Origin of the sequence: Aeromonas aquatica, from assembly GCF_000764655.1 — a bacterium.
GTDB classification, from domain to species: domain Bacteria; phylum Pseudomonadota; class Gammaproteobacteria; order Enterobacterales; family Aeromonadaceae; genus Aeromonas; species Aeromonas aquatica.
Window position 1 is genome coordinate 1 of the sequence record NZ_JRGL01000019.1, and the last position, 40,425, is coordinate 40,425.

Annotated in this window: 34 protein-coding genes; 10 read left to right on the forward strand and 24 right to left on the reverse strand. The window is 60.1% G+C overall.

Going from position 1 to position 40,425, the window contains the following annotated elements:
• Positions 1–599: 599 nt before the first annotated feature.
• Positions 600–1,376: a LuxR family transcriptional regulator gene (locus tag LG30_RS0105155; RefSeq protein WP_033129649.1), complete on the forward strand. Its 777-nt coding sequence runs from the start codon at positions 600–602 to the stop codon at positions 1,374–1,376.
• 110 nt (positions 1,377–1,486) lie between these two features.
• Here LG30_RS0105155 and LG30_RS0105160 read toward each other — a convergent pair whose 3' ends face one another.
• From LG30_RS0105160 to LG30_RS0105175, 4 genes are all read right to left on the reverse strand, one after another.
• On the reverse strand, positions 1,487–5,875 hold the full coding sequence (locus LG30_RS0105160; RefSeq protein ID WP_033129650.1) for a response regulator: 4,389 nt from the start codon (positions 5,873–5,875) through the stop codon (positions 1,487–1,489).
• 18 nt (positions 5,876–5,893) lie between these two features.
• Positions 5,894–7,045 (reverse strand): response regulator, encoded by a 1,152-nt coding sequence (locus tag LG30_RS0105165; protein ID WP_033129651.1) that lies wholly within the window; start codon positions 7,043–7,045, stop codon positions 5,894–5,896.
• Between the two features lie 189 nt (positions 7,046–7,234).
• Complete coding sequence (glmS, locus tag LG30_RS0105170; RefSeq protein WP_033129652.1) at positions 7,235–9,067, reverse strand: glutamine--fructose-6-phosphate transaminase (isomerizing); 1,833 nt, start codon at positions 9,065–9,067, stop codon at positions 7,235–7,237.
• A gap of 54 nt (positions 9,068–9,121) precedes the next feature.
• A complete protein-coding gene (locus LG30_RS0105175) occupies positions 9,122–9,895 on the reverse strand; it encodes a DeoR/GlpR family DNA-binding transcription regulator (protein ID WP_033129653.1) in 774 nt (257 codons plus the stop codon).
• Positions 9,896–10,018: 123 nt separating this feature from the next.
• On the opposite strand from LG30_RS0105175, the gene blrA reads away from it, so the two are divergent.
• From blrA to creD, 4 genes are all read left to right on the forward strand, one after another.
• Positions 10,019–10,693, forward strand: coding sequence for a beta-lactam response regulator transcription factor BlrA (gene blrA / locus LG30_RS0105180; RefSeq protein ID WP_033129680.1), 675 nt, complete (start codon positions 10,019–10,021; stop codon positions 10,691–10,693).
• 84 nt (positions 10,694–10,777) lie between these two features.
• Positions 10,778–12,199, forward strand: a complete 1,422-nt coding sequence (gene blrB / locus LG30_RS0105185) for a beta-lactam sensor histidine kinase BlrB (RefSeq protein WP_033129654.1) — start codon at positions 10,778–10,780, stop codon at positions 12,197–12,199.
• A 100-nt stretch (positions 12,200–12,299) separates the two neighbouring features.
• The gene (gene blaOXA / locus LG30_RS0105190) at positions 12,300–13,094 is read left to right on the forward strand and encodes a class D beta-lactamase (RefSeq protein ID WP_033129655.1); all 795 of its coding nucleotides are present in this window, start codon (positions 12,300–12,302) and stop codon (positions 13,092–13,094) included.
• A 118-nt stretch (positions 13,095–13,212) separates the two neighbouring features.
• Positions 13,213–14,562, forward strand: coding sequence for a cell envelope integrity protein CreD (gene creD, locus LG30_RS0105195; RefSeq protein WP_033129656.1), 1,350 nt, complete (start codon positions 13,213–13,215; stop codon positions 14,560–14,562).
• A gap of 61 nt (positions 14,563–14,623) precedes the next feature.
• On the opposite strand, the gene glmU is transcribed toward creD, so the two are convergent.
• The 15 genes from glmU to mioC form a co-directional block, all read right to left on the reverse strand.
• Entirely contained in the window at positions 14,624–15,985 is a 1,362-nt protein-coding gene (glmU, locus tag LG30_RS0105200) for a bifunctional UDP-N-acetylglucosamine diphosphorylase/glucosamine-1-phosphate N-acetyltransferase GlmU (protein WP_033129657.1), read from the reverse strand.
• 93 nt (positions 15,986–16,078) lie between these two features.
• Positions 16,079–16,507 (reverse strand): F0F1 ATP synthase subunit epsilon, encoded by a 429-nt coding sequence (locus LG30_RS0105205; RefSeq protein WP_033129658.1) that lies wholly within the window; start codon positions 16,505–16,507, stop codon positions 16,079–16,081.
• 18 nt (positions 16,508–16,525) lie between these two features.
• Entirely contained in the window at positions 16,526–17,914 is a 1,389-nt protein-coding gene (atpD, locus tag LG30_RS0105210; RefSeq protein ID WP_033129659.1) for a F0F1 ATP synthase subunit beta, read from the reverse strand.
• A gap of 33 nt (positions 17,915–17,947) precedes the next feature.
• Entirely contained in the window at positions 17,948–18,814 is an 867-nt protein-coding gene (atpG, locus tag LG30_RS0105215) for a F0F1 ATP synthase subunit gamma (RefSeq protein WP_033129660.1), read from the reverse strand.
• Between the two features lie 42 nt (positions 18,815–18,856).
• On the reverse strand, positions 18,857–20,398 hold the full coding sequence (gene atpA, locus LG30_RS0105220; protein WP_033129661.1) for a F0F1 ATP synthase subunit alpha: 1,542 nt from the start codon (positions 20,396–20,398) through the stop codon (positions 18,857–18,859).
• Between the two features lie 15 nt (positions 20,399–20,413).
• Entirely contained in the window at positions 20,414–20,947 is a 534-nt protein-coding gene (atpH, locus tag LG30_RS0105225) for a F0F1 ATP synthase subunit delta (protein ID WP_033129662.1), read from the reverse strand.
• Between the two features lie 13 nt (positions 20,948–20,960).
• Positions 20,961–21,431, reverse strand: coding sequence for a F0F1 ATP synthase subunit B (gene atpF, locus LG30_RS0105230; protein ID WP_033129663.1), 471 nt, complete (start codon positions 21,429–21,431; stop codon positions 20,961–20,963).
• Positions 21,432–21,482: 51 nt separating this feature from the next.
• Entirely contained in the window at positions 21,483–21,722 is a 240-nt protein-coding gene (atpE, locus tag LG30_RS0105235) for a F0F1 ATP synthase subunit C (RefSeq protein WP_010672265.1), read from the reverse strand.
• A gap of 61 nt (positions 21,723–21,783) precedes the next feature.
• Positions 21,784–22,563, reverse strand: coding sequence for a F0F1 ATP synthase subunit A (gene atpB, locus LG30_RS0105240; RefSeq protein ID WP_033129664.1), 780 nt, complete (start codon positions 22,561–22,563; stop codon positions 21,784–21,786).
• Positions 22,564–22,571: 8 nt separating this feature from the next.
• Entirely contained in the window at positions 22,572–22,982 is a 411-nt protein-coding gene (locus LG30_RS0105245) for an ATP synthase subunit I (protein ID WP_033129665.1), read from the reverse strand.
• Between the two features lie 190 nt (positions 22,983–23,172).
• On the reverse strand, positions 23,173–24,081 hold the full coding sequence (locus LG30_RS0105250; protein WP_033129666.1) for a ParB/RepB/Spo0J family partition protein: 909 nt from the start codon (positions 24,079–24,081) through the stop codon (positions 23,173–23,175).
• Positions 24,078–24,881: a ParA family protein gene (locus LG30_RS0105255; RefSeq protein WP_033129667.1), complete on the reverse strand. Its 804-nt coding sequence runs from the start codon at positions 24,879–24,881 to the stop codon at positions 24,078–24,080. Before LG30_RS0105255 ends, LG30_RS0105250 begins: the two co-directional genes overlap by 4 nt.
• A 27-nt stretch (positions 24,882–24,908) precedes the next feature.
• Positions 24,909–25,535 (reverse strand): 16S rRNA (guanine(527)-N(7))-methyltransferase RsmG, encoded by a 627-nt coding sequence (gene rsmG / locus LG30_RS0105260; protein WP_033129668.1) that lies wholly within the window; start codon positions 25,533–25,535, stop codon positions 24,909–24,911.
• Between the two features lie 8 nt (positions 25,536–25,543).
• Positions 25,544–27,433, reverse strand: a complete 1,890-nt coding sequence (gene mnmG / locus LG30_RS0105265; protein WP_033129669.1) for a tRNA uridine-5-carboxymethylaminomethyl(34) synthesis enzyme MnmG — start codon at positions 27,431–27,433, stop codon at positions 25,544–25,546.
• A gap of 507 nt (positions 27,434–27,940) precedes the next feature.
• On the reverse strand, positions 27,941–28,390 hold the full coding sequence (gene mioC, locus LG30_RS0105270) for an FMN-binding protein MioC (protein WP_033129670.1): 450 nt from the start codon (positions 28,388–28,390) through the stop codon (positions 27,941–27,943).
• Positions 28,391–28,763: 373 nt separating this feature from the next.
• Here mioC and LG30_RS0105275 point away from each other — a divergent pair, with 373 nt between their 5' ends.
• The 5 genes from LG30_RS0105275 to fhuB are packed head-to-tail and all read left to right on the forward strand — an operon-like array spanning position 28,764 to position 36,337.
• A complete protein-coding gene (locus LG30_RS0105275) occupies positions 28,764–30,872 on the forward strand; it encodes a TonB-dependent siderophore receptor (protein WP_033129671.1) in 2,109 nt (702 codons plus the stop codon).
• Between the two features lie 60 nt (positions 30,873–30,932).
• A complete protein-coding gene (locus LG30_RS0105280; RefSeq protein ID WP_033129672.1) occupies positions 30,933–32,579 on the forward strand; it encodes a multidrug ABC transporter permease/ATP-binding protein in 1,647 nt (548 codons plus the stop codon).
• A 54-nt stretch (positions 32,580–32,633) separates the two neighbouring features.
• Entirely contained in the window at positions 32,634–33,398 is a 765-nt protein-coding gene (locus tag LG30_RS0105285) for an ATP-binding cassette domain-containing protein (protein ID WP_033129673.1), read from the forward strand.
• 27 nt (positions 33,399–33,425) lie between these two features.
• The gene (locus LG30_RS0105290) at positions 33,426–34,358 is read left to right on the forward strand and encodes an ABC transporter substrate-binding protein (RefSeq protein WP_033129674.1); all 933 of its coding nucleotides are present in this window, start codon (positions 33,426–33,428) and stop codon (positions 34,356–34,358) included.
• Positions 34,355–36,337 carry a Fe(3+)-hydroxamate ABC transporter permease FhuB gene (fhuB, locus tag LG30_RS0105295; RefSeq protein WP_033129675.1) on the forward strand — a complete coding sequence of 661 codons (1,983 nt, stop codon included), beginning with the start codon at positions 34,355–34,357 and terminating at the stop codon, positions 36,335–36,337. The genes LG30_RS0105290 and fhuB overlap by 4 nt, the downstream gene beginning before the upstream one ends.
• A gap of 74 nt (positions 36,338–36,411) precedes the next feature.
• Here fhuB and mnmE read toward each other — a convergent pair whose 3' ends face one another.
• The 5 genes from mnmE to rpmH all read right to left on the reverse strand — a co-directional run bounded on the left by mnmE (position 36,412) and on the right by rpmH (position 40,221).
• Positions 36,412–37,773: a tRNA uridine-5-carboxymethylaminomethyl(34) synthesis GTPase MnmE gene (gene mnmE, locus LG30_RS0105300; RefSeq protein WP_033129676.1), complete on the reverse strand. Its 1,362-nt coding sequence runs from the start codon at positions 37,771–37,773 to the stop codon at positions 36,412–36,414.
• An 84-nt stretch (positions 37,774–37,857) separates the two neighbouring features.
• Positions 37,858–39,504, reverse strand: a complete 1,647-nt coding sequence (gene yidC / locus LG30_RS0105305; RefSeq protein ID WP_033129677.1) for a membrane protein insertase YidC — start codon at positions 39,502–39,504, stop codon at positions 37,858–37,860.
• A gap of 5 nt (positions 39,505–39,509) precedes the next feature.
• A complete protein-coding gene (yidD, locus tag LG30_RS21350; RefSeq protein WP_010672280.1) occupies positions 39,510–39,758 on the reverse strand; it encodes a membrane protein insertion efficiency factor YidD in 249 nt (82 codons plus the stop codon).
• Positions 39,725–40,084: a ribonuclease P protein component gene (gene rnpA / locus LG30_RS0105310; protein WP_033129678.1), complete on the reverse strand. Its 360-nt coding sequence runs from the start codon at positions 40,082–40,084 to the stop codon at positions 39,725–39,727. The genes yidD and rnpA overlap by 34 nt, the downstream gene beginning before the upstream one ends.
• On the reverse strand, positions 40,084–40,221 hold the full coding sequence (gene rpmH, locus LG30_RS0105315) for a 50S ribosomal protein L34 (protein ID WP_033129679.1): 138 nt from the start codon (positions 40,219–40,221) through the stop codon (positions 40,084–40,086). The genes rnpA and rpmH overlap by 1 nt, the downstream gene beginning before the upstream one ends.
• Between the last annotated feature and the right edge of the window lie 204 nt (positions 40,222–40,425).

Below are 40,425 nucleotides of genomic sequence, written 5' to 3' on the forward strand. Positions count from 1 at the left end.
TAGGAAACAACGCCCTTTGCAGTTCAAAGACCGATTCCAACACCTGTGCATGCTGCTCCTTATGATGAGGGCGCGCTTGCACCAGCATAACCTTGTCTCTGTTGTCCTGCTCGCTCTATGGCTGCTAGGTGACTCATGGCCTAGTCCACCTGGCTTTGCTGCAACAGCAGCTCGGCGGCCCTTGGGATAACCGTACTGCCTGGCGAGCAGTTGCAGTTGTGCATTCTGCAACCCTGTCTTGGCCAGGCGGCCGCATCCACTGCTTTCTCTATGATGTTGTTGAAAGGATTTGCCGTCATTCAGAGCGGGGGCGACCAAAATGCCTGCTTTCATAAAGAAAGAAGTGAACGGCCAGTGGTAACGGGACCGGCCTCCAAGGCCATTCCACTGCACACAGACTGGATCATGACAATTACTCTTGCGGCATCAACGTATCGTGACAGAGACAATCAGATGATTTTCTTGGCCTTCTGCCGAAAAAACAGGATAATTTTTAGACAAACACGGGAGTTACGGGCGTTGGTTGTCACAACACCATATTAAATAACTAAAAAATGTCTTTTCGATCAGGATGATAGAGGTCGGAAAAGGAGAGTGACATGTTTAACGATGCGATCTGGGAACACATTGATCGGTTCACCAAGGCCAAGAAGACCAGCGATATCCAGCAACAACTGGAGCGCTTCAGTCATCAGATGGGGTTTGATTACTTCCGTTTGCTGATTATTTTTCCCATCAGCATGCAAAAATCCCACGTAGCATTATTTAACAATTGCCCAACCAGCTGGTTTGAAGCCTATTCGGAGCGGCACTACCTGACTCAGGATCCAGTGGTTTTTCTGGGCCTTAAGCAGACCCAGCCCATCTTCTGGAACAAACTCGACTGCGATTCCCCCTGGTTGCCCAGCGCCAGTCGGGAGGTGATGAACCTGGCGGCCGACTTCGGGGTGAGAAATGGCGTCTCCTTCCCGCTGCATACCCCGCAAGGAGAGCACGGCATCCTTTCCTTTATCAGCAAGGAAAAATCCAGTTCTGACCTGATGTTTGAAAACGTTCCCTTGCTGTCATTTTGCGCCAGCTACATCTTCAACTCGGCGCTGCAGCTGATAAAGAGCAGACCGGACCTGATGAAGCACCTGGCCGAGCTGTCGGATCGGGAGAAAGAGTGCCTGTTCTGGGCCAGCGAGGGCAAAACCTCCTGGGAGATCGCCACCATACTCGGCATCAGCGAACGCACGGTGAACTTCCACCTCAACCAGGTCACCAACAAGACGGACTCCAAGAACCGCAACCAGGCGATCGCCAAGAGCATCTCCAGCGGCATCATAGTGCCCTCCCTGGATGATGTGACCATCACCAATCTGCGTCTGTCCTAGACAGGCCGATGGAAAAGCAAAAAGAGCCGCGATGCGGCTCTTTTCCATTCTGTGGCTAGGTCATATCACCCTAGGATAGCAATCATTCCAATTTATCCTGCGTGTCCTGTTCAGCCCTCCAGCAGGGCCAGGGCGGCGTCGAAATCATAGCGATCCACCTGTTGAGCTACCCGAGCCAGACGCTCGGCCAGTGCGGGTGCCAAGGCAAGGGCTCGCAGCTCAAGCAGCGCCTCGACCGCCTCGCTGTCACTCTCGGCCAGCAAACGGCCAAGTCGGGCCAATCGTGGCTGAAGGTAGGGATCGGACTCCTGTGTCCGCGGTTTCGGCGCAGGCTGCTCCTCTCCCAGACAGGCCAGAGCATCGAGCACCGGCCCCAGTCTTAACTCAACCTCGGCCAGACTGGCCTGGACCAGGTCATCCGCCGCTCCTGTCTGGCAGAGCCGTTCCAGTTCAGCTGCCGCTTGTGTTATCCCGAAGGCGCCGATATTGCCAGCCGTTCCCTTCAGGCTGTGTGCGAGCCGAGCCGCCGCCACAGGATCTGTGTCGGCAAGTGCGACCTCGAACTGCTCGGTAAAACCTCGATAGGCGGTAAGGAATTTGTGCAACAACCGCAGATAGAGATCGGTATGCCCCTGACAGGTGGCCAATCCGGCGGCCTGATCGATGCCATCAAGCTCTGCAGGCAAGATGATGTCCGCTTGGTGCTCAACCTCTACCACTTTCGCCGGTACGCGCGCCTGCGGCCTGATCCACTTGGCCAGAGTGGCAAACATGGTATCCACATTGATTGGCTTGGCGATGTGGTCGTTCATGCCGCAAGCCAGTACTCGCTCACGATCCCCGCTGATAGCGTTGGCCGTCATGGCGATCACCGGCAACGCCGCGAAACGTGGCTGCTGGCGGATCAGCTGGGTCGCGGTGTAGCCGTCCATCACCGGCATCTGGCAATCCATCAATACGCCGTCGAAGTCGGCGTCACGCTCCAACAAGTCGAGCGCCTGCTGACCATCAAACGCCTGATGCAACTCTATACCCACCCCCTGCAACAGCTCGTTCACCAGCTCACGGTTCAGCTCGTTGTCCTCCACCAGCAGCAGGCGAGCACCACGCAGGCTGGCCGTGGTGCTGGCGCTCTGCTCGCTGCGTTCAGCCAGGCGGGTATCGAGCTGAGGCGTCCTACCGAGCGCCCCCCCCAACGCCTCCAGCAAGGTGGATGGTGTCACCGGCTTGGTCAGCACCATGGGCAACACGACACCGTGCAACTCTGCCTGCTCACGCACCTCCTCACGGCCGAAGGCTGTGACCATGATCACCGACGGTGTGCGGACCAGGTTGGCCCCATGTATCTGCCGCACCGTCTCAACTCCGTCCATGCCCGGCATGCGCCAGTCCATCAATACCAGGTCATAGGGCAAGTGCTTGTGCTCGGCTTCCACCAGCATTGCCAGGGCCATGCGACCACCGTCGGCCACGTCCACCTCGACCCCAAAGCTGCTGGCCATGCCAGATAGGATCTCGCGGGCGCTGGCATTGTCGTCGACCACCAGCGCCCGCACACCGCGCAGCTCGTCCTGGGTGAACATGCGCCGTGGCAACAGCTCGTCCTGGCGTCCAAGGATGGCCGTAAAATGGAAGGTGGAGCCCTGCCCAGGCACGCTTTCTACCCAGATGCGCCCCCCCATCAACTCGATCAGGCGTTTGGAGATGGAGAGACCCAATCCGGTGCCACCGTATTTGCGGGTGATGGAGCTGTCACCCTGACTAAAGGACCGGAATATCCCTTCGCATTGTTCGATGCTCATGCCAATACCGGTATCACGCACCCAGAAGTGCAGCTCCAATCCAGCGCCATCATCGCCGAGCAACTCGGCACCTACTACTATCTCGCCGCGCTCGGTGAACTTCACGGCATTATTGCCCAGGTTGATCAGTACCTGCCCCAGCCGCAGCGGATCCCCCACCAGTGCGGTAGGCAGATCGATGGCGGTGTTGAACAACAGTTCAAGACCCTTGTCTTCGGCACGCAGGCCAATCATGTTGGCAAAATTGTCCAGCACATCCTCCAAATGGAAGGGGATCTGCTCCAGATCCATCTTGCCGGCCTCGATCTTCGAGAAATCGAGAATGTCGTTGATGATGCCGAGCAGGTTCTCCGCCGAGCGATGCACCTTTTCGATGTAGTTGCGCTGGCGACGATCCAGCTCTGTACCCAACGCCAGATGGCTCATGCCGATGATGGCGTTCATCGGGGTACGGATCTCGTGGCTCATATTGGCGAGGAAGGCGCTCTTGGCCTGGGTCGCCTCCTCCGCGACCGCGCGTGCCTCGGTCAGCGCCGTGACGTCGATATTGACCCCGGTTGCCCGCAGCGGCGTTCCTTCCGGGGTGCGAGTAAAACGACACAGGGACTTGAAGGTGCGCACCGCACCATCCCGTTGACGCAGGATACGAAAATCGATCTCGAGTCGGTCATCGCCGTTTGCGATCGCCATTTCGAAGGCGTCGCCGGCAGGCGTCGCATCATCGGGGTGCAGCAGCGCCTTCCAGTGATCCAGCGTGCCGCCGAAGCCACCCGGCTCCAGCCCGAACATATTTTCCAGCTGGGGTGTCCAGTAGCCATGGCCGGTCACGAGATCCATGTCGAACAGACCTATGCCGCCAGCCTCCTGCGCCAGCGTCAGGCGCTCACTGGCCGTGCGCAACCTGGCCCCCAACGCCCGGCGCTCACTGACATCCCGCACCGAGGCACAGACACAGGTGCCACGCCCGGCCAGAGTGGGCAGGTGGGACAAGCCGATCTCCACGGAGAACAGGCCGCCATCCTTGCGCACCCCTTGCAGATCTTCGATGCTCGCCCCCATCTGGCGAGTGCTGCCGTGAGTGATGAAGTCATCACGCCGCGCCACATGGGCGCCACGGCCGCTCTCCGGTACCAGACACTCGATGGATTGACCGATCAGCTCGCCGCTGGCATAGCCGAACAGCTTGTCCAGCTGCGGATTGGTGAGCAGGATGCGGCCATCGGCACCGATCACCAGCATGCCGTCTGGCGCCGCCTCTATAATGCCGCGATACCATGCCTCGGTGGCCCGCAACGCAGATTGCTGCACCTCCAGTTCTACCGCCTGACGCTCCAGTTGCAGGGTTTGTGCCCCCATCTCGTCGGCCTGGCGCCGGGTCTCCTGTAACAGAGTCAGGGCGGCCTCGCTGCGTTCCATGATGGCCATGGCACCAGCCAGCCTGGGCAACACCTCCTGCAATAAGAGAGCCTCAGTCTCCCCAAGGGGATGGAAACCGGCCAACTCCATTACACCGAGCAGTCGATCGCCACGCATCACGGGTTGCACCAGCAGGTGGCTGGCCGGAGCCCCCCCCAACTGGGAACGCACATGCCAGAATGACTCGGCCAACCCCTCCAGCTGACGCGGCCGACGATCGATCGCGCACTGACCGAGCAGCCCCTCACCGAGAGCAACCGTCACTGCCAGCGGATGCGCGGGATCATTGGCATAACCCCCCAACAGTTGCAGGCTGCTTGAGCCTTGATGCAGGCTGTAGAGCCCCCCCTGGCAGATGCCAAGTGATGGGGCCATGTGAGCGAAGAAGACTTGCGCCAACTCCTGCGGAGTCTCTGCCTGCTGCAGATCGACCTGCAGCAAAGAGACATGGGACTTGACCTTGCGCTGCAGCTCGAGCTGGCGTGCCTCGAGCTGCAAGGTGGCGATGGCCCGCGCCAAGTCGCCAGTCTCGTTGGACATATCGACATGGGGTATGGGTTGATCCAGCTGCCCGGCCGCCAGCAGGTCCACCGCATGGCGCACTCGATCGAGCGGATTGTTGATCGATTTGCTGACCAACCAGGCCAGCATCAGCGCCAGCGCCAGGCCTCCCAGCAGCAGGATGGAGGTGAGCACGCTGCTGCGCTTGGCATAATCGCTGATTTGCATGACCAGATCCCGCAGAGCCTCCTGTTTGATCTTTGCAATCTGCGTCAGCATGCTGTCGGCGCGAAAATCCAGCTGCTCGAACTCATCGCCGTTGAGCAGCGCCTGCGCCTGATCCTGATGGCCCTGAGTAGCCAGTTGCAAGGCTCTGTCGCCGAGCTGTTGGTGACGTTCGAGCTGTAGTTTGAGTTCGGAGGCATTGATCAGGTTTTCGGTACGCCAGAGTGTCGGCTGGGTCAGAGCCAGCTCCTCGCGCAGGCGCAACTGGGCGTCATGCAGCTGCTTGATGGCCTCGCGCCTGATGTCTTCATCATCGGTACCGACGGCCTTGTGGAGCGCCTGTACGATATGCGGCAACTGTACCCGCGCCTCCTGTAGGTGGAGGGCACCTACCAGATCCTTGCTGTAGAGATGATCCAGATCCCGGGTCAGTTTGGTCTGGACACGCAGGCTCTGCACCCCAAGTGCCAGCGCAAGCACCAGCAACACGGCAAACCCCAGTATCAGCTTGTGTCGCAGCGCGAGCCGCTCAAGCAGGGCAAGCACTCTCATCATGGGCTCCTTGTTCCTGGCTCAGGGGGTTGGGCTATGCTTGGCCGCCAGCAGATTGGTCATATCCTGCTCGCTGTCGCTAAAACGCTCGGCGATAGCCCGGAATTGCTCGTGGGCAGACAGAAAGGCATCGCAGACGTCCGGATCGAAGTGCCGGCCCCCCCCCTGGCGGATGATCTCCACCGCTTCCTGGTGAGACATGCCTGGCTTGTACACCCGGCGACTGATCAGCGCATCATAGACGTCGGCCACCGCCATCAGCCGGGCGCTGATGGGAATGGCATCTCCGGCCAGACCCTGCGGGTAGCCGCTGCCGTCCCACTTCTCCTGATGGCTGTAGGCAATCTCCTTGGCCAGACGCAAAAAGTCCACCGAGATGCCGAGCTGATCCTCGGCCCGCTGGATGGCATCACGCCCCAGGGTGGTGTGGGTCATCATGATCTCGAACTCTTCCACCGTTAAACGGCCGGGTTTCAGCAGGATGTGATCCGGGATGCCGACCTTGCCGATGTCGTGCAGGGGGGCCGACTTGAACAGCAGCCCGATGGTGTCGTCGTCGAGGAAGTGACGAAAACGGGGGTGATCCCGCAGCAGCTCGGCCAGCAGTTTGACGTAGTGCTGGGTGCGGCGAATATGATTGCCGGTCTCGTTGTCACGGGTCTCCGCCAGGGAGGCCATGGCCTGGATGGTCACGTCCTGGATGGCCATCACCTCGCGGGTGCGGCGCTGGACCTCCTGCTCGAGAAAGTCGTTCTGATCCCGCAGGAAATCGGCGGCAGCCTTGATCTTCAGTTGGGTATCGACCCGGGCCAGCACCCGGGGCGGGCTGATGGGCTTGGTGATGTAATCCACGGCGCCGAGCGCCAGTCCCTGGATCTCGCTCTCCACGGCGGTCATGGCGGTGAGGAAAATGATAGGAATATCGCGGGTTCGCGGCTCTTGCAGGAGCCGCTCGGCCACCTGATGGCCGGAGAGTCCCGGCATCATGATGTCGAGCAGTATCAGCTCAGGCAGAGGATCCCCCTGCAGGATGCGTAGCGCCTTCTCACCGCTGTTGGCAACCTTGACCCTGTACTTGTCCTTGAGCAAGGCGGCCATCAGCATCAGGTTGTCCGGGGTATCGTCCACCACCAGCACGGTTGCTGACTGATGGAAGTCTTGAGGATGATTCATGGTGCTTCCTGCTCCAGTTCAATAATGAGTGACCATTGCCATAAGCCACTCGATCTAGAGGAAGCTTAGCTTTGATATAAACTGCCTGCTTTCAATAAGTTGAGCAATAAAAAACCGGCGCACCACTGGCATGGTGCGCCGGTTTTCTGGCTGGATCTTCCGAGGCAGGATGCCCCGTGAACCCGGGGTTTATTCCACGGTGACGGATTTCGCCAGGTTGCGTGGCTGATCCACGTCCGTGCCCTTGATGAGGGCGACGTGGTAGGAGAGCAGCTGCAACGGCACAGTGTAAACGATGGGGGCTATCATCTCTTCCACGTGGTTGAGGCTCATCACCCGCATGGTCTCGTCGCTCTTGAAGCCGGCATCCGCATCGGCGAACACATAAAGGATACCGCCGCGGGCACGCACCTCTTCCACGTTGGACTTGAGCTTCTCCAGCAGATCGTTGTTCGGCGCCACCACTATGATGGGCATCTCGGCATCGATCAGCGCCAGCGGGCCATGCTTGAGCTCACCGGCGGCATAGGCTTCGGCGTGGATGTAGGAGATCTCCTTCAGCTTGAGCGCCCCCTCCATGGCGATAGGGTACTGGCTGCCACGGCCGAGGAACAGGCTGTGGTGCTTGTCGGCAAACTCTTCGGCCAGGGTCTCGATCTGCTTGGCCAGCGCCAGGCTCTCCTTGATGCGCAGCGGCAGCGCTTGCAGCGCCTTGACCAGCTCGGCCTCGGCGGCGGCACTCAGGTTGCCACGGCAGTGACCGACGGAGGCCACCAGCATCAGCAGGCCGGCCAGCTGGGTGGTGAAGGCCTTGGTGGAGGCGACGCCGATCTCGGCACCGGCACGGGTCATGAAGGCGAGATCCGATTCACGTACCAGGGAAGAGCCCGGCACGTTGCAGATGGCAAGCGAGCTCATGTAGCCGGACTCCTTGGCCAGCCGCAGGGCCGCCAGGGTATCGGCGGTCTCGCCGCTCTGGGACAGGGTCACCAGCAGGCTGTTGGGGCGCACCACAGACTTGCGATAGCGGAACTCGGAGGCGATCTCCACGTCGCAGGAGACGCCGGCTATCTCTTCGAACCAGTAGCGGGCCACCATGCCGGAGTTGTAGGAGGTGCCGCAGGCCACGATCTGGACGTGCTCCACCTTGTCGAAGATGGCGCGGGCACCGTTGCCGAAGGACTCGACCACCACGTGATCGCTGCCCAGACGCCCTTCCAGGGTGTTGGTGATGGCCTTGGGCTGCTCGTAGATCTCTTTGAGCATGTAGTGGCGGTACTCGCCCTTGTCACCGGCGTCGTGGGAGAGCTCGGACTCCAGCTCCTCGCGCACCACGGCGTCGCCGTGAGTGTCGAAGATGTGCACGTCGCGACGGGTCACCTCGGCTACGTCCCCCTCTTCCAGGAAGATGAAGCGGCGGGTCACCGGCAGCAACGCCATCTGATCGGAGGCGATGAAGTTCTCGCCGATGCCGCGGCCGATCACCAGCGGGGAGCCGGAGCGGGCCACCACCACGCGGCTGTCGTCGCGGCTGTCCATCACCACAGTGCCGTAGGCGCCACGCAGCTGCTTCACCGCCACCTGCATGGCGGCCAGCAGGCTGGGGGCGGATTTCAGCTCGTGGTGTACCAGGTGGGCGATCACCTCGGTGTCGGTGTCTGAGCTGAACTCGTAGCCCATGCCCTGCAACCTGCTGCGCAGCTCTTCGTGGTTCTCGATGATGCCGTTGTGCACCACCACTATATGTTCGGAGATGTGGGGGTGGGCATTGCGCTCGGACGGCTCGCCGTGGGTCGCCCAGCGAGTGTGGGCGATGCCGGTGCCGCCGTGGACGGACTGCTCTTCCAGCGCCTTGGCCAGCTCGGCCACTTTGCCGAGACGACGCACCCGCTGCAGCGGCTGGTTGGCGCTGAACACGGCCACACCGGCGGAGTCATAGCCGCGGTATTCCAGACGGCGCAGGCCTTCTACCAGGATTTCAGCCACATCACGTTGGGCCACGGCCCCGACGATGCCACACATAGACTTCTCCTTGAACTTGAACTGTTAACAAACAATGGGATGAGCAGGCGAGATTCAGCCTGCGAGGGGGGCGCAGATCAGCGTCACCCCTTTGGACTCGAGTAGTTGCCGGGTCTCGTTGGCCAGGCCGGCGTCGGTGACCAGGGTATGGATCTGTGCCCAGGGCAGCTCCAGATTGGGGATCTTGCGACCTATCTTCTCCGACTCGACCATGACGATGACCTCGCGGGACACCTCGGCCATCACACGGGAGAGGCCCACCAGCTCGTTGAAGGTGGTGGTGCCTCGCTCCGGGTCTATGCCGTCGGCGCCGATGAACAGCTGGTCGAAGTCATAGGAGCGCAGCACCTGCTCCGCCACCTGACCCTGGAAGGATTCGGAGTGGGGATCCCAGGTGCCGCCGGTCATCAGCAGGGTAGGCTCGTTCTCGAGCTCGCGCAGGGCACCGGCTACGTTGAGGGAGTTGGTCATCACTATGAGGCCACGCTTGCTGCCCAGCATGGGGATCATGGCGCTGGTGGTGCTGCCGCTGTCGATGATGACGCGATTGTGATCGCGGATGCGCTCGGCGGCGGCACGGGCAATGGCCAGCTTTCGGTTCGAAACTTGTTCGGGGTTGCTGTCCGCCACCATCTCGCTCGGCAGGGGCACGGCACCACCGTAACGACGCAGCAGCAGACCACCGGTCTCCAGCACGGCCAGATCCTTGCGGATGGTCACCTCCGAGGTGGAGAAGTATTTGGCGAGGGTATCGACGCTCACTTCCCCCTGTTCCTGTACCAGGGTCACTATGGTGTGGCGACGCTGCTGAGTGTTGCGCTTGGTCATCTTAAAGTTTCGATTCGAAAGAATGTCGAAATATTAATACCTTTTTTGGAAAAATCAAACGGCAAATAGGATCCGATTTGGTTCGATGCCAGAATGGTCAGGCCGATTTATGACGAGGACGCCATGCAAAAACGAGTCATCTGGCTGGTGGAAGATGAGGCCAGCATCGCCGACACCCTGATCTATGCCCTGCAGACCGATGGTTTCGAGGTGGAGTGGTTCCCCCTCGGCCAGCCGTTGCTGTCGCGACTGGAACAGACGCGACCGGATTTCCTGATCCTGGATGTGGGGCTGCCAGACATCAGCGGCTTCGAGCTGTGCAAGCAGGTGCGGGCCCGCTGCGACACGCCGCTGATGTTCCTCACCGCCCGCAGCGAGGAGATAGACAGGTTGATCGGGCTGGAGATAGGCGCCGACGACTACGTGGCCAAACCCTTCTCGCCGCGGGAGGTGTGCGCCAGGGTGAGGGTGATACTGCGCCGCAGCCAGCCCATAATCCCCCAACCGAGCCAATTGCTGGCGCTGGACGAGGAGCGGGCCCGCATCTGCTTCCACGGCCAGGCGCTGGCCCTCACCCGCTACGAATACCTGCTGCTCAAGACCCTGATGCTGGCGCCGGGCCGGGTCTATTCCCGCCAGCAGCTGATGGACCTGGTGTGGAGCGGGGCCGAAGAGAGCCTGGATCGCACCGTCGACACCCACATCAAGACCCTGCGCGCCAAGCTGCGGGAGCGGGACTCGGAGGCAAATCTGATCCTGACCCATCGCGGGCTGGGCTACAGCCTGGAACTGGCATGAGCATAAAACCGCAACTGCCATGCGCTCTAGGACGAGGCTAGGTATGAGAACAGGACTGCAACAGCCGTACTGGCGGGACTACGCATGAGAATAGGGCTGCAACTGCTGTGCGGGCTGGTGCTGATCTTCGCGCTGGCCGCCTGGTTCGTGCTGGAGATCTTCGTCGAGGAGATAAAACCCGGGGTGCGCAGCGCCACCGAGGACACCCTGGTCGACATGGCCCAGCTGCTGGCCCCGCTGGCGCTGGACGATCTGCAGGAAGGCAAGATGGTGGATGGCCGGCTAGCCAGCGCTTTCGATCGCCTCAACCAGACTCCGCTTAACGCCCTGATCGACGGCCACCTCAAACAACAAGCCGAGTACCGCATCTATGTGGTCGATGCCCAGGGCAAGGTGGTCTATGACTCCAGCGGCCAGGATCTCGGCAAGGACTATTCACGCTGGAACGATGTTTACCGCACCCTGCGCGGTGAATACGGCGCCCGCAGCACTCGCAGTGACCCGGACGATCCCGCCAGCTCGGTGATGCACGTGGCCGCGCCGCTGCGGGAGGGGGATGAGATCCTGGGATCCCTTACCGTCGCCAAACCCAATCGCACCCTGCTGCCCATGATAGAGCGCAGCGAACGCCAGTTGCTGCAAGGGGCCGCGCTGCTGCTGGGTCTCTCGCTGCTGATCGGCGCCCTGCTGGTGTGGTGGCTCACCCGCGCCATCGGCAAGCTGGTGCACTATGCCGATGCGGTCAGTCAGGATAAGCCCGCGCCCCTGCCCAGACTCCATAGCCCGGAGCTGGACCGGCTCGGCCGCTCCCTGGAGACCATGCGCCGCCAGCTCGATGGCAAGTCCTACATCGAATCCTATGTCCACAGCCTGACCCACGAGCTCAAAAGCCCGCTTGCCGCCATTCGCGGGGCCGGTGAACTGCTGGATGAGACACCGCCGCCAGAGGTTGCCAGGCGCTTTATCGGCAATATCAACCAGGAAACGGCCCGCATGCAGCAACTGATAGAGCGCATGCTGCAGCTCGCGCGCCTCGAATCGGGTCAGGGGCTGGACAGACAGGCCATCGCGCCCGCCAGGCTGGGCAGGCGAACCCTGGATGCTCGCCAGATAGTCGCCGCACGCCGCCAGATCAGCCTCGAAGGCGAACTCACCGAGGCCCCCAAACAGAAATGGGATCCCCTGCTGGTGGAGCAGGCCCTCGGCAACCTGCTGGATAATGCCCTCGACTTCTCCCCCCTGGGGGGCCGAGTCTGGTTGAGCGGCGAGATGAGCGCCGACGGCTACTGCTTCCTGGTGCGGGATCAGGGGCCCGGCATCCCGGACTATGCGCTGCCACGGATCTTCGAGCGTTTCTACTCCCTGCCCAGGCCCGACAAGGGCAAGAGCAGCGGTCTGGGGCTCAGCTTTGCCGCCGAGGTGGCCCGCCAGCACGGCGGCCAACTGACCCTGGGCAACCTGCCGGAAGGCGGGGTACTGGCCGAGTTGTGGCTGCCGGCCGGCTGACTTCACACCGAGCACACAGAGCGCAGCTAGGCTGTGCCTCCTCGAGAGCTTGCCCCACCAGGGGCATAGACGCGCATTCAGATGAATCAAGGAGATATTCATGCCCCGCATCCTGCTGTCCGGCCTGCTCGCCGCCGGCCTGCTCTGTTCATTGCCCGCCAGCGCAGCCTCCGGCTGCCTGCTGTTTGCCGATGGCAGCGGCAAACCGATTTCCACCGAGGGGGATTGCGCCGCCCAGCTGCCACCCGCCTCCACCTTCAAGATCCCGCTGGCGCTGATGGGCTATGACAGCGGCTTCCTGGTGGATGAACAGCTGCCAGCCCTGCCGTTCAAGCCCGGCGACGCCGACTTCCTGCCGGAGTGGCGGGAGACCACCACCCCGAGCCGCTGGATGACCTACTCGGTGATTTGGTACTCCCAGCGCCTCACCGAGTGGCTGGGGATGGCTCGCCTCCAGCAATACGTCGACCGCTTCGACTACGGCAACCGGGATCTCGCGGGCAACCCGGGCAAGCACGACGGTCTGACCCAGGCCTGGCTCAGCTCCAGCCTCGCCATCAGCCCGCAGGAGCAGGCCCGCTTCCTCGGCAAGCTGGTGAGCGGCAAGCTGCCGGTCTCAGCCCAGACCCTGAACCACACCAGCGCCATACTGCGCCAACCGGACATCGACGGCTGGCAGATCCACGGCAAGACCGGCATGGGTTATCCCAAGCTGCTGGATGGCAGCCTCAACCGGGATCAGCAGATCGGCTGGTTCGTCGGCTGGGCCAGCAAGCAGGACAAGAAGCTCATCTTCGTCCACACCGTCATCCAGAAGCCGGGCAAGCAATTTGCCTCCCTCAAGGCGAAGGAAGAGGTGTTTGCCGCCCTGCCGGCCCAGTTGAAGAAGATGTGATTGCAAAAACCGGCGCCCAGCGCCGGTTTTTTTATTCCCTTCACCCTCACTTCACAGGGCCCCATCACCCCTTCACCCTGACTCTGCACCATGGCACCCATCAACAAGGAGATGCGTCATGGTCAAACAGATACTCACCCACAAGATTGTCCTGCTGCTGCTGCTCAGCCTGCTGCTGATGATCCCGGTGCACTCCATCATGGAGCTGAACCGGGAGCGCCAGGCTTATCGCAGCCAGGCCATCAACAGCATCATGGCCAGCAGCAGCGGCCCGCAACGACTGCTGGGGCCCGTGCTGGTGCAGCCCTATACCCGGGCCGTGACGGTGGAGCAGGATGGCAAGCGTTTCGTTCGCGAGGAGCGGGTCTATCGCTACCTGTTGCCGGAGCAGCTGGATGTGCGGTCCAGCATGGAGGTGACCCCGCGCAAACTCGGCATCTATCAGGCTCAGGTGTACCAGACCCGCCTCTCCCTCTCCGGCCGCTTGCCTAGCAATCTGAATGACAAGCTGCTGGTGGCCGACAACCCTGATTTGCGTTTTGATGGCGCCGATCCCGCCCTTGTCCCGGGCAAACCCTACCTCAGCCTGGTGCTGTCCGATGCCCGCGGCATCAACAGCGTGCCCGAGCTGCGGCTGGGGGAGGCGCGTATCCCCTTCGCGCCCGGCGCCCTGTTGGGAGATGGGATGGCCGGCATCCACGCGCCACTGGATGCCTTGCCCGGCGAGGATGGCCGCTTTCACATCGAGCTGAACCTGCAGGGGATGAATGCGCTGGAAGTGGTCCCCCTCGGTCAGGACAGCAAGTTGCATCTGAGCGGTAACTGGCCCCACCCCAACTTCATCGGCGACTTCCTGCCGGGCAACCGCACCCTGGGCGAGCAGGGGTTCGAAGCCAGCTGGCAGACCAGCTGGTTTGCCACCGACATGGAGACCCGCTTCACCCGCCTGATGAAAGGGGTGGGCGCCAAGCTGCCGAGTTTCAGCGTCAGCCTGGTACAGCCGGTGGATCACTATCAGCTGAACGAGCGGGCCGCCAAGTATGCCCTGCTGTTCATCGGCCTCACCTTCCTCAGTTTCTTCATGTTCGAGCTGCTCAAGGGGCTGCGGGTGCACCCAATCCAGTACGCCCTGGTGGGCATGGGGCTGGCCATCTTCTATCTGGTGCTGCTGGCGCTGACCGAGCACCTGGGCTTTGGCTGGGCTTACCTGGTCGCCAGCCTCGCCAGCGTGTCGCTCAACGGCTTCTACCTCAGCCACGTGCTGGGCGGGCCGCGTCAGGGCCTTGGCTTCGCGGCCCTGCTCGGGCTGGTATACAGCATATTGTTCGGATTACTGCAGGCAGAGGAGATAGCCCTGCTGCTCGGCACCCTGCTGCTGTTTGCCATACTGGCGCTGGTCATGATGCTGACCCGCAAGCTGGACTGGTATCGGGTGATGGCCACGTCCTCCTCCCCGCGCGAGTCATAGCCGGCAAGCCAAAAACAAAACCGGCGCCCTTGGGCGCCGGTTTCATTTCATTGATCGGGCATCACTTCTTCTTCACCGGGCGGGCCCAGTGCTTGATGTGACGCTGGGGTACCCGGGTGATGACCAGCTCATCCTCATCCACATCCTTGGTGATGGTGGAACCCGCCCCCAGGGTCGCGCCCTTGCCGATGCGCACCGGCGCCACCAGCTGGGTATCGGAGCCGACGAAGACGTCATCCTCTATGATGGTCTGGAACTTGTTCACCCCATCATAATTACAAGTAATGGTACCGGCACCTATGTTCACCCTGGCGCCGACCTCCGCATCCCCCAGATAGGTCAAGTGTCCGCATTTGGAGCCAACCCCGAGCCGTGCCTTCTTCATCTCGACGAAGTTGCCGACGTGGGCATCCTGCTCCAGCACGGCGCCGGGGCGCAGGCGTGCGAAAGGACCGACCGAGCATTGATCGGCGACCTGGGCACCTTCGATAACGGAGTAGGGCTTCACCTCGCTGTGATCGCCTATCTCGCAATCTTTCAGCACGGCGCCGGCGCCGATGCGCACATGGTTGCCGAGCTTGACCTTGCCCTCGATGATGACGTTGGCGTCGATCACCACCTCTTCACCGATTTCCAGCGTGCCGCGCAGATCGAAGCGGGCCGGATCGATCAGGGTAACACCGGCGATCATCAACTTCTCGGCCTGCATCTTCTGATAGCTGCGCTCGAGCTGGGCCAGCTGGACCCGGTTGTTGGCTCCTTCCACCTCCATGGCGCCGTCCGGGTGGACGGCGGCGATGGGGCAGCCGTCGCCGTGGGCCATGGCGATCACATCGGTGAGGTAGAACTCGCCCTGGGCATTCTTGTTGTCCAGGCGGGACAGCCAGCTGCGCAGCTGCGCCCCCTTGGCCACCAGCACGCCGGTGTTCACCTCGCGGATGGTGAGCTGCTCGGTATTGGCATCCTTCTGCTCGACGATGCCGATCACCTGACCGTTCGCCCGCACGATGCGGCCATAACCGGTCGGGTTGTCCAGCACCACGGTCAGCAGCGCCATGCCACCCGCAGCCTTGGCGGCCAGCAGCCGTTGCAGGGTCTCCGGCTGGATCAGCGGGGTATCGCCGTACAGCACCAGTACGTCGTCTTCGTCCTGCCAGAACGGAATGGCCTGGGCGACCGCATGACCGGTCCCCAGCTGCTGCGCCTGCAGCACCCAGTTCAGATCCGGCGCGGCGATCCGCTCCTTCAGCAATTCGGCGCCGTGGCCATAGACCAGATGCAACTGCTCGGCACCGATCTGGCGCGCCGTCTCGATGACATGGGAGACCATGGGCTTGTTGGCGACGGGGTGCAGTACTTTTGGCAAGGAGGAGCGCATACGAGTACCTTTACCCGCAGCCAGGATCACGACGTTGAGAGACATAGCCAGCCTTTGAAACATGAGGAAATGCTCGGCGGAGTCTATCCAACGGATAAAAAAAAAGCGACCCGAAGGTCGCTTTTTGCATCACCGAGATTAACGGTAATTCTTTTTGACGATATCGATAACCCGCAGCTGGGCCATCGCTTTGGACAGCTCGGCAGATGCCTGCGCATAGTCGATATCACCATGGGAGCTGTGGATCCGCTCTTCGGCACGACGCTTGGCTTCCTGGGCTTTCGCCTCATCCAAGTCTTCGGCACGAATGGCGGTATCGGCCAGCACGGTCACGGACTCGGGTTGCACTTCCAGCATGCCGCCGGAGATGTACAACACCTCTTCGCTACCATTTTGCTTGATCAAGCGGACCAGGCCCGGCTTGATGGCAGTCAGCAGCGGAGCATGACCGTGGCGAAGACCCAGCTCACCCTCGGAGCCTGTTACCTGAGCGGATTGCACGCGACCGGAAAACAGTTTCCCTTCGGCGCTCACCACGTCCAGGTGAAATGAGATCATCTCAGCCATAGGCCCTCCTATCGAGGCTTACAGTTTCTTGGCTTTCTCGACGACTTCGTCGATGCTGCCAACCATGTAAAACGCCTGCTCTGGCAGATCGTCGTACTCGCCTTTCAGGATGCCCTGGAAACCACGAATGGTCTCTTTCAGCGGCACGTATTTGCCGGAAGAACCGGTAAATACTTCGGCCACGAAGAACGGCTGGGACAGGAAACGCTCGATCTTACGGGCACGGGATACGGTCAGTTTGTCTTCTTCTGACAGTTCATCCATACCCAGGATGGCGATGATGTCCTTCAGCTCTTTGTAGCGCTGCAGCACGATCTGTACACCACGAGCGGTCTCGTAGTGCTCCTTGCCTACCACCAGCGGATCCAGCTGACGGGAGGTGGAGTCCAGCGGGTCAACGGCCGGGTAGATACCCAGGGCCGCGATCTGACGGGACAGAACTATGGTCGCATCCAGGTGGGCGAAGGTGGTCGCCGGAGACGGGTCGGTCAAGTCATCCGCAGGCACGTAAACGGCCTGGACTGAAGTGATGGAACCAGTCTTGGTGGAGGTGATACGTTCTTGCAGAACACCCATCTCCTCGGCCAGGGTCGGCTGGTAACCTACTGCGGACGGCATACGGCCCAGCAGCGCGGATACTTCGGTACCGGCCAGGGTGTAACGGTAGATGTTATCCACGAAGAACAACACGTCACGACCCTCGTCACGGAACTTCTCGGCCATGGTCAGGCCGGTCAACGCGACGCGCAGACGGTTTCCGGGCGGCTCGTTCATCTGACCGTAAACCAGAGATACTTTGTCCAGTACGTTGGACTCCATCATCTCGTGGTAGAAGTCGTTACCCTCACGGGTACGCTCACCCACACCGGCGAACACGGAGTAACCGCTGTGTTCGATCGCGATGTTACGGATCAGTTCCATCATGTTGACGGTCTTGCCGACACCGGCACCACCGAACAGACCGACCTTACCACCCTTGGCGAACGGACATACCAGGTCGATAACCTTGATGCCGGTCTCCAGCAGCTCGGCGCTGTTGGACTGATCTTCGTAGCTGGGGGCTTCGCGGTGGATGGACCAACGCTCTTCCTCGCCGATCGGGCCTTTCTCATCGATAGGCTCGCCCAGTACGTTCATGATACGACCCAGGGTCGAGGTACCAACCGGTACCTGGATGGCCTTGCCGCTGTTAACTACTTCCAACCCACGACGCAGACCGTCGGAGGAACCCATGGTGATGCAACGAACGACGCCGCCGCCGATCTGTTGCTGAACTTCCAGTACCAGACCCTGGCCTTGGCCTTCGCTGATCACTTTCAGTGCATCGTACACCTGGGGCACGGCATCCTGCGGGAACTCGATGTCCACCACGGCGCCGATGATTTGGACGATGAAACCATTACTCATGTCAAATCCTCTAAACCTTTGATAACCCTTGCCTTACACCGCAGCAGCACCGGACACGATCTCTGTCAGTTCCTGGGTAATACTGGCCTGACGGGCCTTGTTGTACACCAGTTGCAGATCGTTAATCAGGTTACCGGCGTTGTCAGTCGCGGCTTGCATGGCAACCATTCGGGCTGCCTGTTCACTGGCCAAGTTTTCTACCACCCCCTGGTACACCTGGGATTCGACATAGCGAATCAGCAGGGCATCCAGCAGTTGCTTGGGATCAGGCTCATAGAGGTAATCCCAGTGGTTCTTCTTGTTCAGCTTGCTGTCTTCTGTTACGGGCAAAGGCAGCAGTTGATCGACCTTCGGTTGCTGAACCATGGTGTTGACAAACTTGTTGTACACCAGATACAGCCTATCAATCTCACCGTTGTCGTAAGCCTTCAGCATGACCTTGACTGAACCAATCAGGTCATTGACGCTCGGGTTATCACCCAGTCCTGAGACATGGGCTTTCACCTTGGCGCCGTGCCGTTCGAAGAAGTTGGAGGCCTTGCTACCAATCAGTGCCATGTCAACCTTGGCACCTTGCTCGCTCCATTTCTTCATATCGTTGAGGGCAGCCTTGAACAAGTTGATGTTCAGACCCCCACACAGGCCACGGTCGGTGGAGACGACGATGTAACCCACTCGCTTGACCTCACGTTCGATGAGGTAGGGGTGCTTGTATTCCAAGTTCCCCTGAGCGATATGGCCGATCACCTTGCGCATGGTTTCAGCGTACGGACGGCTGGCAGACATGCGTTCCTGCGCACGGCGCATCTTGCTGGCTGCCACCATTTCCATAGCGCTGGTGATCTTCTGAGTGTTTTTCACACTCCCGATCTTGTTACGTATCTCTTTTGCGCCGGCCATCTCTTCTCTCCATCAGGTGGCAGCTTGCGCTGCCACACACGCTTACCAGGTCTGGGTTGCCTTGAAGTCATCCAGCAACGCAGTCAGCTTGCCAACGACAGCGTCGTTGTAGTCAGCCGAGGCATTGATTTCAGCCATCAGCGGACCGTGCTGGGTATTGGCGTAAGAGAGCAGAGAGGCCTCGAAGTCGACGATCTTGGCGATTTCGACATCGGCGAGATAACCCTTCTCGGCGGCGAACAGCACCAGGGCCTGGTGAGCCACGCTCATCGGAGAGTACTGCTTCTGCTTCATCAGCTCGGTCACTTTCTGACCGTGATCCAGCTGCTTGCGAGTCGCATCGTCCAGATCGGAAGAGAACTGGGCAAACGCCGCCAGCTCACGATACTGGGCCAGCGCGGTACGGATACCACCGGACAGCTTCTTGACGATCTTGGTCTGAGCAGCACCGCCTACACGGGATACGGAGATACCCGGGTCAACCGCCGGACGAATACCGGAGTTGAACAGCTGAGTGGTCAGGAAGATCTGGCCATCGGTGATGGAGATCACGTTGGTCGGAACGAACGCAGAAACGTCACCAGCCTGGGTTTCGATGATCGGCAGCGCGGTCAAAGAACCGGTCTGGCCAGTCACGGCACCCTTGGTGAACTTCTCGACGTACTCGACGTTGACGCGGGAAGCACGCTCCAACAGACGGGAGTGCAGATAGAAGACGTCGCCCGGGTAAGCTTCGCGTCCTGGCGGACGGCGCAGCAGCAGGGAGATCTGGCGATAAGCTACGGCCTGTTTGGACAGGTCATCATAGATGATCAGCGCATCTTCACCGCGGTCACGGAAGTACTCACCCATGGAGCAACCGGCATAAGGTGCCAGGTACTGCAGGGCAGCGGCTTCAGAGGCAGAAGCAACAACGACGATGGTGTTGGCCAGGGCGCCGTGCTCTTCCAGCTTGCGCACCACGTTGGCGATGGTGGAGGCCTTCTGGCCAATCGCAACGTAGACACACTTAATGCCGGAGTCTTTCTGGTTGATGATGGTATCGATCGCGATGGCGGTCTTACCTACCTGACGGTCACCGATGATCAGCTCACGCTGGCCACGACCGATAGGGATCATGGCATCGATGGCTTTCAGACCGGTCTGGACTGGCTGGTCAACAGACTTACGCTCGATAACGCCCGGGGCAATGACTTCGATCGGCGAGTAGCCGTCGTTGTCTACCGGACCCTTACCGTCGATCGGCTGACCCAGGGTGTTGACCACCCGGCCCAACAGACCACGACCGACCGGCACTTCCAGAATACGGCCGGTACCTTTTACTTTCATCCCTTCCGCCAAGTTGGCATAGGGACCCATTACTACGGCACCAACGGAGTCACGCTCCAGGTTCAATGCCAGAGCGAAGCGGTTGCCCGGCAGCTCGATCATCTCACCCTGCATGGCATCGGCCAGGCCGTGGATACGAATGATGCCATCGCTCACAGAGACGATAGTACCTTCGTTACGCGCTTCGCTCTTGACATCAAACTGCGCGATGCGCTGCTTGATAAGCTCGGCGATTTCAGTGGAATTCAGTTGCATGCTCTAATACCCCAATCAAGATTGCAGCGCATCGGCCATGCGATCCAGCTTACCGCGGACTGTGCCGTCGATAACCAGATCACCGGCCTTGATGAGCACCCCGGCCATCAAGGACGCATCGATGCTGCACTTCAGCTTCACTTTGCGCGCGAGACGTTGTTCCAGAGAAGCCTGAAGTTTGGCTTTCTGCTGGTCGGTCAGTTCGATCGCCGAAATCACGTCAGCCTGAACTTCTTTGTCCAGTTCAGCTTTGAGCGATACAAATTCAGCAACGACTGCCGGCAGCACACCCAAGCGACCATTCTCGGCCATCACCCGGATCAGGTTCTGACCATGCTCGTCGAGTTGCTCACCGCAGACACCCACAAACAGATTTGCGAGTTCTTCGGCAGCCACAGAGCCGTTCACCAGGTTGTGGATGGTCTCGTTCTCCGCTACTTGTGCAGCGAAGCCGAGCATCCCCAGCCATTGGTCAACCGCCTTGTGCTCAACGGCAAACTCGAAAGCAGCCTTGGCGTAGGGGCGAGCGATTGTAGTCAGTTCAGACATAGCCCCGTTCCCGTTACAGTTCTGCTACCAGTTTGTCGACGATGTCGCTGTTGGCAGCCTGGTCGATTTGGCGTGCCAGGATCTTCTCTGCACCCGCGATGGCAAGAGCAGCAACCTGCTTGCGCAGTTCTTCTTTGGCACGATGACGTTCAGCTTCGATCTCTGCACGGCCCTGAGCCAGGATTTTTTCCCGCTCTGCTTGAGCTCCGACAGCGGCTTCATCAATGATCTGGGCCTTGCGTTTGTTGGCCTGATCGACGATTTCAGCAGCCTGAAGCTTGGCTTCTTTCAGCTGATCGGTGGCGTTGGCCTTGGCCAAATCCAGATCTTTCTTGGCACGTTCGGCAGAAGAGAGACCATCAGCAATTTCTTTCTGACGGGCTTCGATGGCAGCGATCAACGGCGGCCATACGTACTTCATGCAAAACACTACGAAGATGAAAAAAGCAATTGCTTGGCCGAGGAGGGTGGCGTTGATATTCACAGCCGATGTCCTCTTAAGTTAGTTAATGGGTTCTGCGTGAGTCGAAACGACTTAGGCAACCGCAAACATCACATACAGACCCAGACCAACGGCGATCATCGGGATCGCATCTACCAGACCCATCACGATGAAGAACTGGGTACGCAGCACAGGGATCAGGTCCGGTTGACGAGCAGCACCTTCCAGGAACTTACCACCCAGGATACCGATACCGATGGAGGCGCCGATAGCCGCCAGACCCATCATCATTGCAGCAGCGATGTACAGCAGGTCCATGTTCAAGTTTTCCATGAGGATCTCCATTTATTTAGATGTAATTGATTGTATAAGAACGATTATTTGAGTTGCATCATCAATGGTCTTCTTGCGCCATCGACAGATAGACGATGGTCAGAACCATGAAGATAAACGCCTGCAAAGTGATGATCAGGATGTGGAAAATTGCCCAAGGCACGGACAGGATCCACTGTGACCACCAGGGTAACAAACCCGCAATCAGGATAAAGATCAGTTCGCCAGCATACATGTTGCCGAACAGTCGCAGACCCAACGAAACAGGCTTGGAAATCAACGTGACGGTTTCAAGGATGAAGTTAACCGGGATGGCAGCGGGGTGATTGAAAGGCTGAAGCGTCAGCTCCTTCACGAATCCACTGATACCCTTGACCTTGATGCTGTAATACAGGATCAAGAAGAACACGCCCAAAGCCATGGACATGGTGATGTTAACGTCAGCAGAGGGAACCACACGCAGATAGGGAACACCCATCAACTGTGCAGCGTGAGGGATAAAGTCAACGGGGATCAGATCCATGAAGTTCATCAGGAAGATCCAGACAAACACTGTCAGTCCCAACGGCGCGATGACCGGGTTCCGACCATGGAAGATGTCCTTGACGTTACCATTCACAAACTCGACCAGCATCTCCACAAAGCACTGCAGCTTACCGGGCACACCGCTGGTTGCCTTGACGGCTACGCGGCGGAACGACCAGATAAACAGGGCGCCTAGCAAGACGGAAAATATCATGGAATCGATATTGACCGTCCAGAACCCGGACCCGACTTGCAGGTGGGTCAGGTGGTGGGAGATATATCCCTGAGGAGTCAGGACTTCTCCGGTTGCAGACATGAGTTTTCCTAATAGTGGTTGTTAAGCGTGAATGAAACTATCCACTGTACAACGAGGGCGAGGATATAAGTGGCGAAGAACGAGACGGTGTTGACCTCGATCCCGGAGCCAAACATCAGGGCGAAGAGTCCTGTTGTAGTAATGAGCTTAATCCCTGCCCCACCATAAAAGTCCCGCAAGACCAGACCCACGCTCTCTTTCGTCACCTTGCGGCGCAGAACCCAGAGTGTGAACAGGGCTTGAGGAACCCAGTACATTCCCCCCCCATAGAGGGAAGAACGTCCGGCAAACGCTCCCGACTGATAAAACCAGACGGTACTGATCGCCAGGATCAGGATGAGCTGACAAACGAGCATAGCCAAGGCTAGCATCAAACCTTCCAAGGCTACTTTCTGTTTCACCAACCTACCCCTGAACATTACAGAACTGTAAAAAATCGGGATCCGAAGACCCCAAGTTCACAGCTCGAAAAGCCGGTCAAATTATACCCGTGGAGACGGCTATTGCAATATGGCAAAAATCCTTAATTTTTGCGGCTTTCCGCGCGAAATTAAGGTTATGTTCATATCGAAAGGAATGGATGTTTTATTACTACAAAAAGCGTAAAAATCACGATTCTGACAGGCCAAAATAGCACAGTAAGCGGTCCAAATCCGCTAAGTTATCGTAACTTATTACTAACTTACCGCTATCCTGCTTGCCCGGTTGAAGTTGTACCTGATTGCCAATTTTTTCTGAAATCTGGCGCTCGAGATAACCGAACTGGGGATCGCGAACAGGCTCAACCTTGGTTTTTGCCGGCTCCAGCGTCTTTTGAACGAGTTTCTCGGTATCTCGCACGGTCAAGCCCTTCTGGGCAACCAGCTTGGCCAGCTCGGACTGCGCCGGGCCGCTCAGTGCCAACAGGGCGCGGGCATGACCCATGTCGAGATCGCCGTGTTCAACGAACCGCTTCACGTCCTCGTTGAGCTGATTGAGCCGCAGCAGGTTGGTCACAGTAGTGCGGGACTTGCCCACCGCCTCGGCCACTTGCTGATGGGTCAGCTCGAACTCGGTCAGCAACCGCTGCAGGGCAACCGCCTCTTCGATGGCATTGAGATCCTCGCGCTGGATGTTCTCAATCAGCGCGATGGCCACCGCAGCCTCATCGGGCACATCCCTGACGATACAGGGGACAACCTCGAGCCGGGCCAGCTGGGAGGCGCGCCAGCGCCGCTCACCGGCGATGATCTCGAAACGGTTCTCACCGATCGAGCGTACCACTATCGGCTGAATCACACCTTGCGCCCGGATCGAGTTGGCCAGGTCTTCCAGCGCATCCTGCGACATGTCCTTGCGCGGTTGGTACTTGCCGGACTGCAACCACTCCACCGGCAGCTTGCGCAGCTCGCCCTGATTGGTGGGCGCCATGGCCTGCTCGGTTCGCTGGTCGCTCATCACCTGCTTCTGGCGGGCGGCCGTGCTGGTGCTGAGCAGGGCATCCAGCCCCTTGCCCAGTCCACGTTTCTTCGGCGTCATAGGCTCTCTCGATCTGCGGTGGTTAGCTGATGTTCCTGCTCCTGGCGGCGCAGGATCTCGCCAGCCAGCGCCAGATAGGCCTTGGCCCCCACCGACGATTTGTCATAGTGCATGGCCGGGGCACCGAAGCTCGGCGCCTCCGCCAGCCGTACGTTGCGGGGGATGATGGTGCGATAGACCTTGTCCCCGAAGTGCTGTTTCAGCTGATCGGACACATCATTGGCCAGCCGGTTGCGGTGATCGAACATGGTGCGCAGCACCCCTTCGATTTTCAGCTCCGGGTTGACGACGGCCGCCAGCTTGCTGATGGTGTCGACCAGGGCGGTGAGCCCTTCCAGCGCGTAATACTCGCACTGCATGGGCACCAGCACGGAATCGGCGGCGGCCATGGCGTTGACGGTCAGCATGTTGAGAGAAGGCGGGCAGTCGATGAAGACGTAGTCGTATTTGTCCCGTACCGAGGCCAGCGCATTGCGCAGGCGGATCTCGCGGGCAAAGAATTCCATCAGGCGGATTTCCGCCGCCGTGACGTCGGCATTGGCGGCGATGAGGTGATAACCCCCCGAGGTCTCGGGGATGATCACCTCGTTGATGGGGGTATCCTCGATCAGCAGTTCATAGGCGGTGCGCTCGACTTCGTACTTGTCGATGCCGCTGCCCATGGTGGCATTGCCCTGCGGATCCAGATCGATCACCAGCACCTTGCGCCGGGTGGCGGCCAGGGAGGCGGCCAGATTGACACAGGTGGTCGTTTTACCCACTCCACCCTTCTGGTTGGCTATGGCAATGACTTTTCCCACACTATCCCCTAAATGAATACAGCGGCCCTATTCGGGCTGGATGGCTTTAAACTCCAGCAGATGACGTTCACCTTCCAGCTCGGGCACCACCAGCTTGTGGGCGGCAACCAGACGGATGCTGGCGGGCAACTGGGCCAGTTCCTGCTCGGGATATTGCCCCTTGAGCGCCAGGAAGCTGCCTTCGGGTGACGGTAGATGATGACACCAGCCCAGCATGTCCTCAAGGGAAGCAAAGGCCCGGCTGAGTACACCATCAAAACCCACCTCGGGCTGATACTCTTCAACCCGGGATTTAACCGGCGTCACATTGGTCAAGCCCAGCTCCAGGATCACCTGGCGGATGAAGTTGATTCGCTTGCCCAAGCTGTCCAGCAGCACGAACTGCTTGTCCGGGTTGATGATCGCCAGCGGCAGGCCGGGCAGGCCGGGGCCGGTGCCGACATCGATGAAACGCTCACCGTGCAGGTGAGGGCTCACCACCAGGCTGTCGAGGATGTGCTTGACCAGCATGGCGTCGGGATCACGCACCGAGGTGAGATTGTAAGCCTTGTTCCACTTGTGCAGCAACTCGACCAAGTGCACCAACTGGCTCTTCTGGGTGTCGGTGATAACAATACCGGCCTGCATGAGCAGGCCGTTCAATCTTTCCAGCATGGGGATCCTCAGGCGGTTTTACGCAGCAGGCCGTGTTTCTTCAGGTGAACCAACAGGATGGAGATGGCCGCCGGGGTGATGCCGGAAATGCGGGAGGCCTGACCTATGGTCTGCGGCTTGGCATCGTTGAGTTTGGCGATCACCTCGTTGGAGAGACTGTTCACGTCGCGGTAGTCCATGTCCAGCGGCAACAAGGTGTTCTCGTTGCGCAGCTGCTTCTCCACCTCGTCGTGTTGACGCTCGATGTAGCCGGCGTACTTGATCTGGATCTCCACCTGATCCGCCGCCGCTGTGTCTGCCAGCGCGGGGCCGACCCCTTCGATGGCCATCAGGGCATCGTAGGTGACCTCGGGGCGACGCAGCAGCTCTTCCAGGCTCTGCTCGCGGGACAACGGGGTGTTGACCAGGGCATTGACCGCCTCCAGCGACGGGTGTTGCGGGTGGATCCAGGTCGAACGCATGCGTTGACGCTCCTGCTCGACCTGTTCCATCTTGGCGTTGAATTTGCTCCAGCGGTGATCATCCACCAGACCCAGCTCGCGGCCGATGGCAGTCAGGCGCAGATCGGCGTTGTCTTCCCGCAACAACAGGCGATATTCGGCACGGCTGGTGAACATGCGATAGGGCTCGCGAGTCCCCATGGTAGAGAGATCGTCCATCATCACGCCCATGTAGGCCTGATCCCGACGGGGATGCCAGGGATCCTTGCCCTGGGCACGCAGGCCGGCGTTCAAACCGGCCATCAGCCCTTGGGCCGCCGCCTCTTCGTAACCCGTAGTGCCGTTGATCTGGCCGGCGAAGAACAGGTTTTCGATGCACTTGCTCTCCATGTTGGCCTTGAGATCCCGCGGATCGAAGAAGTCGTATTCGATGGCGTAGCCGGGGCGGGTGATGTGGGCATTCTCGAAGCCACGGATCGAACGCACGATCTGCACCTGCACATCGAAAGGCAGGCTGGTGGAGATCCCGTTCGGGTAGAGTTCGTGGGTGGTCAGGCCTTCCGGCTCGACAAAAATCTGGTGCGCCGTCTTGTCCGCAAAGCGGGTGATCTTGTCCTCGATCGACGGGCAGTAGCGGGGGCCTATCCCCTCGATCACCCCAGCGTACATGGGGCTGCGATCCAGGTTGTTGCGGATCACCTCGTGGGTCTGCTCGTTGGTATGAGTGACGTAGCAGGGTACCTGGCGCGGGTGCTGGCTGGCATCGCCGATAAACGAGAAGACGGGGCGCGGATCGTCACCGTGCTGCTGCTGCATCACGGAGAAATCGACGGTACGGGCATCGATGCGCGGCGGCGTGCCGGTCTTGAGGCGATCCATGCGAAACGGCATCTCACGCAGCCGTTGAGCCAATGCGATCGAGGGAGGATCCCCGGCGCGACCGCCCTTGTAATTTTCCATGCCGATGTGGATCAAACCATTCAGGAAGGTCCCCACGGTCAGCACGACCGTCTTGCCGCTGATGCGGATCCCGCTCTGGGTCACGACACCGGCAACGCGATCCCCATCCATGATCAGATCGTCACAGGCTTGCTGGAAGATCTTCAGGTTTGGATAGTTCTCCAGGGTCTGACGTACCACCGCCTTGTACAGCAGGCGATCTGCCTGGGCGCGAGTGGCACGCACGGCGGGCCCTTTGGAGGAGTTCAGAGTACGGAACTGGATCCCGCCAAGATCGATGGCTTGCGCCATGATCCCGCCGAGTGCATCCACTTCCTTGACCAGGTGTCCCTTGCCGATCCCGCCGATCGCCGGATTACAGGACATGTGTCCCAGCGTATCGATGTTGTGGGTCAACAACAGGGTGTTGAGGCCCATACGGGCAGCTGCCGTCGCTGCTTCGGTACCTGCGTGACCGCCACCGACGACGATCACATCAAATTGTTCATGGTATTGCATTGGGATCACCTTGATCTGCACGCCTGAAGATCTGTATTTGCCTGGGCTCAGGGGCGGATCATTCTATCTGTTTCGCATCTTGAGGGGAACGTCTACTTCAGGATCAGAATGGATGAAGGATCCGTTAAATAGATCTTAAGGATCTTTAGATCGATCTTTTATTGGATCTTTTATTAGGATCCGGGATTTCTGTTGATAAGCACTTTTTGATCATAAAGATCATCTGGTTAAAGGCGATCTCAGCTTGTGGAAAAGCTTGGATCCCAGGGCCGGGAACAGGGGGATAACCAGTGCTTTTATACACAGACCGCTGGCGGCTCGGATCTCATACATGGATAACTATAGGTTTTGCAGAGCTTTACACCATAGTTATGCACATTACCCCTGGGCATTGTGGGTAACCATGTAGAACAACTCGCCCGGATCAATCTGTTAATAACATGGTGGATAGTTGATCTGGGGATAAGTGGGGAGATCAAGCTTTTTTTCAGGATCTCCCGGCGCTGATCAGGCGATCATTGCCATCCAGTCATGGATCCAGGTCTCGGCGGCATCTTCCGGGATCTCGTGCTGGGTCACATCGATATCGAGACGATCCCCGATCCGGCTGGCGCCGCAGCTGGCCAGCAGTTGATCCAGGGTTCTGCCGCCCTGGCAGAAGGTGTCATAACTGCGGTCACCAAGCCCGATCACCCCATATTTCAAGCCCTTAAGATCCGGATGTTGCTCGGCAAGATCCTGGGCGAAGCGCTGCAGGTTATCGGGGACATCACCGGCGCCATGGGTGGAAGTGACCACCAGCAGGATGGCATCCGGCTCCGCCAGCACCTCGGCCAAGCTGGCCGGGTTGTGGATCTTGGTCTGGTGACCCGCCTGTTCCAGCAGATTGGCGACATGATCCGCGACATATTCGGCGGCCCCCAGCATGGAACCGACGACGAGATTGAGTTTGGCCATGGTATGGATCCTGAAAAATCGAAAGCGGGATTCTACCGCCAAAGGATGTGGATAAATATGGATAAAGCTTGGGGATAAGGATCCTTCACGATTTTTATGGCAGAGGCCGCCCTCGCCATCTTTTTTCATCCTCCCCTGTGTTCCCTTCTCTTGATCACCCACCTGAATGAGTCTTTCTGCCGGAAATGTCGTCCGTTGATACAACAGGTAACAATAGAGATGCAAATGATTAGCAATTATTGAATCGATTCGATCATGGCTCTTGTAGTAGCATTGTGCCGATTTATTCGCCTAAGGAGTCGGGCAGACCGGCCGCATTGGGCACCCATAATAAGAAACCAAAATATAACTCATTGATATTTGAGACACTTATATGATTGCGCATAAAAATACCCCAAATGCAGTGATGCGAAAGAGGGCAGCCAAGCTGTTGCCGCTCTCCTGTTTGCTGGCTGGCCTGCCGGTGCTGGCTGCGGAACAAGTAGAAAAAGAGCAGACCAAGACCAACGAAACCATGGTGGTGACAGGTACCGCCATGAAGATCGACGTGCCCATGGCCGAGACGGCACGAGCCGTCTCCGTGGTGAACCGTGAGGAGCTTGATCAGCATGCCGTGCAGCAGCTCGACGAGTCCGTGCGTTATCGCGCGGGCGTGCTCACCGGTCTCTATGGCTCTGACAACAACACCGACTGGTTCAAGGTCCGTGGTTTCGACGCCGCCTCCTATCTGGATGGCAACCGCCTGTTCAGCACCGGTTATTACGTCTGGACTCCCGAACCATTCGGCATGGAAAGCGTGGAGCTGCTGAAGGGACCGGCCTCCATCCTCTACGGTGAGGCCCCTCCCGGCGGTGTGATCAACGCCATCAGCAAGCATCCCACCGAGACGCCGCAAGGCCAGGTCAATCTGCAGCTGGGCGACCGGGATCTGCGCCAGGTCGGGGTCGATATTTCCGACGAGCTGACCGACAACAGCCGCTATCGCATGGTTGCTCTCTATAAAGAGCGCGATGGCGTGCTGGATGGCACCTATAACGAGCGAACCTATCTGGCGCCGAGCGTGACCCTGGATATCTCGGATCGCACCAGCCTGACCCTGCTGGGCAGCTTCCTGCACGATGAAGGGGTGCCCACCAACGGCTTCTTCCCCGTCTACGGTACCCTCAATACAGAGGGTGGCCAGATCGATCCCAGCACCAACCTGAGCCAGCCGGATTACGATCGCAACCGCAATACCCAGATCTCCGCCGGTTACGAGCTGGCCCACGAGATCAACCAGACTTGGGAGTTCAAGCAGAACGTCCGCTTCAACTACAACGATCTGCTGCTGCGCCAGACCTATATCTTCCCGACCTATGAAGGCACCACCGCCTACCGTGGTCTGGTCTACCGTGATGGCGACACCAAGAGTGCCACCATGGACAACCAGATGGTGGGTTACTGGAGCACGGATCGCACCGAGCAGACCTTGCTGTTGGGGATCGATCTGCAGCGTCACGTGAACGAAGGGGTCGAGGCCGACAACTACGCCATGGGATCCATCGATACCATGAACCCGGATTACAGCGGCTTCCCCGGCTTCGATGAGTCCACCGCCACCTATCAGAAGAGCACCAAGGGTCAGAGTGGCCTCTATGCCCAGCACCAGATCCGCTGGGATGATCGCTGGTTGCTGACCGCCGGCGGTCGCTTCGACTACGTGGAAACCCACAACATCAGCGAAGCCAAGAGCAAAGACGAGAAGCAGTACGACGACAACCTCTCTCTCTCCGGCAGCCTGATGTACCTGGCCGACAACGGCCTCTCTCCTTACTTCACCTATGCGGAGTCATTCGAGGTGCTGGCGGGGATAGACCCCAACACCGGCAGCTCCTACAAGCCGCTGGAAGGCAAGTTGTACGAGACCGGCATCAAGTATGCGCCGAGCTTCCTCGATGGTTACATCAATCTGGCGTTGTTCGATCTGGAGCAGACCAACTCCCTGGTCTCCACCGGTACCGGCCAGCAGACCCAGGCCGGCAAAGTGACCTCCCAGGGTGTCGAGCTGGAAGGGAGCGTGCAAGCTACCGCTGCACTGCGCCTGACCGCGGCTTATACCTACACCGATGCCAAGACCAACGACACCGGCAATGGCGATCGTCAAGCCAGCCTGATCCCGCGCCACCAGGCCTCCTTCTGGGGCAACTACAAGGTGCAGCAGGGCCCTGTCTCCGGGCTTGAAGTCGGCACCGGGGTGCGCTACATCGGCTCCAGCGTCGGTATCGGCGCAGTGGATGCCAACTACAACCCCATCTATGGTTCGGCCCAGGTGCCTGCCCAGACGGTGTGGGATGCGATGATCGGGTATGACTTTGCCAAGAACTGGCGTGCCCAGATCAACGTCAACAACCTGCTGGACGACACCTACGTAGCGAGCTGTGATTACTACTGCTACTACGGTGAGCCGCGCAGCATAGTCGGCACCGTCAACTACCGCTGGTAAGATACAGGCCGGGCGGGAGCGTTAGCTCCCGCCCTCCTTCTTTTTGTACACAGGCCTGTCATGGAACTCTTGTCACTCGTTTACCGCCAATACCGTTGGCCCTTCATCGTCATCAGCCTGCTCAGCCTGCTCAGTGCAGTGAGCGGGATAGGTGTTATTGCCTTTATCAATCAATCCCTTATCGAATCAATTGGCGACCCGCTACCGGTACTCGGCCAACTGCTTGGTCTCATTTTGCTGCTGCTGGTCATCACACTCGGCTCGCAATTGGCCCTGACCACACTCGGTCATCATTTCGTTTATCGTCTGCGTGGCCGCCTGCTCAAGCAGTTGCTGGACACCGATGTCGCCCGCATTCGCCAGATAGGGCAGGGGCCACTGCTGGCTTCCCTCTCCAGCGACATCGGCCAGATCACCATCGCCTTCGTGCGCCTGCCGGAGCTGGTGCAGGGGCTGGTGCTCACCCTGGGCTCCGCCCTCTACCTCGGCTGGCTGTCGCCGGCCCTGCTCGGCGTCACCGCGCTCTGGGTCACCTTCACCATGGTGGTGGGCTGGCTGCTGGTGAACCATGTCTATCGCCACCTGTCCCGCATGCGGCAGGCCGAAGACAAACTCTATCAGAACTATCAGGCCATCATCGCCGGCAGCAAGGAGCTGGCGCTCAATCGCGAGCGTGCTCACTTCGTCTACCACCAGCTCTATGAGCAGAATGCGCAAGACTATCGCCGCCACATCATCAGCGCCGATACCTATCACCTGAGCGCGGTGAACTGGTCGAACATCATGATGCTGGGGGCCATCGGCCTGGTCTTCTTCCTGGCCAATGGCCTGGGCTGGGCCAACACCAACGTGGCCGCCACCTTCGCCCTGACCCTGCTGTTCCTGCGTACTCCCTTGTTGCAGGGCATAGGCGCCCTGCCGACACTGATCGCCGCCCAGGTGGCGTTCGACAAGATAGCGACGCTGACATTGGCCGAGCCGGATCCCGACTTCCCGTTGCCGCCGGCCCCCAGTGCCTGGCAGCGCATCCAGCTGGAGGAAGTGAGCTTCCACTATCAAGGGGAGGGCGGCTTCGCGGTGGGTCCGATCAATCTCACTGTCGAGCGGGGGGAGCAGATCTTCATCATTGGTGGCAACGGTTCCGGCAAGTCGACCCTGGCCATGCTGCTGACCGGCCTCTATCAGCCGGTCTCTGGCCGGATCCTGCTGGATGGCGAGCCCATAGTGGATCGCAACGCCTATCTGGCGCTGTTCTCCGCCATCTTCACCGACTATCACCTGTTCCAGCACCTGCTGGGGCCCGAGCCGAAGCAGGCACTGATCGCCGAGTGGCTGGAGCGGCTGCAGATGGGCAGCAAGTTGCGCATCGAGGATGACTTCATCGCCAACATCGAGCTCTCCCAGGGCCAACGCAAGCGGGTCGCCCTGCTGCTGGCGCTGGCCGAGCAGCGCGAGATCATGCTGTTCGACGAGTGGGCCGCGGATCAGGATCCCCAGTTCCGCCGCATCTTCTATCAGGTGCTGTTGCCACGCCTGAAGGAGATGGGCAAGACGGTGATCGCCATCAGTCACGACGATCTCTACTTCTCCCAGGCGGATCGCCTGCTGGAGATGCGCCAGGGGCAGCTCACCGAGCTGACCGGCGAACGGCGCGAGCGGGTCAGCCAGGATGCCGTCGCCCATCTGGATAGCGAGGTGCCGGTCTGATGCCGGCCGCAAGGGGGAGGCGAGAGCCAACCCCTTTCAGCACAGGAATGAATCATGTTTGAGATGAAAGCCGCCAGCTTCACGATAAACGACCGCAAGCTGCTGCACCCCACCGACCTGCGCTTCGAGCAGGGCCAGGTCTACGGCCTCATCGGCCACAACGGCTCCGGCAAGTCCACCCTGCTCAAGTTGCTGGCTCGCCAGCAGCCCCTGAGCGATGGCGAGATCCTGTTCGACAACAAGCCGCTGTCCGACTGGGGCAATAGAGACTTCGCCCGCCAGGTCGCCTATCTGCCACAACATCTGCCGAGCGCCGAGAATCTGCTCGGCCGGGAGCTGGTGGAGATGGGTCGCTACCCCTGGCGTGGCCTGCTGGGCCGCATGGGGGAGGAGGATCATAGTCAGGTCGACAAGGCCATCGCCCTCACCCATACCGAGCGTTTCGCGGACAGACTGGTGGATACCCTGTCCGGCGGCGAACGGGGGCGGGTCTGGCTGGCCATGCTGCTGGCCCAGGAGAGCCGCTTCATCCTGCTGGATGAGCCGCTGGCCGCGCTGGACGTGGCCCATCAGGTGGAGGTACTCACGCTCGTCAAGCAGTTGAGTCGGCAGCTCAACCTCGGGGTTATCATCGTCATCCACGACATCAACATGGCGTCCCGTTTCTGCGATCAACTAGTGGCGCTGCACAGCGGCCGTCTGTTGATCCATGGGGAGCCTTCACGGATCATGACCAGCGAGACCCTGCATGCCATCTATGGCATCCCCATGGAAGTGATGCGCCATCCGGCCCACGCCCACGCCATCGCCATCATTTAGACAAGGTTCGCTATCTTGAGATCTTCATTGAAAAAGGCGAGCTGGCTGCTCTGCCTGCTGGCGCCGCTGGCGGTGCAGGCCGGCCCGGTGAGCAACACGGCCGTCGGCGATGCTGTTTTGCCTGGCGAGCACCAGGCTGTGCCCCGTATCGCCACCGTCGACTGGACCATAGCCGAGACCTTGCTGGCGCTGGGCGTGACCCCGCTGGCGATGGGCGATGTGGATTCCTATCGCGCCTGGGTGGGGGAGCCGAGGTTGCCCGCCGAGGTGGTGGACATCGGCCTGCGAGCCCAGCCCAATCGCGAGCTGCTAGCCGAGCTCAAGCCGGATCTCATCCTCATCTCGCCGCTGGCGGCGCCCCTTGAGCCGACCCTGTCTCGCATCGCACCGGTGCAATCCATCGCGCTCTATGAACCCGACACCGATCTGTGGCAGCGGCTGCACGAGGCGACCCTGACCATAGCCGAACTGGTGGGCAAGACCGCCGAGGCAAAACGCCAGCTCGCCACGCTGGAGCGGGATCTGGCGCAGATGAAGGGACAACTGCCCGCGGATCTGCCGCCCCTGTTGGTGGTGCAGTTCATCGATGAGCGCCATGTGCGGGTATTTGGCCGCCATAGCCTGTTCGAGGCGGTGATGAATCGGCTGGGCCTGCGCAATGCCTGGCAGGGGGAAACCAATGCCTGGGGCTTCTCGGTCGCCAGTCTCGAGCAGTTCCTGTCCATTTCTCAGGCCAGGCTGGTGGTGGTCGATCCCGTGCCCGTGGGAGTGAGCGAGCGTCTGCAGGAACCCGGGTTATGGCAGCATTTACCACTGGTTAAGCAGGCTCCGGTAATACATCTGCCTGCTACATGGAGTTTTGGTGGCATGCTCGCCGCCCGCCGCTTCGCTACCTTGCTGAGTGAGGCCCTGCGGGGCGAGGCCGGCTCCGCTTCGATCAATCAGGGAGCCGCCCGATGAACCGCCCGATCTCTTCCCCCTTGCTGCGCCCTGGGCTCGCTCTGCTGGTGCTGACGCTGATGCTGGCCGGTGGTGAGTTGGCGCGCCAGCTGCCGCAAGCGCTCTGGTGGCAGGCCCTGTTCTCACCCCAACTGGATGATGCCCGCCAGGCGGTGATCCACTTCAGCTGGCTACCGAGGCTGGCGATTTGTCTGCTGGCCGGCGCCGCCCTCGGGCTGGCCGGCACCTTGTTGCAGCAGGTGCTGCGCAATCCGCTCGCGTCCCCCACCACCCTGGGGGTCGCCTCCGGCGCCCAGCTGGCGCTGATGGTGGTGACCCTGTTTGCCCCCTCCTGGTTGTTGGTCGGCCGGGAGTGGATCGCCATGGCCGGGGGCAGCCTCGCCATGGGGCTGGTGTTTGCCCTGGCCTGGCGCCGCCAGCTCAACCCCGTGGTCATCGTATTCGCCGGCCTGGTGATCAACCTCTATCTGGCGGCCATCAGCATGGGGTTGCTGCTGTTTTTCCAGGAAGAGCTGAAAGGCCTGCTGGTGTGGGGCAGCGGCTCCCTTGCCCAGAACAGCTGGAGCGGCGTCGGCTATCTGCTGCCGCGTCTGGCGGTGGCCGGGTTGCTGGCTGCCTTGCTGATCCGCCCGCTCGCGGTGCTGGAGCTGGACGATGCCAGTGCCCGCAGTCTCGGGGTCTCCCTCAAGCAGTTGCGCTTCGCCGGGCTCGGCCTCGCGGTCTTCGTCACCGCCTGTGTGGTGAGCGTGGTGGGGCTGATCGGCTTCATCGGGCTGGCGGCGCCGGCCATGGTGCGGATGCTGGGGGTGAGACGACTCGGCCAGCGCCTGTTGTGGGCCCCGGTGCTGGGTGCCCTGCTGCTGGCGGCCACCGATCTGCTGCTGCAATCCTTGAGCCGGTTCTGGCCGGTGTTGATCCCGACCGGCGCCATGACGGCGCTGCTGGGGGCACCGCTGCTGCTCTGGCTGATCCCGCGTCTCTCCTTCAAATCCGGAGCACCCAGGGCCAGCGGGGGGCTGCTGGTGGCGCGCCATCCTGCACCACGCCGCCTCATCGGTCTGATGCTGATCGGCTTGGTCGTTGCCATTCTGGGCTCCCTGCTGTTTGGCCAGGGGATGAACGGCTGGGATTGGCCGAGCTGGCTGCGTTGGCAGGCCCAGCTGGAGTGGCGTCTGCCTCGCACCCTGGCGGCCGGTGCTGCCGGTGTGCTGCTGGCGCTGGCGGGTACCCTGTTGCAGCGGGTCAGCAACAATCCCATGGCGAGTCCGGAGTTGCTGGGGGTGAGCGGCGGCACCTTCATGGGGGTGATAGCGACGGCTTTGCTGCTGCCCGCCTTGCCACTGCCCATGTTGCTGCTGGGAGGCCTGCTTGGGGCCTTTGGTAGCCTGTTGCTGCTGGTGCTGGTCAATCGCAAGCACGGCTTCCAGCCGGAGCGGATCCTGTTGTCCGGCATCGCCATCACGGCGCTGTTCGAGCCGCTGCAGGCCATTGCACTCGCCAACGGCGACATGCGGGTGCAGCAACTGCTCGCCTGGATGTCCGGCTCCACCTATTACGTCACCCTGCCGGTGGGCTATGGCCTGGCTGGGCTGGCGCTGCTGATGCTGGTGGCCTGCCTGCTGGTGAGCCGCTGGCTCGATCTGATGCCCATGGGGCCAGCGGTGGCGACGGCGCTTGGGGTTCGCCTCAACCGTGCCCAGCTCATCATACTGCTGCTGGTGGCCGTACTCACCGCCAGCGCGACCCTGGTGATAGGCCCGCTCTCCTTCGCCGGTCTGCTGGCACCCCACATGGCCAAGCTGATGGGGCTGGTGCGGGCCCGCTGGCACCTGCTCGGCGCGGCGGGTTGTGGCGCCCTGCTGATGGTGCTGGCGGACTGGGTCGGTCAGCAGATCCTGTTCCCGCAGGAGCTGCCGGTCGGGCTGGTTTCCACCCTGTTAGGGGGCGCTTACTTCATGTGGTGCCTGCGCCGTCTCTAGGATCCTGAATAAAAAATGCACAATAAAAAGCCCGGGACCATGCCCGGGCTTTTTTGTGGGTGGCAGATGCCAGCTTACTTGCCGATGCAGAAGCTCGAGAAGATGCGGCCAAGCAGATCGTCCGAGCTGAACTCGCCGGTGATCTCGGACAGGGACTCCTGCGCCAGGCGCAGCTCCTCAGCCACCAGCTCGCCAGCCACATAGACTTCAAGCTGCTCCTTGGCCACCAGCAGCCGCTCGGCGGCGCGCTCCAGCGCATCCAGGTGGCGACGGCGGGCCATGAAGCCCCCCTCGGTGTTGCCCTGGAAGCCCATGCAGGCCTTCAGGTGCTCACGCAGGGCGGGCAGCCCCAGCTCGGTCTTGGCGGAGATGCGGTAGACGGCGTGACCCAGTTCCTGACTCGGTGCCAGATCCTCGCCGGTCAGATCGGCCTTGTTGCGCACGACGGTGAGACCGATGTTTTTTGGCAGGCGATCGACAAATTCCGGCCAGATCTCCCTCGGGTCTATCGCATCCGTGGTGGTGCCATCCACCATGAACAGCACCCGATCGGCCTGCTCTATCTCGGCCCAGGCGCGCTCTATGCCGATCTGCTCCACCTTGTCCTGGGTGTCGCGCAGGCCGGCGGTGTCGATGATGTGCAGCGGCATGCCATCCAGGTGGATGTGCTCGCGCAGCACGTCGCGGGTGGTGCCGGCGATCTCGGTGACTATGGCGGACTCGCGGCCGGCCAGGGCGTTGAGCAGGCTCGACTTGCCGGCGTTGGGACGGCCGGCGATCACCACCTTCATCCCTTCCCGCAGCAAGGCGCCCTGCTTGGCCTCGCCGCGCACGTCGTCCAGCTCGGCCATGATGCTGTACAGATCGCCGGCCACCTTGCCGTCGGAGAGGAAGTCTATCTCCTCGTCCGGGAAGTCGATGGCGGCCTCCACATAGATCCGCAGCCGGGTGAGACTCTCCACCAACTGCTGCACCTTGCCGGAGAACTGGCCCTGCAGGGAGTGCATGGCGCTGCGGGCGGCCTGCTCGCTGGAGGCTTCGATCAGATCGGCGATGGCCTCGGCCTGAGCCAGATCCAGCTTGTCGTTGAGGAAGGCGCGCTCGCTGAACTCGCCGGGGCGGGCGGGGCGGAGGCCTTCAATTTGCAGGATACGGCGGATCAGCATGTCCAGGATGACGGGGCCGCCGTGACCCTGCAGCTCCAGCACGTCTTCGCCGGTGAAGCTGTTGGGGGCCTTGAACAGCAGGGCGATGCCCTGATCCAGCGGCTGGCCCTGCTCATCGTTGAACGGCAGATATTCGGCATAACGCACCCTGGGGAGCCTGCCGAGCACGGCTTCGGCGACGCGCTCTACGGCGGGGCCCGAGACCCGGACTATGCCGACGCCACCCCGACCGGGGGCGGTGGCCTGTGCCACGATCGTATCTGTTGTCATTTGCTTGACTCGTCTGTTCGGTGATTGCGGACATTGTAATAAAAAAGGCGGCCCTAAGGCCGCCTCTTTTGTCATCGAGGAAGATTAGCTGCGGGTGTGCAGGCCTTTCTTCTCCAGCTGACGATAGATGATGGTCTGCTGGGTGATGGAGATGACGTTACTCACCAGCCAGTACAGGGTCAGACCAGCCGGGAACCAGAGGAACATGAAGGTGAAGATGATCGGCATGAACTGCATCACCTTCTGCTGCATCGGGTCGGTAATGGTGGTCGGGCTCATCTTCTGCAGATACCACATGGAGGCACCCATCAGGATCGGCAGCACGAAGAAGGGGTCCTTCACCGATAGGTCGGTGATCCACAGGGCGAACGGCGCATGGCGCAGTTCAACAGATTCCATCAGTGCCCAGTAGAGGGCGATGAAGATGGGCATCTGTACCAGGATCGGCAGACAGCCACCGAGCGGGTTGACCTTCTCCTTCTTGTACAGCTCCATCATGCCCTGGGACATCTTCTGGCGATCGTCACCGAAGCGTTCCTTGAGCGCTGCCAGCTTGGGTTGCAGCATGCGCATCTTGGCCATGGAGGTGTACTGGGCCTTGGTCAGCGGGAACATGATACCGCGCACCAGCAGGGTCAGCATGATGATGGCCACACCCCAGTTCTGGACGAAACCGTGGAACACGGTCAGCAGCCAGTGCAGCGGTTGGGCGATGAACCAGAGCCAGCCGTAGTCGACGGTCAGGTCCAGGTGGTTTGCCACCTTGGCCATCTGGTCTTGCAGCTTGGGACCGACCCACAGCTTGCTGGTCACTTCGGCCTGCTGACCGGCAGCCACGTCAACCAGCGGCGCCTTGTAGCCGATAATGGCCTGGTCTTTACCCGGGATCACGCGGCTGTAGAAGCTGTTGGTGTCGTCGGCATTCGGTGCCCAGGCGGAGACGAAGTAGTGTTGCAGCATGGCGACCCAACCACCCTTGGTGGTCTTGTTCAGGTCGGCATCCTTCATCTCGTCGAAGGTGTATTTCTTGTAGCGGGTATCTTCGCTGGAGAAGGCGCCACCACGGTAGGCGCTGGCCACCATGGCATGACCTTCCTGATCCTTCGGCGTGGTCACTGTCTGCTTCAGCTGACCGTAGAACTGCACCTGAACCGGTTCGGCGGATTTGTTGTCGATCTTGTAATCGACGCCAATCGCGTAGTCACCGCGCTTGAGCACGAATTCCTTGGTGAAGACAACCCCCTTGCTGTCGGTCCAGGTCATGGGAACCACGACTTGATCCTGACCGTCGGCCAGCTGGTAGCTGGTCTGGGCGGCTTCATAGGTGGGACGACCCTGGGGCTGGCTGTCCGGGCCATCGCGACCCACCAGACCACTCTGGGCAACATAGAGGTGCGCAGGTTGGCTGGTCAGCAGCGTAAACGCCTGTTCCTTGCCTTCTTCCAGCTTGTGGGCCAGCAGTTCGGCAGAGACGATGTCACCACCCTGGGTATCCAGGGTCAGCTTGAGCACGTCGGAGGAGACGGTAACAAGCTTGCGTGCGGCGGTGGCGTTGGCTTGCTCGGAAACCTGAGGAATATCACCGGTCTGACCGGCTTCAGGCACGAAATGTTCGGTTTGGGCCACGGTAATCGGGGCAGGCTTCGGAGCCTTGTCGGACTCCCACTGTTGCCAGAGCAAGAAGCTCACGAACAGCAAACCGATCAGAAGTAAATTGCGTTGTGATTCCATAGTCTTCAGTTTCTTCGCTTTGGTTGCGGAACCGGGTCATAACCACCCTCGGATAAGGGATGGCATTTTAATAGACGTTTGCTAGCTAACCAAACGCCTTTTATGAAACCGTGAAGTCGGATGGCTTCTATCGCAAATTGGGAACAAGTCGGAGTGAAACGGCAGCGCGGCCCGAGCAGGGGACTAATGATTAGCTGATACAGGCGTATCAGTTTGATAGCTACCCATTGCAACGGCGTGACAGAGTGCGCCATAGCTTTTCCAGTAACTTGAACAACTCCTCGTTATCCATCTCTTTGACGCCGCCCTTGGCGATAACGACGATGTCGATAGCGGGCAGATTGGCCTGATTGAGACGGAAGCTCTCCCGTACCACTCGTTTGACACGGTTACGCCAGACCGCACGCTTGAGTGCTTTTTTGGGCACAGCGAGGCCAAGACGGGGATGTTCGAGAGTGTTGGGGCAAGCAAGAAGTGTAATTTGCGGAGAAGCGGCCCGGACAGGCTCGGCGAAAACGCGTTTGAAGTGTTCGGGAGTTAACAGACGTAACTCCCGAGAGAAGGTGTGCTGGGTAGGCATTAGACTACCAGGCGGGCACGACCCTTGGCACGACGAGCGGCCAGAACCTTGCGACCATTGGCAGTAGCCATGCGGGCGCGGAAACCGTGAGAGCGCTTGCGCTTCAGGTTGGACGGCTGAAAAGTACGTTTACTCATGATTAGATTCCGTATTTCTGTACAGTTTTGATTGTCACACTGAGCCGACGCGCCAGCTATAGCGTGTGACGACTAGCAAAAGAGGCCGAATTCTAAACAGAGTTCGGCTTCCAGTCAATCCGCCGTACCCCCTCATCTTGCTCTAACTCGTAAAGAGGCGGCGAAAGTTGACAGGATCCGTAGGATCAAGGGCCCGAATTATAC

What these genes read in the sequence shown, in the direction of transcription:
- LG30_RS0105205 (WP_033129658.1), bottom strand. Translation starts at nt 16,507, where the DNA reads ATGGCTGAGATGATCTCATTTCACCTGGACGTGGTGAGCGCCGAAGGG.
- glmU (WP_033129657.1), bottom strand. Translation starts at nt 15,985, where the DNA reads ATGTCTCTCAACGTCGTGATCCTGGCTGCGGGTAAAGGTACTCGTATG.
- atpD (WP_033129659.1), bottom strand. Translation starts at nt 17,914, where the DNA reads ATGAGTAATGGTTTCATCGTCCAAATCATCGGCGCCGTGGTGGACATC.
- LG30_RS0105175 (WP_033129653.1), bottom strand. Translation starts at nt 9,895, where the DNA reads ATGACCAAGCGCAACACTCAGCAGCGTCGCCACACCATAGTGACCCTG.
- LG30_RS0105155 (WP_033129649.1), top strand. Translation starts at nt 600, where the DNA reads ATGTTTAACGATGCGATCTGGGAACACATTGATCGGTTCACCAAGGCC.
- glmS (WP_033129652.1), bottom strand. Translation starts at nt 9,067, where the DNA reads ATGTGTGGCATCGTCGGGGCCGTGGCCCAACGTGATGTGGCTGAAATC.
- LG30_RS0105250 (WP_033129666.1), bottom strand. Translation starts at nt 24,081, where the DNA reads ATGACGCCGAAGAAACGTGGACTGGGCAAGGGGCTGGATGCCCTGCTC.
- LG30_RS0105160 (WP_033129650.1), bottom strand. Translation starts at nt 5,875, where the DNA reads ATGATGAGAGTGCTTGCCCTGCTTGAGCGGCTCGCGCTGCGACACAAG.
- yidC (WP_033129677.1), bottom strand. Translation starts at nt 39,504, where the DNA reads ATGGAATCACAACGCAATTTACTTCTGATCGGTTTGCTGTTCGTGAGC.
- LG30_RS0105245 (WP_033129665.1), bottom strand. Translation starts at nt 22,982, where the DNA reads ATGTTCAGGGGTAGGTTGGTGAAACAGAAAGTAGCCTTGGAAGGTTTG.
- atpH (WP_033129662.1), bottom strand. Translation starts at nt 20,947, where the DNA reads ATGTCTGAACTGACTACAATCGCTCGCCCCTACGCCAAGGCTGCTTTC.
- LG30_RS0105280 (WP_033129672.1), top strand. Translation starts at nt 30,933, where the DNA reads ATGGAACTCTTGTCACTCGTTTACCGCCAATACCGTTGGCCCTTCATC.
- rpmH (WP_033129679.1), bottom strand. Translation starts at nt 40,221, where the DNA reads ATGAGTAAACGTACTTTTCAGCCGTCCAACCTGAAGCGCAAGCGCTCT.
- rnpA (WP_033129678.1), bottom strand. Translation starts at nt 40,084, where the DNA reads ATGCCTACCCAGCACACCTTCTCTCGGGAGTTACGTCTGTTAACTCCC.
- fhuB (WP_033129675.1), top strand. Translation starts at nt 34,355, where the DNA reads ATGAACCGCCCGATCTCTTCCCCCTTGCTGCGCCCTGGGCTCGCTCTG.
- atpB (WP_033129664.1), bottom strand. Translation starts at nt 22,563, where the DNA reads ATGTCTGCAACCGGAGAAGTCCTGACTCCTCAGGGATATATCTCCCAC.
- blaOXA (WP_033129655.1), top strand. Translation starts at nt 12,300, where the DNA reads ATGCCCCGCATCCTGCTGTCCGGCCTGCTCGCCGCCGGCCTGCTCTGT.
- atpE (WP_010672265.1), bottom strand. Translation starts at nt 21,722, where the DNA reads ATGGAAAACTTGAACATGGACCTGCTGTACATCGCTGCTGCAATGATG.
- yidD (WP_010672280.1), bottom strand. Translation starts at nt 39,758, where the DNA reads ATGGCGCACTCTGTCACGCCGTTGCAATGGGTAGCTATCAAACTGATA.
- LG30_RS0105285 (WP_033129673.1), top strand. Translation starts at nt 32,634, where the DNA reads ATGTTTGAGATGAAAGCCGCCAGCTTCACGATAAACGACCGCAAGCTG.
- atpG (WP_033129660.1), bottom strand. Translation starts at nt 18,814, where the DNA reads ATGGCCGGCGCAAAAGAGATACGTAACAAGATCGGGAGTGTGAAAAAC.
- mnmE (WP_033129676.1), bottom strand. Translation starts at nt 37,773, where the DNA reads ATGACAACAGATACGATCGTGGCACAGGCCACCGCCCCCGGTCGGGGT.
- LG30_RS0105165 (WP_033129651.1), bottom strand. Translation starts at nt 7,045, where the DNA reads ATGAATCATCCTCAAGACTTCCATCAGTCAGCAACCGTGCTGGTGGTG.
- LG30_RS0105275 (WP_033129671.1), top strand. Translation starts at nt 28,764, where the DNA reads ATGATTGCGCATAAAAATACCCCAAATGCAGTGATGCGAAAGAGGGCA.
- atpA (WP_033129661.1), bottom strand. Translation starts at nt 20,398, where the DNA reads ATGCAACTGAATTCCACTGAAATCGCCGAGCTTATCAAGCAGCGCATC.
- rsmG (WP_033129668.1), bottom strand. Translation starts at nt 25,535, where the DNA reads ATGCTGGAAAGATTGAACGGCCTGCTCATGCAGGCCGGTATTGTTATC.
- mioC (WP_033129670.1), bottom strand. Translation starts at nt 28,390, where the DNA reads ATGGCCAAACTCAATCTCGTCGTCGGTTCCATGCTGGGGGCCGCCGAA.
- blrA (WP_033129680.1), top strand. Translation starts at nt 10,019, where the DNA reads ATGCAAAAACGAGTCATCTGGCTGGTGGAAGATGAGGCCAGCATCGCC.
- mnmG (WP_033129669.1), bottom strand. Translation starts at nt 27,433, where the DNA reads ATGCAATACCATGAACAATTTGATGTGATCGTCGTCGGTGGCGGTCAC.
- creD (WP_033129656.1), top strand. Translation starts at nt 13,213, where the DNA reads ATGGTCAAACAGATACTCACCCACAAGATTGTCCTGCTGCTGCTGCTC.
- blrB (WP_033129654.1), top strand. Translation starts at nt 10,778, where the DNA reads ATGAGAATAGGGCTGCAACTGCTGTGCGGGCTGGTGCTGATCTTCGCG.